A 57,671-nucleotide genomic window follows, 5' to 3' on the forward strand; every position below is an offset into this window, starting at 1 on the left:
CTGGAAAAAACAGCCCATCTTAAAATCTGGCAGGGCACGGAGATACAGCGCCGGGTGAACGGTATTGTGACCTGGTTTGAGCAGGGTGAAAACGACGGACACCAGATGCTGTACAGCATGATTGTCCGGCCACCGGTGTGGCGTGCCTCCCTGCGGCAGAACTCCCGTATTTTTCAGAATGAGGACATTAAAAGCATTCTGGGGACGATATTGCAGGAAAACGGGGTGACGGACTGGAGTCCGCTGTTCAGTGAGGCGCATCCGGCGCGGGAATTCTGCGTGCAGTACGGTGAAACGGATTATGACTTTCTGGCGCGGATGGCGGCGGAGGAAGGACTGTTCTTCTACGAAGAGCACTCGCCTGACAGCGACGACCAGAGTCTGGTGCTGTGTGACACGGTGCGCTTTCTGCCGGAGGTGTTTGACATCCCGTGGAACCCGAATACCCGGACCGAAGTGAGCACGCCGTGCATCAGCCAGTTCCGCCACAGCGCACAGATACGCCCCTCTTCTGTCATTGGCAAGGACTACACCTTTAAACGCCCCGGCTGGGCGGGCCGCTTTGAGCAGCAGGGGCAGAACCAGGATTATCAGCGTACACAGTATGAAGTGTTTGATTATCCGGGGCGCTTCAAGGACGACCACGGGCAGAACTTCGCCCGCTGGCAGGTGGAGGGCTGGCGCAATAATGCCGAAGAGGCGCAGGGAAAAAGTCGTTCTCCGGCAATATGGCCGGGGCGGCGTATTCAGCTGACGGAACATCCGCAGGCGGGCCTGAACCGTGAATGGCAGGTGGTGAGCAGCGATTTGCAGGGGAAACAGCCGCAGGCGGTGGCGGGGCGTTCCGGTTCAGGGACCACCCTTGAGAATGATTTTACGGTGATACCGGCGGACAGGACGTGGCGGCCCCGGCCAATGGAAAAGCCGTCAGTGGACGGCCCGCAGTCAGCCACTGTTACCGGCCCGGAGGGGGAGGAAATCTTCTGTGACGAACATGGCCGGGTGCGGGTGAAGTTTAACTGGGACCGGTATAACCCGGCGAACCAGGACAGCTCGTGCTGGATACGGGTGGTGCAGGCGTGGGCGGGACCGGGGTTCGGCAACCTGGCGATACCGCGGGTGGGACAGGAGGTGATAGTGGACTTCCTGAACGGGGACCCTGACCAGCCAATCATCATGGGGCGGACGTACCATGCGGATAACCCGCCGCCGGGCGGTCTGCCGGGGACGAAGACGCAGATGACCATCCGCTCGAAAACCTATAAAGGTAGCGGGTATAACGAGCTGATGTTCGAGGATAAAACAGGTCAGGAACTGTTGTCGATGCATGCGCAGAAGGACATGAAGACGACGGTACTCAACGATCAGGGTACGGCGATCATTCGTAACCAGAGTCTGGTAGTGGGCAATAACCGGCTGAAAGTCGTGACCGCCAACGAAGATGTCAAAATTGACGGGCACCAGCTGCTCAATATTCGGCAGTTTCAGGAAGTGAATGTCAAAACCGATGTGACCTGTTTTAACGGCGGCGACAGGATAATGCAAAGCGCGGGAAATGTGGTCATCGGCTCAGGTTCCATGATCCGGCTGGAATGTGGGGAGAGTGCACTGGAGTTGCATGCCGGGGGCGTGATTAACCTTAAGGGCAAGGCGTTTAACATCGTGGCTGAGGGTAACAGTCTCATTACGACAGGCACAGCTATGCTGGGCCTGAATCCGGAAGAGCCCGCCCCGGCTATTGGCGTTGTCGGTAAAAACCATAAAAAAGACTTAACCAGCATTATACAGGGATTATTCCCCGAAGAGACGGGGGGCGGAAAATGAACGCCATTTACCGCATGAATGAAGGCCATCTGGCGCTGACCGGAGAAGACTGGCTTGACTGCACGATGCAGGTTATTCGCAATACCCGCACCCACACCTCACTGGTGATCACCCGCGCAGTTATTGCCGGGGACAGGTCGTTTGATGACGAACTGGTATTCCAGTGGGCACAGGTGGCTGCACAGATCGATAACTATCAACAGACGCCACCCGTCACATTAACGTTGCCTTTATTGCCTGACTGTCCCGCCCGGGAAACGACGGCTACATATCTTCGTGAACCTTATTTTTGTTGCCAGCGCCAGCTGGCCGTACTGATGCCAGAACGGCGGCTGCTGATGCTGACCTGCACCGCACTGAATACCTTTAGCGAAGAGGACGAACGGTTCTGGCTGCAGGTTAAAAATACGCTGGACAGGGACTGAGATCAGACAGAGGACGTTTTGCCATGAGCAATCCGAACGCCGCCCGTCTGGGCGACGACATCATTCATACCAGTATTCTGGCCGATATACTGGAGGGAGCTTTTGAAGCGGCTATTTGCGTTGCTGTTGGGGTCGTCGTGGTTGCTGCTGCAGCCCCTCTTGCCGCCGCGGCGGCAACTGCTGCAGGCGTGTCAGCTGCGACGGTTGCGGCAGCGTCAGTCGCCGCAACAACCTGTACAGCCGCGGGCATTGTCGGAGGGCTGACAGTTTCGTTATCGGGTGCTTCTGAGGTTGTCGGCGATATTGCTCAGGGCGCGGCAAACTTTATCTCCCCCCCGTCACCGCAGGGGAAAATTGCGACAGGTTCTTTAAATGTGCAGACCAATGGTCTGCCTGCCGCCAGAGCTGCGGGGCGTCTGATGACCGCCGCCGAAAACGCCACGCGGGAAAAAATGGAGGCGGAAGAGAAGACGCGGCGGGAAGAAGAGGACGCCCGGATGTCCACAGGGATGAAAGTGCTGAACGGGGTGTCTGCACTGTTCAGCTATGGCAGCGAACTGCTGGGTGAGTTGATTAACCCTGTCGTGGCCGGGCCGTCAGGCGGGGTGGTGGAAGCTGAGCATGATGTGGTGCTATGCGAAAAACACCCACCGAACCCGATACAGTTTATGGCCGAAGGCTCCTCTCAGGTCAGTATCAATGGTCTGCCTGCCGTCCGCACCGGAGACCGGACAACCTGCGGCGGCACCGTTTCCACGGTGGTCTCTCCCAACGTCATCATCGGGGGTAAACCGGTTGTGGTTCGCCCTATTCATAGCGGCAAATCACCCGGCGTGGAAACCGCGCTGCTCGCGCTTTCCGTCCTGACGTGCCGCCCCACTAAGCTACTGAAACAGCTTCCCTGCATGATAATGGGGATGGCGGCGGCAATGCTTGCCAGTAAGATTGGCGAATCTGTGCGGGCACTGTGGAATCCGGTACATGCCGCGACGGGCGCGAAGGTTCTGAGCGGGGAAGAGGACTGTGATTTTGAGCTCCCGGCCCGTTTCCCTCTCATCTGGCAGCGCATCTACAACAGCCGTAACCCGCATGAAGGGCTCTTTGGTCGCGGCTGGCGCACCGCATTTGAAACCCGCGTGGTCAGGGAGGAGGAATACGCCTGCTTCCATGATGAAGGGGGACGCGAACTCCGTTTTGTCTGTCCCCCGCCGGGTGAGGCAGGATTCAGTCCCGATGAAGGACTGTTATTTGCGCAGAGCGAACAGGGCATGGTGGTGATTGGTGATCTGGACGGCGCCACCTGGCGGCTCTATCTTCCGCACCCGTCAGCGCCCTCGCAACTGCGCCTGCACCTGCTGTCGGATAATTATGGCAATGGCTTGCGGCTCCATTATGACGAACAGGATCGCCTGCAGGCGATTACCGATACCCAGGAAAGCCTGCGGGTGGTGCTGCATTATCAGGACTTACACTCCCCGCAGCGTCCGACCCGGATCACTGAGCACATGCTCACCCCGGCCCCCCCCGGTGGCGAGCCGGTTCATCGGCTACTGATGTCCTACGACTACACCCCGCAGGGGGAACTGTACCGTGTGACCGATGCGGATGATGTCTGCCTGCGTGAATTTGATTACACCCCGGACGCCCTGATGGCAGGGCACCGGATGCCCGGCGGGGCCCGTCACCGCTATCAGTGGAAAAAGTTCAGCGACGGCTGGCGGGTGGTGGCCTATGAGTCCAGCGGAGGTGACAGCGCCACGATTGGTTATGACCTGACACAGGGCGTGACCATCGTCACCCATGGCGGTGGCGAAACGCACCGGCATGAATGGGATCGTCGCTATCTGGTGGAGAAGTACACCGATGAATCCGGGCAGGTATGGGGCTATGAGTGGAACGAGGACGGGCAGCTTTCGCGTACCGTCGACCCGTTGGGTGCCAGCAGAGCATATCACTATGATAATGCGGGAAACATGATTCTGGAGACCGACCCGCTGGGCCGGGCCGTTTGTACACGCTGGCTTGAAGACCGGGCGCTGCCTGTTCAGGCCTGCGGGCCGGAGGGAAGCGTACACCAGTATTTTTATGATGCGAACTTTGGTCTGCGTGCAGAAATCAATGCACTCGGGCTGTGCTGTTATTACCGTCGTGATGAATGGGGCCAGGTCGTCGAATTCACAGATGAAAAGGGCGGCGTACAACGCTTTAGCTGTAATGAGCGTGGGCAGCTTATCAGCGTTCAGGACTGTTCCGGGAAAACAACGCAGTACCGGTACGATGCGGCTTACAGGCTGGCCGAGGAGGTGGATGCGGCCGGGGAGAGTACCCGCTATGTTTACAGCCCGGCAGGCAGGCTAAAAATGGTTTCCGGTGCGGAGGACTGGACGGCCAGCCTGTCCTGGACGGCACAGGGGCTGCCGGAAAGCTACCGGGTGGGACACAATAATCCGGTGCGCTGGCAGTATGATGCCTGTGGGCGGGTGAGCGTGGTGACTGACCCGCTGGGCCATACCGTGCGGCGTGAATATGACGCGCGCAACCGGCTGACGCGTTTGTATAACGAAAGTGGTGAGCTGTACCGGTTTATCCACGGCATAAATGGGCATCTGACGGAAGAGCGGGGTCTGGATGGTGTTATCACCCGCTACGAATACGATGTCTGTGACCGGGTGGTCAGTAAAACCTGGGCGGCCGGCACGCCGGATGCGCTGACGCACCGCTGGCAGTATAACGCAGCCGGGGAAGTGACCGATAAGCAAACGCCGGACGGGCACACGGTCTACCGGTACACGACGGGAGGGACTCTGCAGGCGGCGCTGTTTTATCCGCCGGGAGCAGAGAGTCCTGCACAGCGCGTGCTGCTGGAGCATGACCGGCTCGGCCGGCTGACGGCGGAGGAGAACGACTCTGGCCGGGTGAGCTACAGCCTGGATGAACTGGGTAACCGGACATCCGTTCAGCTGCCGGATGGTCGCAGCCTGAAGACGCTGTATTACGGCAGCGGTCATGCGCTGAGTATCAGTCTGGATGAGCGGCTGATTACGGAATTTACCCGTGACAACCTGCACCGGGAAATCAGTCGAACGCAGGGCGGCCTGACGACACGCACGCGTTATGACCGACTGGGGCGGCAGGCGCGCCGGGAAATCTACCGCAAAGAGAACGGGATGCGGCCGGTGGAGGCGTGGCACTGGCAGTACGACAGCCGCCACAACCTGCTGAGTGAAACGCAAATCAGCGACTACCGCTATCAGGGCTACCATTACGATGACGGTGACCACGTCTGTCGCCACGACACCAGTTTTCGTGGGGTGACGCATCATACGTACGATGCGGCAGGTAACCTGCTGACTGCCCCGCAGGCAGGGCAGTCGCTGACACATAACCGGCAGACGCAGTGCGGTAATGGTGCGTGCAGGTATGATGTTTACGGCCGGATGGTGCAGAAACCGGGCCCGGGTGGCCTGTGGCGCTACGGTTATGACAGTGAACACCGGATGACGGAAGCGGTGCTGGACATGCCGGACGCAACCGGGGCCGGAAATACGCGACACCGGGTGATTTTTACCCACGACCCGTTTGGGCGGCGAACAGAAAAGCGCAGCGAGGTGACGGTATCTGCGCCGGATGACGGGCGTGTCACCGGGACGCAGGAGGTGACGACCTTTGTGTGGGAAGGGTTCCGGCTACTGGCGGAGACCCGCAACGGACAGTCGCTGGTGTACGTGTACGAAGGGGCGGGGAGTTACACGCCGCTGGCGAGGGTTTACGGCACCGGCGACAAACAGCGTGTGGACTACTACCGCTGCAGCCATAACGGTATGCCGCAGGCGCTGACGGATGAGGACGGGAAACTGCACTGGCGTCAGGATGTGGAGACGTGGGGAGAAACGCGGTCGGAATACGCGGATGAAGAGGGAGGCAGGTGGCGGAAGATATGGGGTGGTGCGCCGGAAGAAAACCTGCGGTTCGCGGGTCAGTATCTGGACAGGGAAACGGGGCTTCACTACAATACATTCAGGTATTATGCGCCAGATATGGGGCGGTTTATTACGCCGGACCCGATAGGGCTGGCGGGGGGACTGAATCAGTATGCATATGCGCCGAATCCACTGACGTGGATCGATCCGCTTGGATTAAGAAAATGTACCAGCGGTTTTTCAAGTGCAGACGATGCAGCAAGAGCTGCTTTAAATAAATATAATCCGATGTCTATATTTAAAAACAGAGAATACGGCGGGATTATATACAGAGCTAAAGACGGTTCTTATGGATATACACGTGGTCGTTTAGGAACTGGCAGAACAGCACCGACATTTAAAGACTCTGCAGGAGGTTTACCCAAAGGTTCGACGCCAGTCGGGCAATATCATACGCACGGCGATTATTCGGACAGAGGTTTTAACCGGACGAATAAAGCTGGTGACTATCACAATAGTGATGTATTCTCGTCAACTGATATAAATATTCATAACCGTGCGAATAGTACATTCCCTGATTATACTGATGCTTTAGGAACACCAAGTGGCGGGTTCTGGAAGATTTTTGGTAGAGTCAGCAACCATAGTGATGCAACACCTTTATAACGGGGGAATGTATGAACCAAAATGAATTTATTTTTACTATTGATAAGAAATATACTCCGTATTTATTAAAGGCTATAGTCGCGGCTCAAGATAATGGAATATATGATATAAGCAATTTCTATATTTCATTTAAACAACATATGCGAAAAGATATTGGTAAGGAAATATATTCTATCAGATTTTATTCAGTAGAAATAACAGATGAAAACTGGATGGATATAGGATGCGGTGGAATCGAGGTTTTTGATACAAATGTGGATCTTGATATAAAAACCTGTGAAGTTATTGCGGTTTACGGTAGTAGATAAGTCTCAATATTGCTATTGAGCAATGTAAAAGCCGGAAGAAAAAACTTCCGGTTTTTTATTATTTAATCCCCGTTCAGCATACTAAACATCCCGTCTTTAATTCCCTTAACCACCTGCTTCGCCAGATAAAGCTGCTCGCGGAGCTCCTGCACCTCGTTACAGTCCGCCATCAGCACAATGCACCCGTCTGAAATCTTCACCGTCACGCCGCGTCCGGTCTCAAATCCTGCCTCTTTCAGCCAGTCGCCCTTGAGGTGCAGGCTGGGATGCTGTGAGTAATATGTGGTCATATTTTCTGGTATAAGACATATTGCGGTAAATATTTTGACAGAAAATAAGGAATTCAAAGCAGGGCTGAGAAGAGCGACGATGGACAGAGAGTACCTCGCGTCAGTCCTTGCGGGGCGCGGGGTTTCGTAATCTTGCCCTACTTGGCTCCCTTTTCGTCTTTCAGCGCTCTCACCTGGCCATTGTGATAGAGTGCCGTATTCTGCGACGAATAAACACCAGGAGTCATCAATATGAGTCAGTTTCCGACACTTTCCGCAACCACCCTTGCGGCTATCAATACCGTAGGGCGATGGCTGGCGCAGAATGATTTTACGGGGAATATCACCGTTCAGTCAGATTGCGTGATTCTGGCAGGAAACGCGGTTATTCCTACCATCGACGCCGCCTGTCGGATCGCGAAAGAGCAACAGGTTCCCTTGCTGATTAGCGGTGGTATCGGTCATTCCACGCGCTTTCTGTATGATGCGATTGCCCAGCATCCGCGTTATAGCATCATTCGTACTACCGGACGCGCGGAAGCGGCGATCCTTGCCGATATTGCTCACCAGTTCTGGCAAATTCCGGGTGAGAAAATTTGGGTGGAAGATCAGTCGACAAACTGCGGTGAGAATGCCCGGTTTAGCTGTGCATTACTGAATCAGGCGGCAGAAAGTATTCATACCGTCATTGTGGTGCAGGATCCCACTATGCAACGCCGCACAATGGCCACGTTTCAGCGCGTCACCCGCGATGAGCCGCATGCGCCGCGCTGGTTGAGTTTCCCTGGTTTCATCCCTGAACTGGCCCAACAGCACAACGGCGTGGATTTTGTGCCCGCCGCAGAAGGTCTGTGGCCGGTAGAACGCTATCTTTCTCTCATTACCGGTGAACTTCCGCGCCTGCGTGATGATGCAACCGGCTACGGGCCCTGTGGACACGATTTTATCGTACATGTCGATATTCCTCAGGACGTCGAGCAAGCCTGGCAGCAGCTAAAAAATGATACCGCGCTGACCGACTTACTGGAGAGCCGTTCTCTGTAATTCTTGCTGCCCGTTTGTCGGCGTTTTACGGCAAACGGGCAGAAAGCCCACCCGTTTTTTCTCTTCATCATCACTTTTCCAGACGCTTTTATGAAGCAGTTCACAGAACCGCCACTCCAGCGATAATGCGTCATGCATGATTGATATTGATTAACAATAGTTTTACTTGTTAAAAACAAATCAATCACAGGAGAGCCGCATGTCAGTACCCGTACAACATCCTATGTATATCGATGGGCAGTTTGTGACCTGGCACGATGACGCCTGGATTGATGTTGTCAATCCGGCCACGGAAGAGATTATCTCGCGTATTCCCGATGGGCGTGCCGAAGACGCGCGTAAAGCGATCGATGCCGCGGATCGCGCTCAGCCGCAATGGGAAGCGTTGCCTGCCATTGAACGGGCAAACTGGTTACGCAAAATTTCTGCAGGTATCCGCCAGCGAGCCGATGAAATCAGCGCGTTGATTGTGGCGGAAGGTGGAAAAATTCAACAACTGGCTGACGTTGAAGTCGCGTTTACCGCCGACTATATCGATTACATGGCGGAGTGGGCGCGTCGCTATGAAGGCGAGATCCTGCAAAGCGATCGCCCAGGTGAGAATATATTGCTGTTTAAGCGTGCACTGGGCGTGACGACGGGCATTCTGCCGTGGAACTTCCCGTTTTTCCTGATTGCCCGCAAACTGGCCCCCGCCTTGCTGACGGGAAATACCATCGTCATTAAGCCGAGTGAATTCACACCGAATAACGCCATCGCCTTTGCCAAAATTGTTGATGACATTGGTTTACCGCGCGGAGTCTTTAACCTGGTGCTGGGACGCGGTGAAACGGTCGGGCAGGAGCTGGCCGGAAACTCGAAGGTCGCCATGGTGAGCATGACCGGTAGCGTCGGTGCGGGTGAGAAAATTATGGCCGCAGCGGCCAAAAACATCACCAAAGTTTGTCTGGAGTTGGGTGGCAAGGCCCCGGCTATCGTGATGGACGATGCTGACCTTGAGCTGGCGGTGAAGGCTATTGTTGACTCGCGGGTGATCAATACCGGACAGGTATGCAACTGTGCCGAGCGCGTATACGTTCAGAAAGGTATCTATGACCAGTTCGTTAATCGTCTGGGTGAGGCGATGAAAGCCGTGCAGTTTGGCAATCCGGCCGAACGCAATGACATTGCGATGGGGCCGCTGATTAATGCCGCTGCGCTGGCGCGTGTAGAGCAAAAAGTCGAGCGAGCGGTGCAGGAAGGCGCCCGTGTGGTGCTGGGTGGTAAAGCCGTTGCCGGTAAAGGTTATTACTATCCGCCGACGTTACTGTTAGACGTGCGCCAGGATATGGCGATTATGCACGAGGAGACGTTTGGTCCGGTGTTGCCGGTGGTGGCATTTGATACGCTGGAACAGGCGCTGACGATGGCCAATGACAGCGACTACGGATTGACCTCATCGATCTATACTCAGAATCTGAATACGGCAATGAAGGCGATTAAGGGGCTGAAGTTTGGCGAAACCTATATTAATCGCGAAAACTTCGAGGCGATGCAGGGCTTCCACGCTGGCTGGCGCAAGTCCGGGATTGGCGGGGCAGATGGTAAACACGGTCTGAATGAATACCTGCAAACACAGGTAGTGTATTTGCAGTCTTAAGTTTTTCGCCGGGTGAACCTGTACGCCACCCGGCGCAATTCTCACACTTTGGTGGCGATCCAGTTCATCATCATTTCCGGCCAGATGGCCAGCGGTAACCCTTGCGCATCGCGAATACCAAATCCGTGCTTACCGCGTTCAAACAGATGCATTTCGACCGGAACGCCCAGCCCACGTAGAGAATTAAAGAAAACCAGGCTGTTTTCTACTTTCACCGCCGGATCGTCGATGGCGTGTAGCAGGAACGTCGGCGGCGTTGTGCTATCCACTCGCTCTTCCAGAGAATAGTGGCGCAGATCTTCCTTTTCGGGCGTAGCGCCAACCAGCTCAAGACGAGAGCCCGGGTGGCCGATGTCTTCACGCAGAGTAATCACCGGGTAGACCAACGCCATGAACGCAGGACGCGTTGGTTGCTCGTCTATGCTATCAATCGGTGTATAAACCGGTTCGGCAAACCGGGTTCCCAGACTGGCGGCTACGTGACCACCGGAAGAGAAGCCCAACACACCGATACGGTCAGGGTTAATTTTCCATTCATGGGCGTTGGCGCGAATGTAGCGCATGGCGCGCTGGGCATCGGCCAGCGGCGCGTTTGCACCTTCCTCATGGCCATCACCCGGCATGCGGTAGGTCATCACAAACAGGGTATAACCGCGGGCGTTAAAGAATGGTGCCAGTACGCTGCCTTCTTTATCCATCACCACGCGACGGTAAGAACCTCCCGGTGTAACAAGGATCCCTACGCCGTTAGGTTTTTCGGGGGCATAAACGGTAATTTCCGGGGCGCGAATACCGGTGACAGCACGATCATACTGAGATGTTCCTGTATGTCGGGGTTCTGGCGTAAAGACCGCATCGCTGTTTTTTGCTCCGGGGGCTTCACTCTGCGGCCAGAATGAGACGGTGGTTGCGTGGGCAACGGCTTGCTCCATCATGTTTTCTAACGTTTCACGACTCAGTGCTTCCATTACTATGCTCCCTCAGTGGCAAAGGTTAGCTATAGCACAGTCAGTGAATTGAAAACGGGGAGAGACTCACAACGTATTGAATTCGCGGGAAATGAAAGAGGGCGGAGGCAGGCCTCCGCCAGAACATTAGAGCTGGATAAATTTATCCAGCGTACGAATAAGCTGGGTGACAAAACCGTATTCGTTATCGTACCAGGCGATGGTTTTTACCAGTTGCAGATCGCCCACTTCGGTAATCTCGGTTTGTGTTGCATCAAATACCGAACCGAAATGCGAGCCAATGACATCTGACGAGACGATTTCCTCGTCGGTATAACCAAACGACTCATTATTTTGCGTGGCTTTTTTCAGCGCGTTGTTGACCTCTTCAGCAGTGACTTTTTTCCCCAATATCGATACCAGTTCCGTGACAGATCCTGTTTTCACCGGAACACGCTGGGCATGGCCTTTTAATTTTCCGCTCAACGCCGGAATAACCAGACCAATGGCCTTGGCGGCACCAGTGGTATGGGGAATGATGTTCTCTGCTGCTGCCCGCGAGGCGCGCAGATCTTTCCCGCGTGGACCATCAACCAGCGACTGCGTTCCCGTGTAGGCGTGGATGGTGGTCATAGTGCCAAGCTGAATACCGAAGCTATCGTGCAGCGCTTTCGCCATCGGTGCCAGGCAGTTGGTGGTGCACGATGCGACCGAGATAATCCGATCGTTCGCATCCATTGTGTCGTCGTTGACGTTAAAGACAATGGTCTTCATGTCGCCAGCCGGGGCGGATATCAGCACTTTTTTGGCACCTGCATCCAGGTGCGCGTTGGCTTTTTCTGTCGAGGTATAAAAACCGGTGCATTCGATGATTATCTCAGCGCCAGTGGTTTTCCACGGGATATTTTTGGCCTCTTTTTCTGCGTAAACCGCGATTTTTTTACCGTCGACAATCAGCGCGTCTTCGGTAAAGTCGATGCTCCAGGGAAACGGGCCGTAGTTTGAATCGTGCTTTAACAGATAGGCGAGAATTTTGGGCGAGGTGAGGTCATTAATGGCCACAACCTCCACGTTGCTTTTGACTTCCAGTAGCCGACGCAATACCAGACGGCCGATACGACCAAAACCGTTAATGCCAATTTTACTCATGGTTTTCTCCTGTCAGGATGAGGCGGTACGACATATTTTCCTTACCAGGCTTAGTCCAGACAGGCATCCTCGGCAATAGCGGTTCTTGCGGTTAAGCGTAAGCGACTGAAAATGGGTGAACAAAAGTTAATGAATTTTTAACAAAAGCCCGTTATGTTGACGCATTATTGTTTTTATTCAGGAAGTGTTATGGGGAATAAGTATTCTGGCCTGCAAATCGGTATTCACTGGCTGGTCTTTTTGTTAGTTATTGTGGCCTATAGCGCCATGGAGTTTCGCGGATTTTTCCCGCGCAGCTATCGTCCCTTATTCAACATGGTGCACGTATCCTGTGGTATCACGATATTAACGCTGATGGTGGCGCGTCTGCTGGTCAGGCTGAAATATCCGGCACCGCCGATTGTGCCAAAACCAAAGCCAATGATGACCGGCATGGCGCATCTGGGGCATCTGGTTATCTATCTGTTGTTTATTGTGCTGCCTATTATTGGGCTGGTGATGATGTACAACCGGGGTAATCCGTGGATTGCATTTGGTATAGTCATGCCGCATGCGGCAGAGGCTAACTTTGATTTAGTGGATATGCTGAAGTCCTGGCACGTGACGCTGGCAAACCTGGGTTATTTTGTTATTGGTCTGCATGCCGTTGCCGCCCTGATGCATCACTATTTCTGGAAGGATAATACGCTGTTGCGCATGATGCCGCGTAAACGCTCCTGAGGTAACGCCCCGCAAATGCGGGGCATTTTTTTAGCCGATTAATTTTCGCAGGGTGGTGCTTTTCGTACGCTTTGAACCTGGGAGACGCGTTTTTTCAGGCTGACGATAGCCAGCGCAACAACAATCAGCACAATACCGCAGCCTTCAACAACGCCAGGCTCTTCACCCAGCAACCACCAGGAAAACAGAACGCCACAGACAGGTACCGCCAGCGTACTTAAGCTGGCAATACTGGCTGGTAAGTTACGCAACACAAACAGCCATAAACTCCATGCCAGCGCCGTCGCCAGCACGGCGCTATAAGCTAATGCCCAGAAAACGACAGGTTGCCAGTCTGGATCTCGCTGTGGAACCAGCCAGGCCACCAGGCTCATCACCAGCGCGGCATACAGCATCTGCCATGCGGTCAGCGCTAACAGATCGATATTCGGATGGCGGGTATACATTCGCTTTGCGACAATCGCGCTGGCCCCCCAACTGATCCCAGAAAGGATCGCCAGTAGCGCGCTCTGCATTGAGGCAAAGTTCAGTTGCCATGGCTGTAAAACCAGCAATAATCCCGCAGCTGCCACGGCAATGGCGAAATACTGTAAACGCCGCATGCGTTCACCGAGGAAAATGGCGGCCATAATCACCACCCAGAATGGCATGGTATAACTCAGTATGGCTACTTTACCTGCGCCGCCGCTGACTAGCGCCCATTGTGATAATCCAACCATGCCGCATGTTTGTAGTAAGGCGATCGCTAACGTATAGCCGAAAGGCGTCGGGCGCATTCCTCGGCCACGCAGTAACAGAACGATGAATAACAATAATGCGCCAAAAGAACAGCGTAGTGCGGTGAAGTCGAACGCGCCGATGTAGTGCGTGACCTGTTTCATCGCGATCCAGCTGTAGCTCCAGATGAGCGTTAAGGTGATGAGGCCGCCAATGGCCAGCGGATGACTTTTCCCTGCGGTGGTCATAATGTGTCCGTTTTAATGATTTTAGTACGCCACTATACGCGCTTTCAGGGCGCCGTAGTCGTTATCATTCCGGCTGAGTACATGTCGCGAAAATTTGTACTTTCTTCTGTGGAATAAAACCGAAAATTATTTTTCCAGATAGCATAAACGCTTACCGGCAAGATGGTTAAACAACGCTCAGTTCGCCACGTCTGTCACTTGATCACTGTCCTCATTAAAACTACTGTATATAAATACAGTTATATGAGAGGCAGATTATTATGTTGTTTTTCCAGCCAGTAGAACATCGCGAAATCAAACAATTCCCGCTATTTAGCGATCTCGTGCCCTGCGGTTTTCCTTCTCCGGCGCAGGATTACGTTGAGAAACGTATCGATCTTAACGACCTGTTGGTGCAGCATCCCAGCGCAACCTATTTTGTTAAATCGTCTGGCGACTCCATGATGGGGGCAGGGATCGGTGCTGGCGACTTGCTGGTAGTCGACAGTGCCAGAAAAGCGGCCCACGGAGACATTGTGATTGCTGCTATTGAAGGCGAATTCACCGTTAAGCGCCTGCAATTGCATCCGGTGGTGATGCTGAAGCCAGAGAACAGCGCCTACGCACCGATCATGATCGGCAGCGAGGAAACGCTGGATATATTTGGCGTGGTGACATTTATCATTAAATCCGCGGGCTGATCATGTTTGCGCTGGTGGATGTTAATTCGTTTTATGCCAGTTGTGAATCGGCATTCCGACCGGACCTGAAAGGTAAACCCGTTGTTGTTCTTTCAAATAATGATGGCTGCGTCATTGCCAGCAGCGCGGAAGCGAAGGCGCTTGGCGTCAATATGGGAGCACCATACTTCAAACAGAAAGATCTGTTCAGGCGCTGCGGCGTGTTCTGCTTTAGTTCGAACTACGAGCTGTATGCGGATATGAGCAGCAGGGTAATGTCGATTCTGGAGGAGCTGTCTCCGCGCGTGGAAATGTACAGTATCGATGAAGCCTTTTGTGATTTAACTGGCGTGCGAAACTGCAGGGATCTTACAGATTTTGGTCGTGAAATCAGAGAAACCATTTTACAGAAAACGCGCCTCACGGTTGGGGTCGGTATCGCCCAGACCAAAACCCTGGCCAAGCTGGCGAACCATGCTGCCAAAAAGTGGCAGGAACAGACTGACGGGGTGGTGGATCTCTCGAATATTGAGCGTCAGCGTAAGCTGATGGCTGCGCTCCCGGTTGATGAAGTCTGGGGTGTCGGACGCCGTATCAGTAAAAAACTGGACGCTATGGGCATTAAAACGGTCTGCGACCTAGCGGATACCGATATTCGCTTTATCCGCAAACATTTCAACGTTGTGCTTGAGCGCACTGTGCGGGAATTGCGCGGTGAACCGTGCCTGGCGTTGGAAGAGTTTGCGCCAGTTAAGCAGGAGATCATTTGTTCAAGATCGTTTGGTGAAAAACTCACGGATTACAATGCGATGAGAGAGGCTATTTGTACCTATGCTGCACGTGCTGCGGAAAAATTACGCAGAGAGCACCAGTTCTGCCGGTTTATCTCTACGTTTATCAAAACCAGCCCATTTTCCCTGAATGAACCGTATTACGGTAACAGCGCATCGATAAAACTGCTGACACCAACCCAGGATAGTCGGGAAATTATAAGGGCGGCCACACGTAGCCTGGACGCAATATGGCGGGAGGGGCTGCGTTATCAAAAAGCAGGGGTCATGCTGGGCGATTTTTTTAGTTCTGGCGTTGCGCAGTTGAATCTGTTTGATGACAACGCCCCACGGCATAACAGCGATAAGCTGATGGCCGTTCTGGATACGCTCAATGCTGAAAAAGGTAAAGGAACGCTCTATTTTGCCGGACAAGGTATACAACAACCGTGGGCGATGAAGCGAGATATGCTCTCACCGCGTTATACAACGAGATACAGTGATTTACTGCGGGTTGGGTAGGGTGGTTATCGTAAATAAGTCTTAAGAGCGATTCTAAAACTGTCCAGAAATAAATAAAAAAACGATTATCAGCCGCCATTAAAAATTTTATTGTAGCGCCGACTAACAGATAACTAACTGACAAACGGCAAGTCTATAATAGGAAATTTATGAAAAAGACGCTTATTACACTCATTATTGCAAATGCGCTGACCGCGACTACGGCATTTGCCGCAGCGGATGCGGGAACCTGGTATGCTGGTGGGAAATTTGGTTGGTCGCATTACTTTGATACCAGCGCAAGCCAGCAAACGGGGGCTAATGGTAATAAATATGGTGATGTTGGTTTTGATAGCGATAACGTCGGTGGTGGTGTATTTACAGGCTATCAGATTACTCCATGGCTGGCAGTTGAAGGCGGTTATGACTATTTAGGCAACATGCAATTCAACGGTAAAAATGGCGCATCTGGTTCTCAAATGAAAAGTCAGGGCCTGCAATTATCTCTGAAGGCAAGTTATGGTCTGACAGATAATTGGGATCTCTACGGCCGTGCAGGGGCAATGGGATATCGCGCGGAGTCAGATATTAAAGGCAATAACCGCTTTGATACCGGTGTGCGTCCGGTTGTGGCTGTTGGTACGGAATATGCCTTTAACAAGAACTGGGCTGGCCGCGTGGAATATCAATGGGTGAGCAATGTGGGTAATGAAAACCAGATTGGCGTATCAAGCGATGTTAGTTCCGTTACCGCTGGGTTGTCATATCGCTTTGGCCAGCATGACGACGCGGAGGTTACGCCTGCACCGGCAGTTGCCGCAACTCCTGCGCCTGAACCTCAGCGTTTTAACTTAAAATCTGATGTGATGTTTGGTTATGATTCAGCAGCATTAACCCCAGAAGGGAAAGCGGCGATTGCGCAGTTATACCGAAATCCCGGTCTGCAACCGGCCAAAGACAAAGCGACCGTTGTTATTGGCTATAGCGATCGCACCGGAGCCGCAGATTATAATCAGCAACTGTCAGCCCAGCGCGCGCAGGCTGTTGCCGATGAATTAGTCGCGTTAGGCATGCCAGCTGCAAATATTACTGCACAAGGACATGGTTCGAGTGATTCTGTCACGGGATCCAGTTGTGATGGGCAGACCGGACAGCAGCTGATTAATTGCCTTGCTCCAGATCGCCATGTCGTTGTTGAGATCACTGATAAGCACTAAATCGGTGTACAAAAGCCCTCCTCATTATTGAATGGGGAGGGCTTTTTTATTCGCACAGTGAACTATCATTAACTGTGACAAATTAAAGATGTTAGAGCGTAATTATGTTCATAGAATCCTTAGTTTCGAGAGCTAAAGGTAGATTATGGCGTTATTTTCTGCCACGGTTTACTCTGAAAAATCATGTGGATGATCAAGTATATAATTACTATGGTGTTTATTTTTCGGATGTAAAACAAGAAAAATATCAGCTTGTGAATCTAAGAGGCAAAAATGTTGTGCTTGAAAAATGGCATACTGAGCAGCACGCCTATATGGAGAAAATAAACCTTCCACTCAATGATATTGAAAAAATGAATGTTGAGATTATTCATTGGAGAAAGCAAGGTCCGTTAAGGTTTGATTCTATTTTTCTTTTTGCAATAAATTATTTTACGCGTATTGCTTATGCAAAAAATGCTCTGGCGAGAGCAAAAAGCAATCTCTTTTTTTCATTCGCCAGTAACAGGGCGTTGAATGGACTTGATCGTGTAATGTTGCTACAGATGCTGGTGAACGAATATGTACATCAATCGCCAGAGAAAACTCACACTGGAGTGACATGTGATGAGGTTATTGATCTATTGTACGGGACGCTTTGGTATAAACATATCAAGAATGAAGATTTCAGGAGGAAGGTCTTTCTGCTGCTCCAGTCACTTGTAATTACAGAAGATGTCAGATTTAGTGATAAAAAATATTATATACAAGGCAAGGCTATTTCAACAATTATTTCATGGGAATCTGAAGATAAACGGGAAAAGCAGCAGATCAGGATCCAGAAAAATATTAGTCGTTTGATGCTTGTGATTACCGCGTCCACATTGATGATCACCCTGGCAATACTGGCTCAGGCAGGCATTATTAATTTACATAATCTTTGGGTGCATCTGACACAGTTAAAGCCAATCAGGGTGTTGTTCAAATTAATGTGATAAAAAAATAATTTTATTTAGTCCTGGCAGTAATACAAACTTGTGATGCTGCGTTTCTCTGCTGCCGTACTCCTTGAAATGCTGAATAATATCCGTTCCCTCGCGATGGCCTGTGATGAGGTATTGATAAATCTGCTGCGGTGAACCATAAATTAGTAATCCTGGTTGCCCTGGGCGTTATCGTTCGGTTTTTTCATTGGGGTGGAAAGTTCCGTGAATGTTGCGGTGACGTCCTGATCGGGGCAGTGATCATGATGTTTGCAGCAGCTCACCTCCCAAACGTAACGTTCACTATCCCGCAAGTTGGCGAGGTCACATTTACACACAATGAGATCGTGTTTGTGTTGGGTATGCTCGGTTATAAGGGGCTGAAGGAAGTTATCTTCGGGGTATTAAAAAACGGTTTGGTATCGATTTGCGCAAGCTTATAGCGCAACGAAAAAATAATTAAGGGGAATGAAGCCCGTACGAATTAACGGGCTTTACATAGATTACTTTAGACTGATGTTCGGCAAGATATCCTGTCTGGCTACAGATTGAACTTTCCAGGCCCCGCCTTCCTGCACCATACAGTCGATAACGGTATGTGCTTTATTCGTTCCAAACGACACATAAACTTGCATACACACGGGATCATAATCTGACGACACAATCTCGATCTGCCGCCAGTCTTCACTATAATCCTGGGCTTTGATAAACATATCAGAGTCCGGTACGTCTTCGGTATTGGGGTCAGCCGCATTAGATTTTTTCAATGCGGCAATCGTGCTGGTAGTGACGTAAGGTTTAAGTCCAGCGTAATCCGTTAAAGGATTTTTCTCTTTTAACAATTGTGCAACATACCAGTGATTAAATTTCAATGCTGCTGCCTCTGGGCCAGTAGGGGAAACAGTCGCGAACGCGGAAGTGCAGATTAATAGGCTGGTAAATATTAATAATTTCATATCAATTGTGCCGAATTTCAATATTTGGGAAATGATATTAGACACTAATCATCAACCAATTAGCTAAACCGTTACACATCAAAATCAGCCGCCCTCGGGCGGTTTTTTATTGCCAGTAATCAGCACCCAGCTCCATCGCAGCGTAGTGACTATTAGAAGGTGGTTGACCGCCGCCAGCGGGAACTGGCGGCAGTCATTCATACCCACAAAGCGCTGTGGATATAAACCGGGGTTCCGTTTGCCTGTGCAGGCGATAGTAAACGGGTGTCCGCATATATCCGATAACAGCTTAACCTAAGCTACTGATATTAAATAAATCATATATTTTACAGCCAAATAACAAATCTGATAGTATACCCCCCTATAGTATCCGGAGGGCGTATGCCGCATTCACCTGAAGACAAGAAACGCATTCTTACCCGTGTACGCCGTATTCGCGGTCAAGTTGATGCGCTTGAGCGTGCACTTGAATCTGGCGAACCGTGTCTGGCAATCCTGCAGCAAATTGCCGCCGTGCGCGGTGCATCCAATGGCCTGATGGGCGAAATGGTTGAGATCCATCTGAAAGACGAGCTGGTCAGCGGAGAAACAACGCCAGACCAGCGTGCCGTGCGCATGGCTGAAATCGGCCATCTTCTGCGTGCTTATCTAAAATAACATCATCACCTCGCAATAATGGGAAGAGACAAATGAAATCACGTGCAGCAGTTGCATTCGGCCCCGGCCAACCGTTAAAAATTGTCGAAATCGACGTAGCACCGCCAAAGAAAGGTGAAGTGCTGGTTAAAATTACCCATACCGGCGTGTGCCACACCGACGCCTTTACGCTCTCTGGTGACGATCCGGAAGGCGTATTCCCGGCGGTACTTGGGCACGAAGGTGGCGGCATTGTGGTTGAAATCGGCGAAGGCGTCACTAGTCTGAAACCGGGTGACCATGTGATCCCGCTGTACACCGCAGAGTGCGGCGAGTGTAAGTTCTGTAAATCGGGTAAAACCAACCTGTGCCAGGCCGTACGTGCGACCCAGGGCAAAGGTTTGATGCCGGATGGCACAACGCGCTTCTCGTATAACGGTGAGCCGATTTATCACTATATGGGCACCAGCACCTTCAGCGAATACACCGTTTGCGCGGAGATCTCTCTGGCGAAGGTTAACCCGCAGGCCCCGCTGGACAAAGTGTGTCTGCTGGGTTGTGGCGTGACCACCGGTATCGGAGCAGTCCATAACACCGCAAAAGTGAAAGAAGGCGACACCGTCGCCGTATTTGGTCTGGGCGGTATTGGTCTGGCGGTAATTCAGGGCGCGGTGCAGGCGAAAGCCGGGCGTATTCTGGCCGTTGATACCAATCCGGAAAAATTTAAGCTGGCAGGTGAAATGGGCGCGACTGATTTCATCAACCCGAAGGATTACGACAAACCGATTCAGGATGTGATCGTTGAGCTGACCGATGGCGGCGTGGATTTTAGCTTTGAATGTATCGGCAACGTTAACGTGATGCGCGCGGCACTGGAATGTTGCCATAAAGGATGGGGCGAAAGCATCATCATTGGCGTGGCGGGAGCAGGGCAAGAGATCAAAACGCGTCCGTTCCAACTGGTTACCGGGCGCGTCTGGCGCGGTTCCGCGTTTGGCGGCGTGAAAGGGCGTACTCAACTTCCTGGCATGGTTGAAGAAGCAATGAGTGGGAAAATTCAGTTGGATCCCTTTATTACCCACCGTTTACCGCTGGAGCAGATTAACGAAGCGTTCGATTTAATGCATCAGGGTAAGTCCATCCGTACCGTTATCCACTTTGGCGATAACTGATTCATTGGCCAGCGGATTTAACCGCTGGCACTTTCCTGAATTTTTTAGAATTATGTTGTGAAAGTGTGACGAATCCGGCGCTTTTCACGGTAAGTAAACTTCCTGGATTGCCGATGACTATCTAACGGGCGTGTTTTCACGCATAAACCCTACAAGAGAGTCGACGGTCATGGACAACACTACATCGATGCAAGCCCAGCATAAACTGGGCTTTCTGCATCAAATCCGGCTGGTTCCGCTGTTTTCCTCCATTCTCGGTGGCATCCTTCTGCTGTTCGCCTTAAGTTCCGGACTGGCAAGCTATTTTCTTATGCAGGCCGATCGCGATCAGCGCGACGTGACCGATGAGATTCAGGTCAGGATGGGGTTATCTAACAGCTCTAACCATTTACGTACCGCACGTATCAACATGATCCACGCCGGCGCGGCGAGCCGTATTGCCGAAATGGATGACATGAAGGCCAATATTGCCGAGGCCGAAAAACGGATCAAGCAGTCGCAGGACGGTTTCAATGCTTATATGTCACGCGCGGTAAAAACGTCTGCCGATGAAGCGTTAGATGTTGAACTGAGCGCCAGCTTCAAAGCCTATATCGACGGCTTACAGCCTATGTTGAAGTACGCTAAAAACGGCATGTTTGAAGCGATCATCAACCATGAAAATGAACAGGCCAGACCGCTGGACTCTGCTTACAACAAGGTGTTGTTAAAAGCGATCGACATTCGTACCGCAAGGGCGAACCAGTTAAGCGAACAGGCGCACCAGCGTACACAGCTCGGCATGGCTTTTATGCTGGGTGCATTCGTTCTTGCGCTGGCGCTGACCGTAATGACGTTCATTGTTCTGCGCCGCACGGTCATTCATCCTCTGTTACGCGCGGCCAAGCGTATTGAGCAAATTTCCGCGGGCGATCTGACCATGCAAGATGAACCGACCGGGCGCAGCGAAATTGGTCGCCTGAGCCGCCATCTGCAGACAATGCAACGATCGTTGGGGAAAACGGTGGGTACGGTACGTCAGGGTGCGGAAGAAATATACCGCGGTACCAGTGAGATTTCGGCGGGTAATACCGATTTGTCTTCACGTACTGAACAACAGGCCGCAGCGATTGAACAAACGGCAGCCAGCATGGAAGAGCTGACCGCCACGGTGAAGCAAAACGCCGACAACGCGCATCACGCAAGCAAGCTGGCGGAAGATGCGTCCGGTAAGGCCAGTCGGGGCGGTCAGATGGTTTCTGGCGTGGTGAAAACCATGGGCAATATCTCAACGAGTTCGAAGAAAATCTCCGAAATCACAGCCGTGATTAATAGCATTGCTTTCCAGACCAATATCCTGGCGCTGAACGCGGCGGTTGAGGCGGCGCGGGCAGGAGAGCAGGGGCGTGGATTTGCCGTGGTCGCTAGTGAGGTCCGTACGCTGGCAAGCCGCAGCGCTCAGGCGGCAAAAGAGATTGAAGGATTGATCAGCGAATCAGTCCGACTGATTGACCAGGGCTCCGGAGAAGTCGTCGCGGCGGGCAATACGATGACGGATATTGTCGATGCGGTAAAACGCGTGACCGATATCATGCTGGAAATCGCGGCGGCTTCTGATGAGCAGAGCCGGGGTATCGTACAGGTGAGCCAGGCGATATCAGAAATGGATAAGGTTACGCAGCAAAATGCCTCGCTGGTTGAAGAAGCATCGGCTGCGGCGGCCTCTCTCGAAGAGCAGGCGGCGCGCTTAACGGAAGCCGTAGGTACATTTCGCTTAACGGGAACGAGTGCAATTAAACGCCCTCCCGTAACCACTACGCCTGACCATTCGCGTCCGCAGACGGCAACGGCCAGTGGCGATAACTGGGAAACGTTTTAACAATAAATTAAGGGACCTGATGGTCCCTTAATATTTGGCATCAAAACGGTACGGTTTTGCGTATTGCGGCGATGAGGATCTGCGCGGCCTGAGAGAGTTGCACATCGACACGGGTAAGAATACCGATGGGTTCACCCGCACCATGGGTAGGTATCGGCAACGACACCAGCGTCGCCTGGCGTAAATCCTCTCTAACCGCGCCTGAAGGGACAAACCACACATAGTCGTAATCAACCGTCAGCTGGCGGGAAAGCGATGCTGACAGCGTTTCAATGCAGCCTGGCGGCATTTTACAACCCTGACTTTGCAACAATGCTTCTGCGTGCTGGCGAGGCGCGGTTCCTTTTGGCGAAACCACCACCGGCCACTCCATTACCCGACTTAACGTGATGGTTTCCTGCAACAGCGGATGGTTAGGGCGCACGACCAGTTTAAGTGATTCCAGAAACAACAATTCATAGTTCAGACCGACCATTAATTCCGGATCGGCCATGCGACCAATGCCAAGATCGATTTCCCCGGATTTTAAACCTGCCAGAATCATCGGATTGCTCATGGTGGCGACCTGTAGCGTGGTCTCCATTTGCTGCTTGTGGAAAGGACCAATTACCGCAGGCAGAATGCCCAGTGCCGCGGTGGGTAAGGCCCCGATCCGTACGACATCAGTCTGCGATTCTTCGCGCTGATTTAACGCTTGTCCGGCGGTGTTGAGCGCATCCAGCACTCTTACCGCGTGGGTAAGAAACTGTTCTCCGGGCAGCGTTAACTGCGCGCCAAGGCGGCCACGCTCAAAGAGACGGGTACCGGTCAGTTGCTCCAGTTCATTTAGCGTTTTGGAGAGAGCCGGTTGGCTCAGGTTAAGGGTCTCAGCCGCGCGCCCCAACGTTCCCTGCTGTGCAACGGCGACAAAAGTATGAAGGTGGCGCAAGCGAATGCGCTGATTGAACAGAACATTTTTTTCCATAAGCGATGTTAAAAACAGAGCCGTATCGGTGACAAGTAAAGTTGTTTGTTTTTGATAACCTGATAGCAAAATATTATTAACATTTATCATGTTTTACTTACAACTGATTTATTTTGCTTATGTTTTGTACAGCATTGCTGGGTGGTGGGATCATGGAAGGGAGTGTGCCCAGTCGTTATACTTTGGTGATTGTTTACTTTTGAACGATTTCTCTTCACAAGGCACTGATGAATGATACATGTAATAGGGCACCTTAATCCCGATAGCGATGCCATCTGCACCGCCGCAATGACGGCGCGTTGGCTTAGTTTACGTGGCCAGCAGGCGACGGCATGGCGTTTGGGCGAGCCTAATCGCGAAACGCAGTTTATCTTTGAGCATGCGGGGCTGACGATGCCTGAACGGTTGACGTTTGAACTGACCGATCGTGATGTCTGGCTGGTCGATTTCACCGAGCCGGCCCAGGGACCGGAATCGTTAACAGAAAGTAACGTGGTGGGAATTATCGATCATCACCGACTTGGTGGGTTAGTCACCCGTCTGCCACCGGAAGTGTGGGTGAAGCCTGTCGGCAGTAGCGCAACCCTGCTGTGGCAACTGATGACGGAGGATGAACGCAATCAATTATCTTCAGCTGAGGCTGTTTTACTGCTCGGCGCCGTATTGAGTGACACTGTCACGCTTCGTTCACCAACGACGACCACTGACGATCGCCTGGCGGTTGATGCGCTGGCCCAAAAAACCGGAGTGGATCTTGACGCTTTCAGTCGCGACCTGCTGTCAGCTAAAACAAGTGTGGAAGGGATGAGTGCCCGGGAACTTTTGCAGAAAGACATTAAAACCTTCACCATCCATGGACATTCAGTCTGTGTAGCGCAGCTCGAACTCTATGCGCTGCAACAGGTTGATACAGCGCTGGACGATCTCCGTCAGGAAATGGCGCGCTATGCAGAAGAAAAGAACGCTGCGTTAGTCGTGCTGATGCTCACTGACATCAATCTGGGTGACACCAGCCTATGGTTTGCTGGATCAGAACTTTCAGACATCCCGCAGCCTTGCAAGGTAGAAGGTATGCTTAGCCGTAAAAAACAGATGCTGCCCTGGCTGGAAAGTCATTTGAAACCACGCCAGTAGGTACTGTTCATCTTTTGTATGGGTGGGAAGTTTACGCGGGGTCACACTTTGTAAATTCTTCCCACCGGAGTCAGCGGCGTTTTCTACACTCCAGGTAATATTCACTGGAGGCATGACATTATGGCGAACACCATCACGGCAGATGAGATTCGGGAACAATTTTCGCAGGCAATGTCAGCAATGTACCAGCAGGAAGTCCCGCAGTACGGCACGTTGCTGGAACTTGTCGCTGATGTGAATCTGGCGGTACTGGAAAATAATCCGACGCTGCATGAAAAACTGGCGAATGCGGATGAACTGGCCCGGCTAAACGTTGAGCGTCATGGTGCCATTCGAGTGGGTACCGCGCAGGAGCTTTCTACGCTGCGCCGGATGTTTGCCGTTATGGGCATGTATCCGGTGAGTTATTACGATCTCTCCCAGGCGGGCGTCCCTGTACATTCCACAGCCTTTCGTCCCATCGACGATGCCTCGCTATCGCGCAACCCGTTTCGGGTATTCACCTCGTTATTACGGCTCGAACTAATCGAAAACGCCGCGCTGCGGCAAAAAGCCGCTGAGATCCTCGCGAAACGCGATATTTTCACTCGCCGTTGCCACGAACTGCTGGATGAATTTGATGCGCAGGGCAGTTTTACATCTGAACAGGCGCAAGAATTTGTGCATGAAGCGCTGGAAACATTCCGCTGGCATCAGCATGCCACGGTCGATGAAGCGACCTATCACGCATTACACAACGAACACCGGCTGATTGCCGATGTGGTGTGCTTCCCCGGTTGTCATATCAACCATCTGACACCGCGAACGCTGGATATTGACCGGGTGCAGTCGATGATGCCGGAATGCGGCATTGAACCGAAAATACTGATTGAAGGGCCGCCGCGCCGCGAGGTGCCCATTTTATTGCGTCAGACCAGTTTCAAAGCGCTGGAAGAACCGGTGTTGTTTGCCGGTGAAATGCGCGGCACTCACACGGCACGTTTTGGTGAAATCGAACAGCGCGGCGTGGCCCTGACACCGAAAGGCAGAGCGTTGTACGACGAATTGCTGAATAAAGCGGGAACGGGGAAAGACAATCTGACGCACCAGCTACACCTTCAGGAGGTGTTTAAAGCCTTCCCGGACAGCGAATTCCTGCTGCGCCAGCAGGGGCTAGCCTGGTTCCGCTATCGTCTGACGCCATCGGGTGAAGCGCATCGGCAGGCGATTCGCCCGGATGACGATCCGCAGCCGCTTATTGAACGGGGCTGGCTGGTTGCGCAACCCATCACCTACGAAGATTTTTTACCGGTGAGCGCCGCAGGAATTTTCCAGTCCAATTTGGGTAATGAAACACAGGCTCGCAGCCACGGAAATTCCAGCCGCGACGCGTTTGAACAGGCGCTGGGTTGCGCGGTTTATGATGAGTTTGCGCTGTATCAGGAGGCTCAAGAACGAAGTAAACGTCGGTGTGGTTTACTTTAACGGAATTTACATGGGATTCGGTCTGTTCCCATCGACATAAAATATTTTCGATTTTGTACAGATAATCGGCGACCAACAATTGGATTATTAATGAATTTTGTCTAGAGTGAGCGGTCAGAAATGTGCACTCTCTTGCCGCTGATTTTGACCGGCGCGGGACCATTTACACGACCAGAAGGACTCACTTTCAGGCATGAATCGCAGACGATTTATTAAAGGTTCAATGGCAATGGCCGCCGTGTGCGGAACCAGTGGTATTGCATCACTCTTTTCCCGCGCCGCCTTTGCGGCAGAGTCTGACATTGCAGACGGAAAAACCGTACGTTTTGATTTTTCCGTTCTGCAATCGATGGCCCATGACTTAGCACAGAAACCCTGGGGCGGTGCACCACGCGCGTTACCGGACACGCTGGCGAAACTGACGCCGCAGGCCTACAACAGCATTCAATATGATGCAGAGCAGTCTCTGTGGAACAATGTTGAAAATCGTCAGCTTGATGCGCAGTTCTTCCACGTGGGAATGGGCTTCCGTCGTCGTGTACGCATGTTCTCGGTTGATGGTAGTACGCATATGGCGCGTGAAATTCACTTCCGTCCGGAACTGTTTAAATACAACGACGCGGGTGTGGATACCAAACAATTGGAAGGGCAGACTGACCTCGGATTCGCTGGATTCCGCGTGTTTAAAGCGCCAGAACTGGCCCGCCGCGATGTCGTTTCTTTCCTGGGCGCCAGCTATTTCCGCGCCGTGGATGACACCTATCAGTACGGTTTATCGGCCCGTGGTCTGGCGATAGATACCTACACCGACAGTAAAGAAGAATTTCCTGATTTCTCCTCTTTCTGGTTCGAAACGGTTAAACCGGGCGCAACCTCCTTTACCGTGTATGCGCTTCTCGACAGCCCAAGCGTAACCGGCGCATTCAAGTTCGTGATCCACTGCGAGAAAACGCAGGTGATTATGGATGTACAAAACCACATCTATGCGCGCAAAGACATCAAGCAGCTCGGCATTGCGCCGATGACCAGCATGTTCAGCTGCGGCAACAACGAGCGTCGGATGTGCGACACTATTCACCCGCAAATCCATGACTCCGATCGTCTGGCGATGTGGCGGGGCAATGGCGAGTGGATCTGCCGTCCGCTGAATAACCCGCAAAAGCTGCAGTTCAACGCCTATACCGATAACAACCCGAAAGGGTTTGGCTTGCTGCAACTCGATCGCGACTTCTCCCATTATCAGGACATCATGGGCTGGTATAACAAGCGCCCAAGCCTGTGGGTCGAACCGCGCAACCAGTGGGGCAAGGGGACCATCGGTCTGATGGAGATCCCGACGACCGGCGAAACGCTGGATAACGTTGTCTGCTTCTGGCAGCCGGACAAGAAGATCAAAGCCGGCGATGAGCTGGAATTCAAATATCGCCTGTACTGGAGCGCTCAGCCGCCGGTGCGTTCACCGCTGGCTCGCGTGATGGCGACCCGGACAGGCATGGGCGGTTTCCCGGAAGGATGGGCACCGGGCGAGCATTACCCAGAAAAATGGGCGCGTCGTTTTGCCGTTGACTTCGTTGGTGGCGATCTAAAAGCGGCTGCGCCGAAAGGCATTGAACCGGTGATTACGCTCTCCAGCGGTGAAGCGAAACAGATTGAGATCCTCTACGTGGAGCCTATCGACGGTTATCGCATTCAGTTTGACTGGTATCCAACCTCTGACTCGACCGATCCGGTAGATATGCGTATGTTCCTGCGTTGTCAGGGTGACGCCATCAGCGAAACCTGGCTGTATCAGTACTTCCCGCCAGCGCCGGATAAACGTCAGTACGTTGACGACCGCGAGATGCGTTAATCACGCCCTTTACGGCTCTCCTGATGGGGAGCCGTATCTGCATTCATCCTCATAACGACTCTGTACACTATTTACTCGATCCTGTTCGCATTTTTCTGTATGGCAAATGGGTACTCTGTGGGTGTGTATTTCTTATACACGTTCTTGTCCACTAACAGGGAGAAAGTATGTTTCCAGAATACAGAGACCTTATTTCCCGACTGAAATCCGAGAACCCTCGCTTTCTGTCCTTATTCGAAAAACACAACAGCCTTGATCATGAGATCTCCAGACTGGAAGGTTCGGATGGTCGGGGGTATAGTTTGGACATTGTTCGTCTTAAGAAACAGAAACTCCACCTGAAGGAAGATCTGCTCAAAATATTGCAAAAAGAGAGTGTCAGTGAGAGCTAAGTAGAACGGCGCTTGCTGTGTAAAAGGGCTTCCTGCGAGAAACGGAAGCCCTTCCTGTTTTAGGTGTTAATCGACCATCACGCGTTTGTTCGTCGCCCCCCAGAGGATCGACATTTCAGTGAACAACGCGCCGCTAATTTCTTCGACTTCTTCTGCACTAACCTGCGCATTTCCCTGTTTACCGAACAGCACCACTTCATCACCGGATGCAACCTGCGGCAAATCGGTTACATCGACGATCACGGTATTCATGGATGTTTTACCCAGTACCGGAACCCGCTGGCCGCGGATCAGCACGTGCCCCGCATTACTGAACACACGGCGATAACCATCGGCATAACCTGTCGGGATATTGGCCAGAACGGAATCACGTTTAAGGGTATAGGTTCTGTCATACCCGACGGTGTTTCCTTTGGGGTAATGGTTTACCGACGCGATGGCAGATTTAAACGTCATGACGCGTTTGTATTCGGTGCTGGCGATGGTATCGCCATAGAAAATACCGCCAACACGCACCATGTCGAGCCAGGATTCTGGAACGGTCAGGGTAGCGAACGTATTCGCGACATGCAGGGTGACATCTTCGCGCTTAAGACCGGTAATTTTCAGTACCTGGGCTGATTGCGTATTGAAACGGGCCAGATCGCGTTTTACCACTGCCGCATCTTCTTCCGGGAAATGCGACATGATGCCGACAATTTTCAGGCCAGGTAATGCGGAAATAGCGCGTGCTTCTTCCAGACCTGCAGCGGTACTGACTTCCAGACCGTTACGCGACATACCGCCAGAGTTCAGCGCCAGATGGATACGAATAGTTTTACCTTTCTCCTGAGCGATTGCACTTAGACGCTTAGCCATATCCAGATTACCGATAAGCTCTTCGGTATCGAAATCCGCCGCCTGGCGCATCTCTTTTTCCGTCGCGTTACGCACGCGCATGAGCTGCGATGTATAGCCTGACAGGCGAACGGTACTAATCTCCTCGTTGCTGGCGATGCCAATACATTGCACGCCGTTTTGCATCATCACTGGCGTTACCAGTGAGAGATCGTGGCCATACGCGTCGCCTTTAAGAATGGCGCACATCCGGGTTTTATCTCCCAGCAGTTGCTGAACTTTATGAATGTTATATTCCAGCGCGCTACGGGAAATTTCCAGCGTGGTATTATCCACGACCTGTTGCTTATTGACGGCAAAGGGAACGGGGCCCGCTTGCGTGGTGGAAACAGGTTGGTGACAGGCGGTAATCAGTAAAAGCGGAATAAGTGCTAAACGACCCAAAGGTGCTGCCATGCTTGCTCCTTAGCAATAGAATGAAAGTGTTATTGTCATCATTACGGTCTATCCATCAGGGGATACCCGGATCACCAGAGTAACGGGTTCCACGCCAGAGATTCTTTCTAAGTGATTGCTGTTACAGCATAAAAATAAGACATCCCCGGCGCTAAACAGAGTAATATCGGCTACTGCCAGTCAGAAATGCCCCGTTTACGATCGCAAAGGAGATAAACATGTCAGAAATAATTATCGTTAGTGACGCGCTGGAACTGCGGGCGGTAGAAGAACACCACGTCACCCCTCTGCATCAGTTGGTGCTTAAAAATAAAACCTGGCTCCAACAGTCACTGAACTGGCCGCAGTTTGTCGAATCTGAGGACGACACGCGTAAGAACGTGCAGGGGAATATGATGTTGCACCAGCGCGGCTACGCCAAAATGTTCCTTATTTTCGAACAAGGGGAGGTGGCTGGCGTTATCTCGTTTAACCAGATAGAGCCGCTGAACAAAGCCGCTTATATTGGTTATTGGCTGGGTGAAGAGCACCAGGGCAAAGGCATTCTGTCTCAGGCGCTACAGGCAATGATTCATCATTATGCGCAGCGCCAGGAGATTCGCCGCTTCGTGATTAAATGTCGTGTAGATAACGTTGAGAGCAACCAGGTGGCGCTGCGCAATGGCTTCCGACTGGAAGGATGTATGCAACAGGCGGAGTTCCTTAATGGCGATTACCATGACGTGAATCTCTACGCCCGCATCATTGATGGCTCTTCAGAATAAACCGGCGATAGGGGTGCGCGTGATACGTTGTTCGCCGTTGATCACTTTTGGCCCGCGCAGATGGATTGCATCGCCATCAAAGGCTTCAACTTGGGCCTGATCGGTTATCTCAATATGATGCTCGATCAGCACTTCACCCAGAATACAGGCATAGCCTTCAATCAGGATGTGACCGTCAAGCTGGAGCGGTCCGCCACGTAATTGCGCATGCCCCCCAACCAGCACGTGGTGTTTCAGCACGCAGTTACCTTCAACCACCGCGTGTTCCGCCACCTGCGAGCTGTAGCGCAGGGTAGGAATGGCGTCTTCATCCGTTCCGGCGATGACGCGTGCATGCCCATAGACTTTGGCGCAATCGCAGATCCAGACATTATTCTCTTCATTGCCTTCTATCCGTGCAAAATCAAAAACTTCAGCCCGATGTTCTATAAAGGCATAATTGATCATCGCATCGCCATAGATTTGCGCCTGATGCACCACACGAGAATTGCTGACTGCCGCCCGCTCGTAAATTTGCAGGAGCTGGTCGCTTTCACGGGTTAACCCCCTGGCTGCAATGATTTCAGAGTCACACACAATGCGTGCATCACCGCAGATGAGGCACTCACCGCGAACAATAGAATCCTGAATGGTGACGTTGTCACGTATTTGCGCGTTATGGCTGATTTCTGCTCGGTCAATCCAGACGGCATCACCAATCTGCGCGCCGTCTCTGACCACGCTTGCCTGTGTAATACGGGCGTCTCCGGTTATCGTCGCGCCGGAAAACGCAAGCGCATTCTCATCGTATATCCAGCAATTACCGCTTTGCGACAGAACGCTTTCATCATCAATCCAGCCACCGAGCGTACCGGATCTAACATCATTAAAATCAATGAGTGCGATGATTTGGCGTAGTAATACACTTTTTTTATTGCCATTATCCTGGTAACTAAAGGAGCGAGATTCATCGCTTAGACGGTATTTGGTCATAGCTCATTTCCATGTTGCGCACCTTAGTTAAACGTAGCAAAGTTTTCTGCACTGGCTAAACCGGCAGATATTCCATAAAATGCATTTCAAATATACTTTAAAAAATAAACAAAATGAGTAAGAACAAACAGAGTGAACGGGTCCTCAATCTTCCGGCCGGTTATTTTGGCATGGTACTGGGTACAATTGGGATGGGATTTGCGTGGCGTTACGCCAGCCAGGTGTGGCCGGTGAGCCACTGGATTGGTGATGGCTTAGTCATCCTTGCGATGGTCATCTGGGGATTGCTGACGCTGGCATTTGTGAATCGCTTACTACGTTTTCCGCACAGCGTACTGGCGGAAATTCGTCATCCGGTGATGAGCAGTTTTGTCAGTCTGTTTCCAGCAACAACGATGCTGGTCGCGATTGGTTTTGTACCGTGGTATCGACCGCTGGCGTTAGGATTGTTCAGCATCGGCGTGGTGATACAGCTGGCGTACGCCGCCTGGCAAACGGCAGGGCTGTGGCGTGGGGAGCATCCGGAAGAGGCCACCACGCCGGGTCTGTATCTGCCAACCGTTGCCAATAACTTTATCAGCGCCATGGCCTGTGGTGCACTTGGGTTCAACGATGCCGGATTGGTGTTTTTGGGCGCCGGGGTATTTTCATGGCTCAGCCTGGAGCCAGTGATTCTGCAACGTTTACGAAGCTGCGGCGAGCTGCCGACGGTTTTACGGACTTCACTTGGTATACAGTTGGCACCCGCGCTGGTGGCCTGTAGCGCCTGGCTTAGCGTCAACGGCGGCGAGGGGGATACGTTAGCTAAAATGCTATTTGGTTATGGTCTGCTGCAACTTCTGTTCATGCTACGCCTTATGCCGTGGTATTTGTCACAGCCATTTAATGCGTCATTCTGGAGCTTCTCGTTTGGCGTGTCTGCGTTGGCGACAACGGGATTGCATCTTGGACACGGCAGTGAATCAGGATTTTTTCATACGCTGTCTATCCCACTGTTTATTTTTACCAATTTTATCATTGCATTATTACTGATACGTACGTTTGCATTGCTGATGCAGGGGAAACTGCTCATCCGCACGGAGCGTGCTGCATTACTGAAATCTGAGGATAAATAATGACCCTTTGCGACGAAAACTACTTTACTGAAAAATATGATTTAACCCGTACGCATTCCGATGTCGTTGAAGCGGCAAAAGTGGTTGCACCAGGTAAAACGTTAGATCTGGGCTGCGGTAACGGCCGAAACAGCCTGTACCTGGCGGCAAACGGCTATGACGTTACCGCATGGGATAAAAACCCCATGAGCATCGCTAACCTTGAGCGCATCAAAGCGGCTGAGGGGCTGACCAACCTGAACGCGAAGGTCGCTGACCTTAATGCGTTACGTTTTGAGGGTGAATACGATTTTATTCTATCTACCGTTGTGCTGATGTTTCTTGAAGCCAAAACAATCCCTGGCCTTATTGAGAATATGCAACGTTGTACTAAACCGGGTGGATATAACTTAATCGTCGCAGCGATGGATACTGATGATTTTCCGTGCACAGTTGGTTTTCCGTTCGCGTTTAAAACCGGAGAATTACGCAACTATTACTGCGGGTGGGATCTGCTGAAATATAACGAAGATGTAGGTGAACTTCATCGTACAGATGAAAACGGTAATCGAATTAAACTGCGCTTTGCCACCATGCTGGCACGCAAAACTTCCTGAACCTCCCGTTTGGGTTAACTCTTTCTGCGTTCAGCATTTTTTGTGCTGAGCGCAGAGATAAAATTGTGCGGTGCTTACCATTTTTAGTACATCCAAAATGAAACTGTTTTGCTATCCTTTTTAGGCATCATTGCGAAAACTAAAGGGATCGTTTCATGCGTACTCAAACTTTATTTAAAGTTGCAGTGCTTACTGGCTTGTTGGCATTATCCGGCTGTGCGTCAAAAGTGACCGAGCCGGATAAATATTCTGGGTTTTTAAAAAATTACTCTGATCTGAAGGAAACAAAATCAGCATCGGGACAAACGGTACTCCGTTGGGTTGATCCGAGCTACAACGAATCCAAATATGACAACATCGTGTATAACCCGGTAACGTATTATCCGGTTCCTAAACCTACTACACAGGTAGGGCAGCAGGTTCTTGATCAATTACTGACCTATACCAATACGAAGTTGAAAACGGCGATCGGTCAGCGTAAACCTCTGGTTACAACCCCAGGGCCACGTAGCCTGATTTTCCGCGGAGCGATTACCGGTGTTGCGACCAGCAAAGAAGGACTGCAGTTCTATGAAGTGGTCCCGGTTGCACTGCTGGTTGCGGGAACGCAAATGGCGACGGGTCACCGTACCATGGATACCAACCTCTATTTCGAGGGTGAGTTGATTGATGCAGCGACCAATAAACCGGTGATTAAAGTTGTACGTAAGGGTGAAGGTAAAGACCTGAACAACGAAAGTACGCCGATGGCGTTCGAAACGTTGAAGAAAGTTGTTGATGACATGGCAACCGATGCTTCCATGTTTGATGTGAACCAAAAACCACAATAAAAATGATGAACGCACCATCTCAGGATGGTGCGTTATTTTATGCCACGCGACGACGATAGAATAGTTTACCCATCAGCGCTTCCGGCCTGGCAAACATCACCAGGTTACCCAGTAAAATCAACACGAGTCCAGCAATCGCGTTAACTTGCCAGATGTATCCTTCATACAATGTTGACAGCGTCAGCGCCACCAGCGGGAACAGCAGCGTGCTGTATGCTGCCTTGCTGGGTCCAATGCGACCGACCAGCGTGAAATAAGCGCCAAAGGCAATCACTGAGCCGAAAATAGCCAGATATAACAGCGCGCTAAGATAGCTGAATGTCCACTGTGGCGTGAAGTTGTCGCCGCGCACCAGCGCAATGGCCGCGATCAGCAATGTGCCGTACAGCATGGCCCAGCTGTTGGTCGTTAACACTTCTAACCCTTTTTTCTGGTGACGCAGACTGATCATATTGCCCAGTGAGAAGCCGAAGGTTCCCAGAGCGCTTAAGCCGATGCCCAGCAGCAGTGAATGATTAAACCCGCTGTTGAGCAGATCTTGCCAGAATAAGGTGACGATGCCCGTCAGTCCCAGACCCGCTGCAATATAGAAGCGCAGCGGTGGTTTTTGCCCAAAAAAGATGAAGCTATTGACTGCATTGAACAGGACGGCCATTGAGAAAATCACCGACTCCAGACCGGTATTAATCCACGCCGCAGCCGTATAAAAACACCAGAAGTTAAAGCAAAAAACGCATCCGCCCTGTAACAGACAAAACAGATGATCGCGACCAGACAGTTTGCGTAATTTACCGCTTAACAACAGGAACACTATCATCACTGAGCTGGCAACGGCGAAGCGCCAAAAGATAGAAACCGGCGCAGAAACCGGACCTTGCTGCAAATAAATCGCAATCCATGTCGTTCCCCAAATAACCACCACCAGGCAGTACAACAGTGCGTTCATACAACTCTCTCTTTTTGTCGTCAGACTTACACTGTGTCACGACGGAATGCAGGAGACTTTCATCGGCTTGCGGTGGACTTGCAAAATCTTGCGCTTTTTTTTGCGTAATAGTGAAAAGGCAGCTGTTAACGATATGTAGCTGATATAGACTGAAAGCCTGCTAACTTATTTTGAATGTGATGGTATGTCTCAGCCCTACGGTGCCTTTGAAAACTTGCGCAAACATAATGCCGTGCTGCATGAATCGGTTGCGTTACATTCAGGGATCCAACTGGCGGCCTGGTCGAACAAACGCGATACCATCACCCAGTATTGCGATCACCATACGCTGAGTTTATACATCGCAGATGGTTACGAGAGTTACCACAAGACGGCGGGAGGCTGGAAGAATGGCGGGGGACCAGACCGTTTTTGCCTGATGCCGAAAGAGAGTGAGTCCAGTTGGGATATTCGTGACGATCTTTCCTTTGTTCATCTCTATTGTACGGACGCGCATTTGCGCGAAGTGGGTGAAAAAGTCTGGGACAAAAGCCCCTATAGCTTCACGCTGGACGAGCATACGTTTGGCAGTGACCCGGGGATCACGGCGGTTTACCGTCAGTTTTTGCTTGGTAACGACTGGCAGCAACCGGCCAATCACCTCACGCTTAGCGCAGCATCTTCACTACTGTTAACGCATCTGATCCAGCATTACAGCAATGTGCAATGGCGACTTCCCGTTGTCACCGGAGGGCTTGCGCCTGCCACATTGCGCAACGTGCTGGCCTATATTGAAGCACATCTGGCGTATCCCATAACGTTGAGCGATCTGGCAGGTGAAGCAGCGCTAAGTGAATTCCATTTTGCCAGAATGTTTCGCCAGTCGATGAATATGGCGCCTCATCAGTACGTCATGCAACGCCGTATGGCGCTGGCGCAGCAACTGGTCTGTTATTCATCACGCAGCCTGTCGGATATTGCAATGGCCTGCGGGTTCAGTTCGGCGAGCCATTTCAGTAACCGGTTTAAACAAGTGACGGGTAAAACGCCAACGCAGTTACGCGCGGCGAAATAACGTCAACACTGAGTAGCAGATACCGCCGACGATCAGCCCCCAGAATGCAGACCCAACACCAAATACCGTCAGACCACTGGCCGTAACCAGAAAAGTCACGATGGCCGCATCGCGTTCTGCTTCATTATGTAAGGCTTGATATAAACTACCGCTAATCGTGCCAAGCAATGCCAGACCAGCAAGCATCTGGATCCAGCTTACGGGCAGGGCTGCCATCAGTCCTGTGACCGAACCGCCAAACACCCCAGCCAGAATGTAAAAGACACCCGCTGCCGCTGCGGCGAGCCAGCGTCGATTTGCATCTGGATGGGCTTCGGGGCTTTGGCAAATTGCTGCGGTTATGGCGGCGATGCAGATGGAATAGACGCCAAACGGCGAAAATAGCAGTGCCAACAGACCCGTAAAAACAATCAGGGGTGAAACGGGTAACGAATATCCAGATGCTTTCATGGTCGCAATACCGGGGGCATTTTGCGAAGCCATAGTGACCAGAAACAGCGGTAGCGCAATACTGATACTGTGGGCTAATGAAAAGTGTGGTGCAATAAACGCTGGCAACACCGGTGACAGATTAACACCATCGGTGACAATGTCACCTTTAACCAGGGCGATGGCTATACCTACCAACATTGCCGCGATAACGGCATACCGTGGGGCAATTACTTTTAGTACCAACCACGCCAGCAGCATGCTGCCGCACAAGATAAGCTCACTGTTCAGACTATTGAACGCCTGCAAACCAAAACGCAGCAAGATCCCGGCCAGCATGGCCGATGCCAGCGAGTGGGGAATAATTTTCATCAGGCGGGCAAACAGCCCGGTTATACCGCACAGCACAATCAATGCATTAGCTACGATAAAAACACCGATAGCATCCTGAATCGATACCCCGTGCAGGCCCGTCACCAGCAGCGCGGCACCGGGCGTTGACCATGCGGTGAGAACAGGGGCGCGATACCACAATGTCAGCGCCAGCGTACTGACCCCCATTGCTAGCCCCAGTGCGGTCATCCAGCCTGCGATTTGTCCGGTCGTCGCACCTGCGGCGAGCGCCGCTTGCCAGATAATGGCCGCTGAACTGGCGTAGCCGACCAGGACAGCCACAAAACCCGACAAAACTGTAGGCAAGGGGATGGAAAATGTGCGCATAGCAACTCCGCGTGCGTTATAACGGTCAGTTACTGTAGCACTGTGCGTTATAGCGTACAAGTGCTAAGCTGTAGCCCCGAGAAAGGAGAGCGACGAAGGAGAAAAATGGACAACTTAACCCACTATCTGGCCACAACGCTCAAGACGCTACGTCACCAGCGTGAATGGAGCCTTTCGCGTCTGGCGGAGGAAACTGGCGTCTCAAAAGCGATGCTGGGGCAGATTGAGCGCAACGAATCCAGTCCAACGGTGGCGACATTGTGGAAAATTGCCACTGGACTGAACGTCCCGTTTTCAACGTTTATTTCACCACCAGAGTCAGAAGGCACGCTAACATTCGATCCCCAGCAGCAGGCGATGGTCGTCACGCCGTTGTTCCCGTGGGATCCGCAACTGTGCTTCGATCATTTTTCGATACTGCTGGCACCCGGCGCGCTCAGTGAATCTACTCCGCATGAAACCGGCGTAATTGAGCACGTGGTGGTGATTAGTGGTCTGCTGGATATGTGTATTGAGGGGCAGTGGCGCACCCTTAAATCCGGTGAAGGTGTCCGTTTCGCCGGAGATACGGCACATAGCTACCGTAACAGTAGCGAGCAAACGGTTCATTTTCACTCGCTGATCCATTACCCACGCGGTTAATCGGGAAAACTATTTCGAAACGCCGCGCTTGTGACTACAATAACCGCCATTTTTACCGCTTGTGGATGGTAACAACTGTATGCGCCAGCAGCCTCATCACCTTGAATTGTTAAGCCCGGCTCGGGATACCGCCATTGCGCGCGAAGCCATTTTGCACGGCGCAGACGCCGTTTACATTGGTGGACCAGGTTTTGGCGCGCGTCATAACGCCAGTAATAGCCTGAAAGATATTGCCGAATTAGTGCCTTTTGCCCATCGTTACGGGGCAAAAATCTTTGTGACGCTAAATACGATCTTGCATGATGATGAGCTGGAGCCCGCACAACGGTTAATTACCGATCTGTATCAGACCGGCGTTGATGCCCTGATCGTGCAGGATATGGGGATTCTTGAACTGGATATTCCCCCGATTGAACTGCACGCCAGCACCCAGTGCGATATTCGCAGCGTTGAGAAGGCGAAATTTCTATCCGATGTGGGATTCACCCAGATTGTGCTGGCGCGCGAACTGAGCCTTGAGCAGATTAATGCTATCCATCAGGCTACCGATGCGACCATTGAGTTTTTCATTCACGGTGCGCTGTGCGTTGCCTATTCAGGGCAGTGTTATATTTCACATGCACAAACAGGACGCAGCGCTAACCGCGGCGACTGTTCCCAGGCTTGCCGTCTGCCGTATACCCTGAAAGACGATCAGGGACGCGTGGTGTCCTATGAAAAACATCTGTTGTCGATGAAAGATAACGATCAGACCGCCAACCTGGGCGCGTTGATTGACGCAGGTGTGCGTTCCTTCAAAATTGAAGGGCGCTATAAGGACATGAGTTATGTGAAGAATATTACCGCGCATTATCGCCAGATGCTCGACGCCATTATTGAAGAGCGCGGCGATCTGGCCCGTTCATCAGCGGGACGTACCGAACATTTCTTTACTCCATCCACAGAGAAAACCTTCCATCGCGGCAGCACCGATTATTTTGTGAATGCCCGTAAAGGGGATATTGGCGCATTCGACTCACCAAAGTTTATCGGTTTGCCGGTCGGCGAAGTCCTGAAGGTGGCAAAAGATCATCTCGATGTTGAAGTGACCGAACCGCTGGCAAACGGGGATGGCCTGAACGTGTTAATCAAACGTGAGGTTGTTGGATTTCGCGCCAACACCGTGGAAAAAACGGGGAACAATCGTTATCGGGTATGGCCGAATGAAATGCCCGCCGACCTGCACAAAGTGCGTCCGCATCATCCGCTGAATCGCAACCTCGATCATAACTGGCAGCAAGCGTTAACAAAAACTTCCAGCGAACGCCGTGTTGCGATCGATATTGAGCTCGGCGGCTGGCAGGAGCAGTTGATTCTAACGCTCACCAGTGAAGAGGGCGTGAGTATCACCCATACGTTGGACGACCAGTTTGAGGAAGCGAACAATGCGGAAAAAGCGTTGAGTAACCTACAGGATGGACTGGCAAAACTTGGTCAGACTATGTACTACGCCCGTAATATTCAGGTGAATCTGCCGGGCGCGCTGTTTGTGCCAAACGGTCAACTAAATCAGTTCCGGCGTGAAGCCGTTGATATGCTGGATGCAGCGCGCCTGCAAAGCTATCAGCGCGGTAGCCGCAAACCGGTATCTCAGCCAGCGCCGGTTTATCCACAAACGCACTTGAGTTTCCTGGCTAACGTCTACAACCAAAAAGCGCGTGAGTTTTATCACCGTTATGGCGTTCAGTTGATTGATGCAGCCTATGAAGCACATGAAGAAAAGGGCGAAGTGCCGGTGATGATCACCAAACATTGCCTGCGTTTCGCCTTTAACCTGTGTCCGAAACAGGCGAAAGGTAACATCAAAAGCTGGAAAGCAACACCGATGCAACTGGTTAACGGCGATGAAGTCCTGACGCTGAAATTTGATTGCCGACCGTGCGAAATGCACGTAATCGGCAAGATGAAGCACCACATTCTGAAGATGCCGTTGCCGGGCAGCGTCGTGGCTTCGGTCAGTCCAGAAGAACTGATGAAGACACTGCCGAAGCGCAAAGGTTAATCGTTAGCTCAGATGTGTATCGGGTTTGCGTGATTTTTGCCAGTGATGGTGTTCACGAAGATCGGCGGCGGATTCTTCCGCCGTCACTCGAAGTTCATCGCTGTCGGCCGTGTGTCGTAGTAAATGATCGGCATCCTGCACCTGAAGATATTCATGTCCCTGAATAGTAGCGAAAAGTTGACCGGAAAAAAGCGCGCTGGCCAGCAATAACACCGTTAACCCTTTCTTAAACATCATGCACCCTCTGGTACGTTAGCTGCGGAATTGGCGATAATTTCGCCCGGTGACTATTCAATATTTTAATCGGGTTAATGACAATCTCTGTTTTGCCATTTCGATGTTTTTTACATTTTTGTTTAGTCGATGTTGGGATTTGTAACACCCGGGCAGTGCAGCCCGCTGACCGGGTGTTATCAGGGCGAGATTCAGGACTTGAATCCGGCGGCCGTCATCAGGAGACGAAAGAACATACCAACGGCGGCCAGGGCCAGCACGCTGCCGCCCCAGAGGATCACCAGCCACATCAGGCGTTTCCAGATTGTTTGTTGCATCAATGATACCCCTCACCATGTTGAACTTTGCCGCGGAAAACGTAGTAGCTCCAGAAGGTGTACACCAGGATTATCGGGATAATCAGCAGTGCGCCAACCAACATAAAGCCCTGACTTTGTGCCGGAGCCGCCGCCTGCCAGAGCGTAATAGACGGTGGAATGATATGTGGCCAGATACTGATCCCCAGCCCGCTAAACCCGAGAAAAATCAGCCCCAGCGTTAATACAAAAGGCAGCGTATGGCAGTTATGTTGCCCCAGCGAACGCCACAGCCAGAGACTGATAAGCGCAACCAGCAGCGGAACCGGCATCAGGAACCAAAGGTTGGGCAGGCTAAACCAACGCTCGGCAATCGTGCTATGTGCCAGTGGTGTCCACAGGCTGATAATGGCAATCACAACCAACATTGCCAGCAGCAGTTTTTTGGCCACACTGCGCATTTTATCCTGCAACGGATTTTCGCTTTTCATCACCAGCCATGTCGCCCCCAGCAGGGCGTAAGCCACGACAAGACCAATGCCGCAGAACAACGTGAACGGGGTCAACCAGTCGAAAGGACCGCCGCTGTAGCTGCGTCCGGTAACGGAAAATCCGTTGAGTACGGCACCCACCACGACACCTTGCGTGAATGTCGCGAGGATTGAACCGCCGATAAAGGCTTTATCCCAGAATGGTCGGTGAGCCGGTGTGGCTTTGAAGCGAAACTCGAACGCGACGCCGCGAAAAATTAGGCCGATTAGCATCAGGGTCAACGGGATGGTCAGCGCATCGACGATCACCGCATAGGCCAGGGGGAAAGCGCCGAATAATCCTGCGCCGCCCAATACCAGCCAGGTTTCATTGCCGTCCCATACCGGGGCTACGCTGTTGACCATAACATCGCGGTCGTCAGCGTCCTGAATCGCTGGGAATAAAATGCCAATCCCGAGATCAAAACCGTCCATCACGATATACATCAGCGTGGCGAAGACGATAATTACAAACCAGATAACTGATAAATCGATACCCATTAGCGATGTGCCTCCGGTTGAGAATCGAGGACGGCGGCTGAAAGCGGCCGGGCAGGCGTGCCTGTTGGCGGAATAGTCGGGTCATCTTCCTGTGGCCCTTTACGGATCAGGCGGATCATGTAGCTGTAACCCACGCCAAACACTGAGCTGTACACCACAAAGAAGGACAGCAGGCTGATGCTCATATGTAAATCGCCATGTGCAGAAACCGCATCCGCCGTACGTTGCAGACCGTAAACCACCCACGGCTGACGGCCAACTTCAGTGGTCACCCAACCGGCAAGGATGGCAATCAGACCGGAAGGACCCATCCATAAGGCAAAGCGCAGAAAAGGGCGCGAGGTGTATAAACGCTGCTTATAGCGCAGCCACAGGGCAAACGCGCCCAACAGGATCATCAGCATGCCTAGCCCGGCCATTATGCGAAACGACCAGAACACCATGGTGGAGTTGGGCCTGTCTTCTTTAGGAAACTCTTTTAGGGCCGGGACCTGTTTGTCCAGACTATGGGTCAGGATCAGACTGCCCAGCGCCGGGATTTCCAGCCCATAGCGGGTGCGTTCCTGCTCCATATCCGGCCAGCCGAACAGCAGCAGCGGAGTCGGTTCACCGGGGCGATTTTCCCAGTGTCCTTCAATCGCAGCAATTTTTGCCGGCTGATGCTTCAGCGTATTCAAACCGTGCATATCGCCAATCAAGGCCTGCAGTGGAGCGACGATTAATGTCATCCACAGCGCCATCGAAAACATCGCTCGAATTGCTGGTGTGTTATTCCCGCGCAGCAAATGCCATGCCCCCGAGGCAGCAACAAACAACGCGCTGCTCAGGAAGGCGGCAACCGACATATGCAGCAGACGATAGGGGAATGAGGGATTGAAAATAACGGCGAACCAGTCGACGGGAACGACCTGGCCGTTAACTATTTCATAGCCTTGCGGTGTCTGCATCCAGCTGTTGGAGGCGAGGATCCAGAAGGTTGAAATAATGGTACCCAGTGCGACCATGCAGGTGGCAAAGAAATGAAGTCCTGGACCAACCCGATTCCAGCCAAACAACATCACCCCAAGGAAACCAGCTTCGAGGAAGAAGGCGGTTAATACTTCATAGGTCAGTAACGGCCCAGTGATACTCCCGGCGAACTCGGAAAAACCACTCCAGTTGGTGCCGAACTGATAAGCCATCACCAGCCCGGAAACTACACCCATACCAAAATTTACGGCGAATATTTTCGACCAGAAATGGTAAAGCGATCGCCAGGTGGGATTTTTCGTTTTTAGCCATAGCCCTTCCAGCACAGCCAGATAACTGGCGAGCCCGATAGTAATAGCCGGAAAGATGATGTGAAAGGATACCGTAAACGCGAACTGGATCCTTGCCAGGTGAAACGCGTCAAGACCGAACATGCTTAACTCCGCAGGCAAAATTGATTTAGCGCAATTCTAAGTCTGAGGAGCAATGGAAGGCAGAAACAGAACAGTTCTTTTTAACCATAACAGTTGCAGCGCTGTTATAAGTTGCACTCGCTGATATGAAATCCGGAAGCTTGATTCCTGTTATTGAATAGCGTTCTCTTCTTGAAATACGCGCCGTAGGCAAAGAACTGTCATTACCGATGTTGTAAAACTGTTAACTATAACAGTTAAATAAAATACCCTGATTATGTAAACTGATATACACAGTGGTTGTCACCGACACCGGTAATCAGGACGAAAAATGAAAAAGTACCAGCGACTGGCAGAGCAAATTCGCGATCAAATTGCGTCTGGCGTATGGCAGCCAGGCGATCGCTTGCCATCCTTGCGTGAGCAGGTGGTCAGCAGCGGAATGAGTTTTATGACCGTCGGACACGCATACCAGTTGCTGGAAAGCCAGGGGCGGATTATTGCCCGACCGCAGTCTGGTTATTATGTCGCCGCGCGCCCCGAACGTGAACTTGCTGCGCCGCAGGTGCAGGTCATGCGCGATGAAGCAGTGGATATCAATACCTACATTTTTGATATGTTGCAGGCCAGCCGGGATGCGTCAGTGATGCCCTTTGCCTCCGCATTCCCCGACCCGCGTCTGTTTCCACTTCAGCAGTTGAATCGCTCGTTGGCGCAGGTGAGTAAAACTGCCACCGCCATGAGCGTGATTGAAAACCTGCCGCCGGGGAATGCTGAGCTGCGTCATGCCATTGCCCGTCGCTATGCTCAACAGGGGATGACCATTTCACCTGATGAAATCGTCATCACCACCGGCGCGATGGAAGCCCTCAACCTGAGCCTGCAAGCAGTCACCGAACCGGGTGATTGGGTAATTGTCGAAAACCCCTGTTTTTACGGGGCGTTGCAGGCCCTGGAGCGATTACGTCTGAAGGCGCTTTCGATTGCCACCGACGTAAAAGAGGGGATCGATCTCACCGCGCTGGAGCAGGCGTTGCAGGAGTACCCGGTAAAAGCTTGCTGGCTAATGACAAACAGCCAAAATCCACTGGGTTTTACGCTCAGCGCAGAGAAAAAGGCGCGTCTGGTTGCCTTGCTGGAAAAATACCACGTAATACTGATTGAAGATGATGTTTACAGCGAGCTGTACTTTGGCCGCGAAAAACCGTTGCCCGCCAAAGCCTGGGATCGCGCCGACAGCGTTCTGCATTGTTCGTCCTTCTCGAAGTGTCTGGTACCAGGATTTCGTATTGGCTGGGTAGCAGCAGGGAAACATGCCCGGCGTATTCAGCGACTCCAGCTAATGAGCACCTTATCTACCAGTTCGCCTATGCAGCTTGCCCTTGTTGATTATCTTTCAACCCGGCGCTATGACGCGCATCTGCGGCGCTTGCGTCGGCAACTGGCGGAACGTAAACAACAGGCCTGGCAAACGCTGCTGCGTCATCTTCCGGCGGAAGTCAAAATTCACCACAACGACAGCGGTTATTTTCTGTGGCTGGAGCTGCCGGAACCGCTTGATGCCGGTGTGCTCAGTACCCATGCGCTGGCACACCACATCAGTATTGCGCCGGGGAAAATGTTCTCGACCTCGGGAAGCTGGACACGTTTTTTTCGTTTTAATACGGCATGGCACTGGGGAGATCGCGAAGAGCAGGCCGTAAAACAGCTTGGTAAATTAATTCGTGAAATGATGAAATAAACCATAACGCGCTATTCAATATAAATGAATAGCGTGTTCTTATTTTCGAAATAGTGAATGCTGAACCACGGTATTATTTATATCGGGTGCGTCCATACAAAATATCAATAGTTATTACTATTGCCACCTCTGCGTCTAACTCCTTGTCTATACTCCAGAAGATTACCCCCAGGTCAGAGTCTGTAGCGTAATGAGCGTTAGCTCACAACCTGATTAAATTTCCTTGCGCCAGCAGGAACGCTTACAACACCCCGACTATTTTTAGAAAAGGACATATATTTACGGCAAGGCTGCCGCTCAATATTTTTTAGACAGGAGTAAGACGTTATGAGCAAGCAGTTTGCCCTCAGTAGCCTGTGCGCACTCAGTATGACGCTGATGACTGCGCAGGCAGCCGAACCCCCCACATCATTAGATAAACCGGAAGGCCGCCTGGATATTATTGCCTGGCCGGGTTATATCGAACGTGGGCAAACCGATAAGCAATATGACTGGGTCTCACAGTTTGAGAAAGATACCGGCTGCGCGGTTAATGTAAAAACGGCAGCCACATCTGATGAAATGGTCAGCCTGATGGCAAAAGGCGGCTACGACCTGGTTACCGCTTCTGGTGATGCCTCACTGCGCCTGATTATGGGAAAACGCGTTCAGCCAATTAATACCGCGCTGATCCCTAACTGGAAAACCATCGATCCACGCGTGGTAAAAGGCGAATGGTTTAACGTTGGCGGAAAAGTTTACGGCACACCGTACCAGTGGGGACCAAACCTGCTGATGTATAACACCAAAATTTTTCCAACGCCGCCGGATAGCTGGAGCGTGGTGTTTGTTGAGCAAAAACTTGAGGATGGGAAAAGCAATAAAGGGCGCGTTCAGGCCTACGATGGCCCGATCTATATTGCCGATGCCGCGTTATTCGTTAAAGCCACTCAGCCGCAGTTGGGTATTACCGATCCCTATCAGCTCACTGAAAAACAGTATCAGGCGGTGATCAAAGTCCTGAGCGATCAGCACGCGTTGATCCATCGCTATTGGCACGATACCACCGTGCAAATGAGCGATTTCAAAAACGAAGGCGTGGTGGCGTCAAGCGCCTGGCCTTATCAGGCTAACGCCTTGAAAGGCGAAGGTCAGCCAATTGCCACGGTTTTCCCAAAAGAAGGGGTTACCGGATGGGCTGATACCACCATGCTGCACAGTGAAGCGAAACACCCGGTTTGTGCTTACAAATGGATGAACTGGTCATTAACCCCGAAAGTACAGGGCGACGTAGCGGCCTGGTTTGGTTCTCTGCCAGTGGTACCTGAAGGTTGTAAAGCCAGCCCTCTGTTGGGTGAAAAGGGTTGTGAAACCAACGGCTATAGCTACTTTGACAAAATTGCCTTCTGGAAAACGCCGATTGCCGAAGGTGGAAAATTCGTTCCTTACAGTCGCTGGACGCAGGATTACATCGCCATTATGGGCGGTCGTTAATTCCACTGGGGGTTTTATGACGTACGCAGTGGAGTTTCATAACGTCTCGCGTTTGTATGGGGATGTTCGTGCAGTTGATGGGGTAAGTATTGCGATTAACGACGGTGAGTTTTTCTCTATGCTGGGGCCATCCGGCTCCGGCAAGACCACTTGTCTGCGCCTGATTGCCGGGTTTGAGCAGCTGTCAGGCGGCGCAATTACCATTTTTGGTAAGCAGGCCAGCGAATTGCCGCCCTGGGAACGGGACGTCAATACGGTATTTCAGGATTACGCGTTGTTCCCGCACATGTCGATTCTCGACAACGTCGCCTACGGGCTGATGGTCAAAGGCATCGATAAAAAACAGCGCCACGCGAAAGCACGTGAAGCGCTGGATAAGGTCGCACTCGGTTTTGTGCATGAGCGTAAACCGTCGCAGCTTTCCGGTGGGCAACGTCAGCGCGTGGCGATTGCCCGGGCGCTGGTCAATGAGCCGCGCGTCCTGCTGTTGGATGAGCCGCTCGGGGCATTGGATCTTAAATTGCGTGAACAGATGCAGCTGGAACTGAAAAAATTACAGCAATCTCTTGGCATCACGTTCATTTTTGTTACCCACGATCAGGGTGAAGCCCTGTCGATGTCCGATCGTGTGGCGGTGTTTAATAACGGTCGCATTGAACAGGTAGATTCTCCGCGTGAACTGTATATGCGTCCACGTACGCCGTTTGTGGCAAGTTTCGTCGGGACGTCAAATGTCTTCGATGCGACGATGTCGGCGAACGTTTGCGGGCTACAGGGGATGTTCTCCCTGCGTCCGGAACATATTCGTTTGAATGATGCCGGGGGAGAAGTCCAGGCTACGGGAGTTATCCAGGCGGTGCAGTACCAGGGCGCGGCGACGCGGTTTGAGCTAAAACTCGCCGGAGGGGAAAAATTGCTGGTTAGCCAGGCGAACCTGACGGGAGAAATGCTACCGTCAACGTTGTCGCCAGGTCAGCAGGTGATGGCATCCTGGTCACGCGACGTGATGGTACCGCTGGTTGAGGAGAGGTGAATGGCTATGAACGTCTTACATTCGCCTCCACAGTCGACAAGCCTGAACCGGATCTCAGGTTACTTCTGGCGTAATCCGGGGCTGGGGTTGTTTTTGCTGCTCCTCGGACCGCTGATGTGGTTTGGCATCGTCTACTTTGGCTCATTACTGACGCTGTTGTGGCAAGGTTTTTATACCTTCGACGATTTCACCATGTCGGTCACACCAGACCTGACGCTGGCGAATTTGCAGGCGCTGTTTAATCCCGCTAACTACGACATCATTTTGCGCACTCTGACGATGGCGGTAGCGGTCACCATCGCCAGCGCGATTCTGGCGTTTCCGATGGCGTGGTATATGGCGCGCTATACCAGCGGCAAAATGAAGGCTTTTTTTTACATTGCCGTCATGTTGCCAATGTGGGCCAGCTACATCGTTAAAGCCTATGCGTGGACGCTGCTGTTGGCTAAAGACGGTGTGGCGCAGTGGTTTTTAACCCATCTCGGGCTGGAACCGCTGCTGCTTTCGTTCCTGACGCTGCCTGCGGTAGGCGGCAATACGCTGTCGACTTCAGGCTTAGGGCGTTTCCTGGTGTTCGTCTACATCTGGCTGCCGTTTATGATCCTGCCGGTACAGGCCGCGCTGGAGAGACTTCCGCCGTCGCTGTTACAGGCTTCTGCTGATTTGGGCGCGCGTCCGCGTCAAACCTTCCGCTATGTGGTCCTCCCACTGGCGATACCGGGTATTGCCGCGGGCTCGATTTTTACCTTCTCTCTGACGTTGGGTGACTTTATCGTGCCGCAACTGGTGGGACCGCCGGGCTATTTCATCGGCAACATGGTGTATTCGCAACAAGGGGCGATCGGCAATATGCCGATGGCGGCGGCATTCACTCTGGTGCCGATTGTGTTAATCGCACTGTATCTGGCGTTCGTGAAGCGTCTGGGAGCTTTCGATGCACTCTGAACGCGCACCCTGGCTACTCAAACTGGCGGCATGGGGCGGGGTTATTTTCCTGCACTTTCCCATCCTCATCATCGCCACCTATGCTTTTAATACTGAGGAGGCTGCTTTTAGTTTTCCACCACAGGGATTAACGCTGAAGTGGTTTAGCGTTGCGGCGCAGCGTAGCGATATCCTGGAGTCTGTGACGTTGTCACTTAAAATTGCTGCGTTGTCGACGGCTATTGCCCTTGTTCTGGGGACGCTGGCCGCGGCCGCGCTGTGGCGTAGGGATTTTTTTGGCAAAAGTGCAATATCGCTGTTGCTACTGTTGCCGATCGCGCTGCCGGGCATTATTACCGGCCTTGCGCTGTTGACGGCGTTTAAAACCATCAACCTGGAACCGGGTTTTCTCACGATCGTAGTGGGCCATGCGACGTTTTGCGTGGTGGTGGTGTTTAACAACGTTGTGGCGCGTTTTCGCCGTACCTCATGGAGTCTGGTCGAAGCGTCTATGGATCTTGGCGCCAATGGCTGGCAAACCTTTCGTTATGTCGTGCTGCCAAATCTGGCATCGGCACTTCTGGCGGGGGGGATGCTGGCGTTTGCCTTGTCGTTTGATGAAATCATCGTGACAACGTTCACCGCCGGACATGAAAGAACACTTCCTCTGTGGTTGCTCAATCAATTGGGCCGTCCACGGGATGTGCCTGTCACCAACGTTGTGGCATTGCTGGTAATGCTGGTGACAACACTGCCAATTTTAGGGGCCTGGTGGCTAACGCGTGAAGGCGACACTCTCGCCGGAAACGGTAAATAAACGACGATATGGGAAATTGCTATGCAACATCAATTACTGATTAATGGCGAGCTGGTCAACGGTGAAGGTGAAAAGCAGCCAGTCTATAACCCTGCCACTGGTGAACTCATTCTGGAGATTGCTGAGGCGTCAGCCATGCAGGTTGATGCCGCTGTACGTGCGGCAGACGCCGCGTTTGCCACCTGGGGGCAAACCACGCCGAAAGTCCGCTCTGAACTGCTGCTGAAACTGGCGGATGCTATTGCTGATAACGCGCAAACCTTCGCTGAGCTGGAATCACTTAACTGCGGTAAACCGCTGCACTGTGTTCTCAACGATGAAATTCCCGCTATTGTCGATGTTTTCCGCTTCTTTGCCGGTGCGGCGCGTACCCTGCAAGGACAGGCGGCCGGTGAATATCTGGAAGGGCATACCTCGATGATTCGCCGTGATCCGCTGGGTGTGGTGGCTTCTATTGCGCCGTGGAACTATCCGCTGATGATGGCGGCGTGGAAGCTGGCTCCAGCGTTGGCGGCGGGGAACTGCGTGGTGATTAAACCGTCAGAAATTACTCCTCTGACAGCGCTTAAATTAGCCGAATTCGCCAAAGACATTTATCCGGCTGGCGTGATTAACGTGCTGTTTGGTCGCGGTAAAACGGTGGGCGATCCGCTGACCGGTCATGAAAAAGTGCGTATGGTTTCGCTGACCGGCTCCATTGCAACCGGCGAACACATTATTCAGCACACCGCGCCGTCAATTAAGCGTACGCATATGGAACTGGGCGGAAAAGCTCCGGTGATCATTTTTGATGATGCCGATCTGGATGCAGTGGTGAGCGGCGTGCGGACCTTTGGTTATTACAACGCCGGGCAGGACTGTACCGCCGCTTGCCGAATCTATGCCCAGAAAGGCATTTATGATGCACTGGTCGAAAAACTTGGCGCCGCCGTTGCCAGCCTGAAAATCGGTCCGCCGAATGATGAATCGACCGAGCTGGGACCAGTGAGCTCGCAGGCACATCTCGATCGCGTGACTAAAGCGGTCGATGAGGCTAAAGCGTTGGGCCATATTAAGGTCATCACCGGCGGTAAAAAAGTGGATGGTTCAGGCTACTATTTTGCCCCGACGCTGCTTGCTGGGGCGAAGCAGGACGATGCCATCGTACAGCGGGAAGTTTTCGGTCCGGTGGTCAGCGTGACCGTATTTGATGATGAAGATCAGGTGCTGGCATGGGCCAACGATTCGAAATACGGCCTGGCATCCTCCGTCTGGACCCGGGATGTTGGGCGAGCGCATCGCTTTAGCGCTCGCCTGCAATATGGTTGCACCTGGGTCAATACCCATTTCACGCTGGTTAGCGAGATGCCGCACGGTGGGCAAAAACAGTCCGGCTATGGAAAGGATATGTCGGTTTATGGGCTGGAGGATTACACGGTTATTCGCCATGTTATGATCAAGCATGAGTAATATCTTAAGCGCGATCGGCGAATGGGGCACGGATAGCTAAATATTGGCATACGTGTGTCTATACTATTCGCGCCACTGGCCTCGTCGCCATCGGACGGCGGTAAGTTGGAAATATCCGCGAGGTCAGGCTAATTGATACAACAAAGCCCCAGCATATAGCCGGGGCTTTGTGCTTTCAGGATCGCCATCGGGTTTATCTGCGGCCCAGGCTGCAAAGCCAGGCGAGTAGGGCACAGACGCTCAGAACCAGCCCCAGTTGCTGCACCATGCCTGCTAAACCCAGCATCATCCCAAGTAACAGGTAATAGCTTAATCCGAACAAAGCACCGGCGGCCCCGACCTGTTCACGGTAGTGACGCAGCGCCTGACTCAGCACATTGGGAATGGCGATACCATAGGCAATCACCACGCCGAACACCGGAATCAGGATCCACGCGGAGTGCTGTAAACACCATGCGACGAGACCTGACAACACTGCCAGCACACAGGCATAACGTACCAGTCGCTCCGGCGTCAGACCTGTCGTTAACAGTCTTCGGTTCAGCAGGCTACCTGACAGAGAAGCAAACGCAAGTAGCAACCCCGTCCAGCCAAAGGCTCTGGAGCTCCATCCTAATTGCCCAAAAAGAAACGGTGCCAGGCTGTAATAGCTAAACAGCATGGTGTTCAGCAGGGCAACCAGCATGGCGTTTTTCCGCAACTCACTGTCCCGCATCATGCGGGAAAATAGCGCGGCAAGCTTCGGGCTGAGCGTATGTTCGGGCCGGGTTTCTGGCAGCATGGTCGCTGTCAGTATTAGCAGTAGCAACGCCAACAGCACAAGGGCAACAAAGACACCGGTATGGCCGTACAGACTCACTAACCAACCTCCGCTTAGCAGGCCAAAAACTGGACTCAATGCCAGCGCGGCCCCCATCACGGAAAAGACGCGGGATAGCGCAGTTGATTCATAACTGTCCCTTAGCATGGTCTGTACCACGACCGACCCCGCAGCCGCACCGACGGCGGAGATCATCCGTGCCAGCAGCAAAACGCTGAAGTCGGTGGCAACAACGGCCAATGCGCAACCTGTTCCATAGCAGATAAGCCCTGCCAACATCGCCCAACGTCGTCCGATGCAGTCACTTAGCCAACCCCACATCGCTACGCCGACGGCAAAGGCAACAAAATAAACGGAGAGTGTTTGAGCCGCGCGCTCACTGCTTACGTGAAAAGAGGTAGCGATACCCGGCAATGCCGGGCTGTAAATGGTTTCCACCAGTTGTGGAAACATAATCAGTAGCGTAAGAAGCCACAGCGATGGGCGACGAAGTGTGTTCATAGCAATATCCAGAGAGACAGAAAACAGGCGGGCATTATTGCTGAAAGGGATATGTCGTATTACCATTATCAGGACTTTAAATATCAAATATCAGACAGATAATGAAAATTGCCCCTGATGATGCTTTTGATGCGGATAGCTTTGATAAACCGGTAATCGGTATTGCTGCCGATATGGGGGTACATGATTCCGGGCGGCACAGTCATCTTCGTCATCAGCTACTTTTTTCGGCAGCGGGAAGTATTACGATTGAGCTGGAGCAGGCCCTGTGTCTGCTACCGCCACGTCGTGCGGTTTGGATCCCGGCAGGCACGGTACATCGCGCCATAATGCGTGGTGTGATGGCTTATCGCTCTTTGTATTTTTCAACCACATTGCCGTTATCTGAGTTACCGCTGCAGATAGTCGAAGTTAATCCGCTGTTTTTTGAAGTGATAGAACGTATGGCTTTCTGGCCATGGGAAATGCCTGCCGCACAGCAGTCCAGCCTCATTGCCGTTTTTTGTGAGGAAATGCGTGCCGCCCGCAGTGAAAACTGGACATTGCAGTACCCCTCAGATCCACGGCTCAACGCGTGGCTCAAGGGATTACGCATGGGTGAATTGCCACCACGACTGAATCAATTGTCCCGACAGGTTGGGGCATGCGAGAGGACGATCAGCCGAATATTTATCAGGGATACCGGGATGAATTATCAGGACTGGCGGCAGCAATTTAGGTTGTTAAAAGCCATGGAAATGTTGGCTGATGGATGCCATATCAGCCAGGTCGCGCAATATCTGGAGTTTGTCAGCGACAGTGCTTTTATTGCTTTCTTCCATCAACATACCGGCACAACACCTGGCCGTTATTCGGGCAATATAATGCCGCAGAAGGATTAGGGGTATTACATATTAAGGATAATTTACCCAGTGATAGCAGAGTGGGAAGATTGTTTACTGATGGCAGAGAGAAGATCCTCTCTGCCAGCGGACGCTGCAATTAATCAAGAAGCGTTACATCAAGCAAACCAGCCGAACCTTGCGGATATCAGACTGAAAAGTCCTACAGCAGCAAATATATTTATCAGCACCACAGTTTTACTGGAAACATTCATTTTTGCCACCTTTCGTTTTAACCCTTATGGGTATAGTACGGCTTATAACTATCCGCAATAGTACGAATTCTGAACATAATGAAAATGGGTTGTTTTACAGCCGTTTTTCTTAAATTAATTAATAAAACTTGATGTGAGTCATGAAAAATAGCATATTGCGCGCGATTTTCTCTTCTGGCCAGGATGCCTTAAATGTCCCTATACCAAAAAATGTTGGTTTTTTATGCGGTGATGGCCGTCATCACGGCAATCATCACCTGGTTTCTTTCCCGCGATAAAAAGCGGATCCGCTTTCTTAGCGCGGTATTAGTCGGGGCGACCTGGCCGATGAGTTTTCCCGTTGCGCTGATGTTTTCTCTTTTCTGATGACGGCGTATACGCCGTTTCAGGAGAAAAGCAGGGCATCTAATCGTTTTTTGTCGGTTTCAGAGACATCCTGTGGGTGCTGATATCCCGCATTCTCATTCGCACGGGTGTACAAGGCAACCAGCCAGTCGTAAACGTAACGGCTTGCACCATGCGAGGGTTGTTCATCCAGCTTCGTCAGGCGTAGCATCGGCGATTGCTTCGGCGCGCTAAAAATAGCCGATCCTTTTTGGATCCTGCTGGCAGGGCGCTGTTCCTCAGCAACGTCGGCAAATCCAAGCCAGGTAATAAAATCACCAATATCGGCGTGTAACTGCGCGGCACAGACGTTTTCTCGCTGCATAATGCGCTGTAAGCGTTGTGGCATCTCCAGGCGATAGCTGGTGGTGACGAGAATGTCGGCAACCAGCCTTAACGTACGGGGATCGAGTCGTAAACGGCGGGCATTATTTTCATCGCGACACCACTGGCGCACGTGGTTAATCCACATTTTGTGTGCCTGATATCCGGTCTCCTGACTTTCCGGCGAGTGTAGTGTGTCACGCACTTCGGCAAACAGGTCAATCTCTTCATTAAATAAACCGCTTACCTGCTCCTCGCGTGGTTGCTGAATACGCAGCAGCGACTCAAAAATGCGCATCGGCGGGAGCAAACCATCCAGCAGTTCGCCATGTTTTGCCGCTTGCGCCTGTAACTGGCGGATCACCGACTCGTGGCTATCCGATTCAGCTTGAGCGGGATTAATCCAGCTTATCAGAGTTTCGCGGATGCGCTGTTGATGCTGCTCGCGTAGAGAAGTCAGCCTGGCCTGGCGCTGCTGTGGTGAGGTTGCCTGAGTCAGCCATTCGACAAGACGTTGTAAGCTATGTTTATCCAGCGCCTGCAACGTACCCCAATGCAGCCCGGGCTTGCCCATCAATTGCTGCACGGATTCATCAAGGTTTTGCTGGGTACTAAAACGCGCATCCTGCGGGGTAATGGCCCAAACCACGCCCGGTAATGCGGCATCATGAACAGGTTGGGTATCGTTGACCCAGCCCAACAGCTTGCGGGTGATGGCAGGCGTCTGGGCGCGGGCAGAGACCGCGTTGCAGATTAAGAGCACATCCGGTTGCAGGTGCTGGCGATAATGTTCCAGAATCCAGCCTAATTTTGCCTGCCACAGTGGGTTAGGATGAGCATCCGGGGCGAGGGGAATATCGAGCAGATCGACATTCTCCAGCACCGAGTCTTCAACCGTCAGGACCAGCTCGCGCGTGAGCAGCGCCAGTGACGACAAAGAAAGACTTACCGCATTGAGCAACTGATGATTTTCAATCGGATGAACCACCACATCGCTTTGCGTCTCATTATTGCTGGTCAATGCCACCTGGGTCAGGAAACTTTCGGCCGGTAAACCAAAATGATCAACCAGCAGACTCAGCGGGGCCGCTAATTCTTGCGCGTGTCCGGTTTGTTGCAACGTGTGCGCCAGCGCCAGCCACTGCTGCGTCAGCTCTGGTTGTTCACCCCACAGTAACGCCCAGGCGTTTGCCCGGGTAGTCAGGTCCAGTGCGGGCAGCAACGTGGCAAACTGATACCATAGTGCATCGTCAATTTGCTGCTGGTTTGCCGGTACGCAGGAGCGCCAGAAACGACCAATTGCCGCAACATCATGTGCGGTAATGCCCGGCACCGGGTGACGCTGACGCAGCGTTTGCCATTTTTCCAGGCGCGCCTCAATAATCGATTTCTCGACCTGTCGGTTGCCCGGGAGCGCGCTGAACTGGGCGATAAATAGCTGTACCAGTTCGGCTTCACTGAGTAATCGCAGACGCAACGGCAATTCGCTATCATGCGGATTTTCATCGCGCGTAAAGCGGATCGCCATATTGGTTGGTGCATGGCCCGGATTAATATGCGAGAAATAATCAAAGCTGCGATCCGGGGTAACAATATTCACTTTGCCAGTGGCATTGCAGCACAATGCTGCCAGTAGATGTGCTTTTGCCGATTGTGAGTGTCCGTATAACCCTATACATCCTTGCGATGAAAAGGTCTCCTTCAACGTAGATTCACTCACTGCGGCTAGCGTAAGCTGTGCCAGCAGGGCATCCGCTTCATCATCAAGACGCGCCGCACGTTGACGGGTATCTACCACCCACTCGATGGCGGCCTGCGCGGTATTTAACATCTTACTCATTTCAGGTACACGCTCCCGCTATCAATCCAGTAATGGCTTCCGCTATGGCGACGGTCTGCCAGCGTATTCAGTTTTAACGTTAAGGCATTGGCGGCAACGGGGGTGCCATCCTGTAACCAGGCATCACTCAGGATGAAGAATTCCGGGCCACTTTCTTTGCTGCCGCCGCGTAGCTGCAGCCGAACATTCAACACGCCATCTCCGGCGATAGTTTTTGCCAGTTCGGCAGAGTTTATGCTGAGCGTATACAGCGGCGTGGCAGGCCAGCGGCTGTTTGCCAGTTGCCGAAATCCTAACGTCACGTTGCCACGTAACGGGAAATGCAACCGGGCATCCAGCTTCGCCCCAGGTTTATCCAGATCAATATCGTGATACCAGATGTTCTCATCACGCAGAGTATTGACCGTATTATCCAGCACACCGAGGAAGCGTACGGTCGAGTAAGCGCCGATATCGGCAGCTTTAAAGTTAAAACGTGGCAAACGCAAATCCAGCGCCAGGCTGCACAGCATAGCGCCTACTGCTGCGGTCGATTTGGGATTACCAATCCGCCCCTGTTGGCTGAACGGATACCACTCATGCACGCGGTAGTTATCCATCCAGATCATACGGTTAACCGGAACAGGTTGCAGATGGCGGATCAACGCCTGTACACCGGGTAAACAGGCGGGTCTGCCGGTCACTAATAAGATATCGCAGCGATAGTGTGAAATGGCCTCACAAACCGCGTGCAGTGGGGAAGTCAGGGTAAATTGCCCCGCCAATAGTGCTTCTTGTAACTGCCTGAACTGTACCTGTAACGGCACGCTCAGAACATCAAACGCTGGCGACCCTGCAGGCAACGCATGATCGATAGCCTGTTGGATGTAGTTCATCACGTTGCGCGTGGGTTGTTGACTCAGGAGTTCGCCAAAGGTGGCATGTAGCCCGGCGACCGGATCGTTAATATCGCTTTGTTCCCAGGCAGAGAGGACCGCATGACCGAGCGGCATAAAGAGCTGCAATGCCGTTTGTTGACGCAGAATTGCTTGAGTATCGATGCGCCCGGAATCGCCAAACAGCGTGGCCAGCAATGCGGCGGCGTCGGTCACGCCAGCCTGTTGTAAGCGGGTTTGCAGCGCAGGCAACACGCAGCGCTGAATCACGTCCAGCAGCATGTCATCGCCCGCAACTTTAAAACCTTCACGGAACAGCAGATGCGGGGTAATTTTGACATTCGCGCCAACGCCGTCATCAAGCTGGTAATGAACGACGGCCATATCCGTTGTCCCGCCGCCAATGTCGATCGATGCCACGCGCAGTGCTCGACCTTTAGTCTCACCAGGCTCCGGCAAACGGTCCGGGCGGGCAAGGGCGTTAAAGAACGATTCGGTGTGGCCATCGTAGTGTGAGATAGCCTCGTTATACAGCCACACCAGTTGCCCGCAGCTGGCTTCATCCCATTCCATCTGAATTTCAGGTACGGGAACCACACTCTTTTCCTGCTGCTTACGGGTGGTGAAGTCTTCATCCTGCGGGTGCCAGCCCATCGCTTTCCAGACCAGGGCAATAGCTTCAAACATGCGCAGGCGGAAAATCTCACGCTCCTGTTTGGGCATCGCCGACGGTAGGGTCAGGATCAGCGTCCGCAACTGACGAGGAGACGCCGGGAATCCGAGGCGCAAACGCGTCGCTACGCTGTTAATTTGCCCCAGCGCCTGGGCCAGTATTTCGCACAGCATATGCGTCATCAGCGTGCTGCGGCTGTATTGTGGTGAGAACACTGGCAGACGATCGTCCTGCGGCAGGCTGAACAGCGGCTGCCCGTCATCGTTCATCAGGTTCATCAGCGGGAAGGCGGTAGCCAGCGGTTCGCGCTGGGTTTTGCCATTCATCTGGCTAAAGCGCCAGTCATGTAACACCGGCGTTTCATCCCACAGATAGCGGCGCGGGCTTGAGATCCCACTGTTGCCCTCGGTGCCCATACGCTGCATCGCCAGCTTACGGGCTTCATCACCCACACGCACAATCGACGGCCAGATAAAGGCGTCATCACGTCCGCTCTCAACGGAAAAGTGCTGCTTACCAAAGCGTGCTTCGGAAAACTCCAGCCGACTGGTGAATAGCGGATCGTTGAGGAACTGCGGCTCGCTTAACGAACGGACCTGCAATTCAGCGGTCTGACGCAGCCCGTCATTGGCATCCCCGTGATCTTCAATCAGGACACCACAGGTATGGGTATTACCGATATCCAAAATAAGATCGACGGGAATGGCGGGTGTGCTAAGGGTGTGCGTAACCAGTTTCACTTCCGGGACGGAAAGCTGCTCACCTAACAGGGTCAGCACATTCAGCCAGTGCGCCTGGTATTCAAAGTTACGCAGCGCCTGCTGGATCTCTTGTTCTGAGCGGTTCTCATGTTGGGTGACATGGTGCATAAAAGATTCGCGCAACCAGCCGTCAATCCAGGTCTGGTCAAGGAAATCAGCAATTTCGTTGTCATGCCAGGCCAGCGCAAACCGTGTACCGTTAAGC

The 57,671-nt window shown here is 52.2% G+C and carries 51 protein-coding genes and 1 pseudogene (1 of these 52 running past the window's edge); 34 read left to right on the top strand and 18 right to left on the bottom strand.

Annotated elements, in window-relative coordinates; translation table 11 throughout:
• The 4 genes from OGY08_RS12330 to OGY08_RS12345 form a co-directional block, all read left to right on the top strand.
• A partial coding sequence (locus tag OGY08_RS12330; RefSeq protein WP_286565891.1) for a type VI secretion system Vgr family protein occupies window positions 1-1,824 on the top strand: 1,824 nt, incomplete at its 5' end.
• Window positions 1,821-2,249, top strand: coding sequence for a DcrB-related protein (locus tag OGY08_RS12335; protein ID WP_008784877.1), 429 nt, complete (start codon window positions 1,821-1,823; stop codon window positions 2,247-2,249). The genes OGY08_RS12330 and OGY08_RS12335, both read left to right, overlap by 4 nt.
• Window positions 2,250-2,272: 23 nt before the next feature.
• Window positions 2,273-6,835: an RHS repeat-associated core domain-containing protein gene (locus OGY08_RS12340; RefSeq protein ID WP_286565893.1), complete on the top strand. Its 4,563-nt coding sequence runs from the start codon at window positions 2,273-2,275 to the stop codon at window positions 6,833-6,835.
• 11 nt (window positions 6,836-6,846) lie between these two features.
• Window positions 6,847-7,143, top strand: a complete 297-nt coding sequence (locus OGY08_RS12345; RefSeq protein WP_125363241.1) for a hypothetical protein — start codon at window positions 6,847-6,849, stop codon at window positions 7,141-7,143.
• 62 nt (window positions 7,144-7,205) lie between these two features.
• On the opposite strand, the gene OGY08_RS12350 is transcribed toward OGY08_RS12345, so the two are convergent.
• The gene (locus tag OGY08_RS12350; protein WP_100247282.1) at window positions 7,206-7,433 is read right to left on the bottom strand and encodes a SymE family type I addiction module toxin; all 228 of its coding nucleotides are present in this window, start codon (window positions 7,431-7,433) and stop codon (window positions 7,206-7,208) included.
• On the opposite strand from OGY08_RS12350, the pseudogene OGY08_RS12355 reads away from it, so the two are divergent.
• From OGY08_RS12355 to aldA, 3 genes and pseudogenes are all read left to right on the top strand, one after another.
• A pseudogene (locus OGY08_RS12355) lies at window positions 7,432-7,563 on the top strand (ISAs1 family transposase); the annotation flags it as partial. The gene OGY08_RS12350 and the pseudogene OGY08_RS12355 overlap by 2 nt on opposite strands.
• A gap of 101 nt (window positions 7,564-7,664) precedes the next feature.
• Complete coding sequence (locus OGY08_RS12360; protein WP_071446313.1) at window positions 7,665-8,456, top strand: YdcF family protein; 792 nt, start codon at window positions 7,665-7,667, stop codon at window positions 8,454-8,456.
• Window positions 8,457-8,655: 199 nt separating this feature from the next.
• Window positions 8,656-10,095 carry an aldehyde dehydrogenase gene (gene aldA / locus OGY08_RS12365; RefSeq protein WP_125363242.1) on the top strand — a complete coding sequence of 480 codons (1,440 nt, stop codon included), beginning with the start codon at window positions 8,656-8,658 and terminating at the stop codon, window positions 10,093-10,095.
• A gap of 41 nt (window positions 10,096-10,136) precedes the next feature.
• On the opposite strand, the gene OGY08_RS12370 is transcribed toward aldA, so the two are convergent.
• Window positions 10,137-11,063: an alpha/beta hydrolase gene (locus OGY08_RS12370; RefSeq protein WP_125363243.1), complete on the bottom strand. Its 927-nt coding sequence runs from the start codon at window positions 11,061-11,063 to the stop codon at window positions 10,137-10,139.
• A 126-nt stretch (window positions 11,064-11,189) separates the two neighbouring features.
• The gene (gene gap / locus OGY08_RS12375) at window positions 11,190-12,191 is read right to left on the bottom strand and encodes a type I glyceraldehyde-3-phosphate dehydrogenase (protein WP_125363244.1); all 1,002 of its coding nucleotides are present in this window, start codon (window positions 12,189-12,191) and stop codon (window positions 11,190-11,192) included.
• 189 nt (window positions 12,192-12,380) lie between these two features.
• Between gap and cybB the strand changes: the two genes are divergently transcribed.
• Entirely contained in the window at window positions 12,381-12,911 is a 531-nt protein-coding gene (gene cybB, locus OGY08_RS12380; RefSeq protein WP_008784870.1) for a cytochrome b561, read from the top strand.
• 38 nt (window positions 12,912-12,949) lie between these two features.
• Here the strand turns inward: cybB and OGY08_RS12385 are convergent, their stop codons facing one another.
• The gene (locus OGY08_RS12385) at window positions 12,950-13,876 is read right to left on the bottom strand and encodes a DMT family transporter (protein ID WP_048214133.1); all 927 of its coding nucleotides are present in this window, start codon (window positions 13,874-13,876) and stop codon (window positions 12,950-12,952) included.
• A 260-nt stretch (window positions 13,877-14,136) separates the two neighbouring features.
• On the opposite strand from OGY08_RS12385, the gene OGY08_RS12390 reads away from it, so the two are divergent.
• The 4 genes from OGY08_RS12390 (at window position 14,137) to OGY08_RS12405 (ending at window position 17,997) form a co-directional block, all read left to right on the top strand.
• Window positions 14,137-14,556, top strand: a complete 420-nt coding sequence (locus OGY08_RS12390) for a translesion error-prone DNA polymerase V autoproteolytic subunit (RefSeq protein ID WP_125363245.1) — start codon at window positions 14,137-14,139, stop codon at window positions 14,554-14,556.
• Window positions 14,557-14,558: 2 nt separating this feature from the next.
• On the top strand, window positions 14,559-15,827 hold the full coding sequence (locus tag OGY08_RS12395; protein WP_048214134.1) for a Y-family DNA polymerase: 1,269 nt from the start codon (window positions 14,559-14,561) through the stop codon (window positions 15,825-15,827).
• A gap of 149 nt (window positions 15,828-15,976) precedes the next feature.
• Window positions 15,977-17,023, top strand: a complete 1,047-nt coding sequence (ompA, locus tag OGY08_RS12400) for a porin OmpA (protein WP_008784866.1) — start codon at window positions 15,977-15,979, stop codon at window positions 17,021-17,023.
• A gap of 185 nt (window positions 17,024-17,208) precedes the next feature.
• Window positions 17,209-17,997: a hypothetical protein gene (locus OGY08_RS12405; protein ID WP_125363246.1), complete on the top strand. Its 789-nt coding sequence runs from the start codon at window positions 17,209-17,211 to the stop codon at window positions 17,995-17,997.
• A gap of 491 nt (window positions 17,998-18,488) precedes the next feature.
• On the opposite strand, the gene OGY08_RS12410 is transcribed toward OGY08_RS12405, so the two are convergent.
• Complete coding sequence (locus OGY08_RS12410; RefSeq protein ID WP_111465522.1) at window positions 18,489-18,986, bottom strand: DUF3828 domain-containing protein; 498 nt, start codon at window positions 18,984-18,986, stop codon at window positions 18,489-18,491.
• Between the two features lie 336 nt (window positions 18,987-19,322).
• On the opposite strand from OGY08_RS12410, the gene OGY08_RS12415 reads away from it, so the two are divergent.
• From OGY08_RS12415 to OGY08_RS12425, 3 genes are all read left to right on the top strand, one after another.
• On the top strand, window positions 19,323-19,598 hold the full coding sequence (locus OGY08_RS12415; RefSeq protein ID WP_003833178.1) for a metal/formaldehyde-sensitive transcriptional repressor: 276 nt from the start codon (window positions 19,323-19,325) through the stop codon (window positions 19,596-19,598).
• A gap of 32 nt (window positions 19,599-19,630) precedes the next feature.
• The gene (locus OGY08_RS12420; protein ID WP_125363247.1) at window positions 19,631-20,749 is read left to right on the top strand and encodes an S-(hydroxymethyl)glutathione dehydrogenase/class III alcohol dehydrogenase; all 1,119 of its coding nucleotides are present in this window, start codon (window positions 19,631-19,633) and stop codon (window positions 20,747-20,749) included.
• 169 nt (window positions 20,750-20,918) lie between these two features.
• Window positions 20,919-22,607: a methyl-accepting chemotaxis protein gene (locus OGY08_RS12425; protein WP_125363248.1), complete on the top strand. Its 1,689-nt coding sequence runs from the start codon at window positions 20,919-20,921 to the stop codon at window positions 22,605-22,607.
• A gap of 40 nt (window positions 22,608-22,647) precedes the next feature.
• Here the strand turns inward: OGY08_RS12425 and pcaQ are convergent, their stop codons facing one another.
• Window positions 22,648-23,571 (bottom strand): pca operon transcription factor PcaQ, encoded by a 924-nt coding sequence (gene pcaQ, locus OGY08_RS12430; protein ID WP_003020288.1) that lies wholly within the window; start codon window positions 23,569-23,571, stop codon window positions 22,648-22,650.
• Between the two features lie 231 nt (window positions 23,572-23,802).
• Here pcaQ and OGY08_RS12435 point away from each other — a divergent pair, with 231 nt between their 5' ends.
• The 4 genes from OGY08_RS12435 to OGY08_RS12450 all read left to right on the top strand — a co-directional run bounded on the left by OGY08_RS12435 (window position 23,803) and on the right by OGY08_RS12450 (window position 28,410).
• Entirely contained in the window at window positions 23,803-24,705 is a 903-nt protein-coding gene (locus OGY08_RS12435; protein WP_008784860.1) for a manganese-dependent inorganic pyrophosphatase, read from the top strand.
• A 120-nt stretch (window positions 24,706-24,825) separates the two neighbouring features.
• Window positions 24,826-26,169, top strand: a complete 1,344-nt coding sequence (gene hglS / locus OGY08_RS12440) for a 2-oxoadipate dioxygenase/decarboxylase HglS (protein ID WP_008784859.1) — start codon at window positions 24,826-24,828, stop codon at window positions 26,167-26,169.
• 193 nt (window positions 26,170-26,362) lie between these two features.
• Window positions 26,363-28,018, top strand: coding sequence for a glucan biosynthesis protein D (locus OGY08_RS12445; RefSeq protein ID WP_125363249.1), 1,656 nt, complete (start codon window positions 26,363-26,365; stop codon window positions 28,016-28,018).
• A gap of 167 nt (window positions 28,019-28,185) precedes the next feature.
• Complete coding sequence (locus OGY08_RS12450; protein WP_003833168.1) at window positions 28,186-28,410, top strand: HP1242/YdcH family protein; 225 nt, start codon at window positions 28,186-28,188, stop codon at window positions 28,408-28,410.
• A 66-nt stretch (window positions 28,411-28,476) separates the two neighbouring features.
• Here the strand turns inward: OGY08_RS12450 and alr are convergent, their stop codons facing one another.
• Complete coding sequence (alr, locus tag OGY08_RS12455) at window positions 28,477-29,703, bottom strand: alanine racemase (protein ID WP_153753008.1); 1,227 nt, start codon at window positions 29,701-29,703, stop codon at window positions 28,477-28,479.
• A gap of 218 nt (window positions 29,704-29,921) precedes the next feature.
• Here alr and rimL point away from each other — a divergent pair, with 218 nt between their 5' ends.
• Window positions 29,922-30,467: a 50S ribosomal protein L7/L12-serine acetyltransferase gene (gene rimL / locus OGY08_RS12460; RefSeq protein WP_125363250.1), complete on the top strand. Its 546-nt coding sequence runs from the start codon at window positions 29,922-29,924 to the stop codon at window positions 30,465-30,467.
• On the opposite strand, the gene ydcK is transcribed toward rimL, so the two are convergent.
• Window positions 30,459-31,439, bottom strand: coding sequence for a YdcK family protein (gene ydcK, locus OGY08_RS12465; protein WP_125363251.1), 981 nt, complete (start codon window positions 31,437-31,439; stop codon window positions 30,459-30,461). The two genes, rimL and ydcK, sit on opposite strands and share 9 nt — an antisense overlap.
• A 113-nt stretch (window positions 31,440-31,552) precedes the next feature.
• Here ydcK and tehA point away from each other — a divergent pair, with 113 nt between their 5' ends.
• From tehA to OGY08_RS12480, 3 genes are all read left to right on the top strand, one after another.
• Window positions 31,553-32,554: a dicarboxylate transporter/tellurite-resistance protein TehA gene (gene tehA, locus OGY08_RS12470; protein ID WP_003833162.1), complete on the top strand. Its 1,002-nt coding sequence runs from the start codon at window positions 31,553-31,555 to the stop codon at window positions 32,552-32,554.
• Complete coding sequence (gene tehB, locus OGY08_RS12475; protein ID WP_125363252.1) at window positions 32,554-33,150, top strand: tellurite resistance methyltransferase TehB; 597 nt, start codon at window positions 32,554-32,556, stop codon at window positions 33,148-33,150. The genes tehA and tehB overlap by 1 nt, the downstream gene beginning before the upstream one ends.
• Window positions 33,151-33,305: 155 nt before the next feature.
• Window positions 33,306-33,980 (top strand): DUF3313 domain-containing protein, encoded by a 675-nt coding sequence (locus OGY08_RS12480; protein ID WP_008784852.1) that lies wholly within the window; start codon window positions 33,306-33,308, stop codon window positions 33,978-33,980.
• Window positions 33,981-34,017: 37 nt separating this feature from the next.
• Here the strand turns inward: OGY08_RS12480 and OGY08_RS12485 are convergent, their stop codons facing one another.
• Entirely contained in the window at window positions 34,018-34,926 is a 909-nt protein-coding gene (locus OGY08_RS12485) for a DMT family transporter (protein ID WP_125363253.1), read from the bottom strand.
• Between the two features lie 184 nt (window positions 34,927-35,110).
• Here OGY08_RS12485 and OGY08_RS12490 point away from each other — a divergent pair, with 184 nt between their 5' ends.
• Complete coding sequence (locus tag OGY08_RS12490; protein WP_057068172.1) at window positions 35,111-35,980, top strand: AraC family transcriptional regulator; 870 nt, start codon at window positions 35,111-35,113, stop codon at window positions 35,978-35,980.
• Here OGY08_RS12490 and OGY08_RS12495 read toward each other — a convergent pair.
• Window positions 35,963-37,129 carry a benzoate/H(+) symporter BenE family transporter gene (locus tag OGY08_RS12495; protein ID WP_060682170.1) on the bottom strand — a complete coding sequence of 389 codons (1,167 nt, stop codon included), beginning with the start codon at window positions 37,127-37,129 and terminating at the stop codon, window positions 35,963-35,965. The two genes, OGY08_RS12490 and OGY08_RS12495, sit on opposite strands and share 18 nt — an antisense overlap.
• 105 nt (window positions 37,130-37,234) lie before the next feature.
• On the opposite strand from OGY08_RS12495, the gene OGY08_RS12500 reads away from it, so the two are divergent.
• Both OGY08_RS12500 and rlhA read left to right on the top strand, forming a co-directional pair.
• Window positions 37,235-37,771: a helix-turn-helix domain-containing protein gene (locus OGY08_RS12500; protein ID WP_032943531.1), complete on the top strand. Its 537-nt coding sequence runs from the start codon at window positions 37,235-37,237 to the stop codon at window positions 37,769-37,771.
• 79 nt (window positions 37,772-37,850) lie between these two features.
• Window positions 37,851-39,812, top strand: coding sequence for a 23S rRNA 5-hydroxycytidine C2501 synthase (gene rlhA / locus OGY08_RS12505; RefSeq protein WP_125363255.1), 1,962 nt, complete (start codon window positions 37,851-37,853; stop codon window positions 39,810-39,812).
• A 3-nt stretch (window positions 39,813-39,815) separates the two neighbouring features.
• Here rlhA and OGY08_RS12510 read toward each other — a convergent pair whose 3' ends face one another.
• The 4 genes from OGY08_RS12510 to OGY08_RS12525 form a co-directional block, all read right to left on the bottom strand.
• The gene (locus OGY08_RS12510) at window positions 39,816-40,046 is read right to left on the bottom strand and encodes a DUF2554 family protein (RefSeq protein WP_125363280.1); all 231 of its coding nucleotides are present in this window, start codon (window positions 40,044-40,046) and stop codon (window positions 39,816-39,818) included.
• A gap of 191 nt (window positions 40,047-40,237) precedes the next feature.
• Window positions 40,238-40,363 carry a DUF2474 domain-containing protein gene (locus OGY08_RS12515; protein WP_003020230.1) on the bottom strand — a complete coding sequence of 42 codons (126 nt, stop codon included), beginning with the start codon at window positions 40,361-40,363 and terminating at the stop codon, window positions 40,238-40,240.
• Window positions 40,363-41,373, bottom strand: a complete 1,011-nt coding sequence (cydB, locus tag OGY08_RS12520; protein WP_008784845.1) for a cytochrome d ubiquinol oxidase subunit II — start codon at window positions 41,371-41,373, stop codon at window positions 40,363-40,365. Before cydB ends, OGY08_RS12515 begins: the two co-directional genes overlap by 1 nt.
• The gene (locus OGY08_RS12525) at window positions 41,373-42,776 is read right to left on the bottom strand and encodes a cytochrome ubiquinol oxidase subunit I (RefSeq protein ID WP_060682173.1); all 1,404 of its coding nucleotides are present in this window, start codon (window positions 42,774-42,776) and stop codon (window positions 41,373-41,375) included. Before OGY08_RS12525 ends, cydB begins: the two co-directional genes overlap by 1 nt.
• Window positions 42,777-43,086: 310 nt before the next feature.
• Between OGY08_RS12525 and OGY08_RS12530 the strand changes: the two genes are divergently transcribed.
• The 6 genes from OGY08_RS12530 (at window position 43,087) to patD (ending at window position 50,192) form a co-directional block, all read left to right on the top strand.
• The gene (locus OGY08_RS12530; RefSeq protein WP_032943525.1) at window positions 43,087-44,496 is read left to right on the top strand and encodes an aminotransferase-like domain-containing protein; all 1,410 of its coding nucleotides are present in this window, start codon (window positions 43,087-43,089) and stop codon (window positions 44,494-44,496) included.
• Window positions 44,497-44,823: 327 nt separating this feature from the next.
• The gene (gene ydcS, locus OGY08_RS12535) at window positions 44,824-45,969 is read left to right on the top strand and encodes a putative ABC transporter substrate-binding protein YdcS (protein ID WP_008784842.1); all 1,146 of its coding nucleotides are present in this window, start codon (window positions 44,824-44,826) and stop codon (window positions 45,967-45,969) included.
• A 16-nt stretch (window positions 45,970-45,985) separates the two neighbouring features.
• On the top strand, window positions 45,986-47,002 hold the full coding sequence (locus OGY08_RS12540) for an ABC transporter ATP-binding protein (protein WP_125363256.1): 1,017 nt from the start codon (window positions 45,986-45,988) through the stop codon (window positions 47,000-47,002).
• On the top strand, window positions 47,003-47,947 hold the full coding sequence (locus OGY08_RS12545) for an ABC transporter permease (protein WP_008784840.1): 945 nt from the start codon (window positions 47,003-47,005) through the stop codon (window positions 47,945-47,947).
• On the top strand, window positions 47,937-48,743 hold the full coding sequence (locus tag OGY08_RS12550; protein ID WP_003020204.1) for an ABC transporter permease: 807 nt from the start codon (window positions 47,937-47,939) through the stop codon (window positions 48,741-48,743). The genes OGY08_RS12545 and OGY08_RS12550 overlap by 11 nt, the downstream gene beginning before the upstream one ends.
• Window positions 48,744-48,764: 21 nt before the next feature.
• Window positions 48,765-50,192 (top strand): aminobutyraldehyde dehydrogenase, encoded by a 1,428-nt coding sequence (patD, locus tag OGY08_RS12555; RefSeq protein WP_003833127.1) that lies wholly within the window; start codon window positions 48,765-48,767, stop codon window positions 50,190-50,192.
• Between the two features lie 193 nt (window positions 50,193-50,385).
• On the opposite strand, the gene OGY08_RS12560 is transcribed toward patD, so the two are convergent.
• The gene (locus OGY08_RS12560; RefSeq protein WP_125363257.1) at window positions 50,386-51,513 is read right to left on the bottom strand and encodes a multidrug effflux MFS transporter; all 1,128 of its coding nucleotides are present in this window, start codon (window positions 51,511-51,513) and stop codon (window positions 50,386-50,388) included.
• Between the two features lie 101 nt (window positions 51,514-51,614).
• Here OGY08_RS12560 and OGY08_RS12565 point away from each other — a divergent pair, with 101 nt between their 5' ends.
• Window positions 51,615-52,394, top strand: coding sequence for an AraC family transcriptional regulator (locus tag OGY08_RS12565; protein ID WP_125363258.1), 780 nt, complete (start codon window positions 51,615-51,617; stop codon window positions 52,392-52,394).
• Window positions 52,395-52,513: 119 nt separating this feature from the next.
• On the opposite strand, the gene yncL is transcribed toward OGY08_RS12565, so the two are convergent.
• A complete protein-coding gene (gene yncL / locus OGY08_RS12570; protein ID WP_071524268.1) occupies window positions 52,514-52,609 on the bottom strand; it encodes a stress response membrane protein YncL in 96 nt (31 codons plus the stop codon).
• Window positions 52,610-52,801: 192 nt separating this feature from the next.
• Here yncL and OGY08_RS12575 point away from each other — a divergent pair, with 192 nt between their 5' ends.
• Window positions 52,802-52,975 (top strand): GhoT/OrtT family toxin, encoded by a 174-nt coding sequence (locus tag OGY08_RS12575; protein ID WP_003020198.1) that lies wholly within the window; start codon window positions 52,802-52,804, stop codon window positions 52,973-52,975.
• 19 nt (window positions 52,976-52,994) lie between these two features.
• On the opposite strand, the gene OGY08_RS12580 is transcribed toward OGY08_RS12575, so the two are convergent.
• The gene (locus tag OGY08_RS12580) at window positions 52,995-55,157 is read right to left on the bottom strand and encodes a virulence factor SrfC family protein (protein ID WP_125363259.1); all 2,163 of its coding nucleotides are present in this window, start codon (window positions 55,155-55,157) and stop codon (window positions 52,995-52,997) included.
• Window positions 55,154-57,671: the 3' portion of a virulence factor SrfB gene (locus OGY08_RS12585; RefSeq protein WP_060683725.1), read on the bottom strand. The gene runs 464 nt beyond the window's last position; only the last 2,518 of its 2,982 coding nucleotides appear in the window; its start codon lies off the right edge, out of view — the gene reads right to left on this strand; the stop codon is at window positions 55,154-55,156. Before OGY08_RS12585 ends, OGY08_RS12580 begins: the two co-directional genes overlap by 4 nt.

Source organism: Citrobacter sp. Cpo069, from assembly GCF_030332785.1.
GTDB lineage: Bacteria > Pseudomonadota > Gammaproteobacteria > Enterobacterales > Enterobacteriaceae > Citrobacter > Citrobacter portucalensis.

What these genes read in the sequence shown, in the direction of transcription:
- OGY08_RS12335 (WP_008784877.1), top strand. Translation starts at nt 1,821, where the DNA reads ATGAACGCCATTTACCGCATGAATGAAGGCCATCTGGCGCTGACCGGA.
- OGY08_RS12340 (WP_286565893.1), top strand. Translation starts at nt 2,273, where the DNA reads ATGAGCAATCCGAACGCCGCCCGTCTGGGCGACGACATCATTCATACC.
- OGY08_RS12345 (WP_125363241.1), top strand. Translation starts at nt 6,847, where the DNA reads ATGAACCAAAATGAATTTATTTTTACTATTGATAAGAAATATACTCCG.
- OGY08_RS12350 (WP_100247282.1), bottom strand. Translation starts at nt 7,433, where the DNA reads ATGACCACATATTACTCACAGCATCCCAGCCTGCACCTCAAGGGCGAC.
- OGY08_RS12360 (WP_071446313.1), top strand. Translation starts at nt 7,665, where the DNA reads ATGAGTCAGTTTCCGACACTTTCCGCAACCACCCTTGCGGCTATCAAT.
- aldA (WP_125363242.1), top strand. Translation starts at nt 8,656, where the DNA reads ATGTCAGTACCCGTACAACATCCTATGTATATCGATGGGCAGTTTGTG.
- OGY08_RS12370 (WP_125363243.1), bottom strand. Translation starts at nt 11,063, where the DNA reads ATGGAAGCACTGAGTCGTGAAACGTTAGAAAACATGATGGAGCAAGCC.
- gap (WP_125363244.1), bottom strand. Translation starts at nt 12,191, where the DNA reads ATGAGTAAAATTGGCATTAACGGTTTTGGTCGTATCGGCCGTCTGGTA.
- cybB (WP_008784870.1), top strand. Translation starts at nt 12,381, where the DNA reads ATGGGGAATAAGTATTCTGGCCTGCAAATCGGTATTCACTGGCTGGTC.
- OGY08_RS12385 (WP_048214133.1), bottom strand. Translation starts at nt 13,876, where the DNA reads ATGACCACCGCAGGGAAAAGTCATCCGCTGGCCATTGGCGGCCTCATC.
- OGY08_RS12390 (WP_125363245.1), top strand. Translation starts at nt 14,137, where the DNA reads ATGTTGTTTTTCCAGCCAGTAGAACATCGCGAAATCAAACAATTCCCG.
- OGY08_RS12395 (WP_048214134.1), top strand. Translation starts at nt 14,559, where the DNA reads ATGTTTGCGCTGGTGGATGTTAATTCGTTTTATGCCAGTTGTGAATCG.
- ompA (WP_008784866.1), top strand. Translation starts at nt 15,977, where the DNA reads ATGAAAAAGACGCTTATTACACTCATTATTGCAAATGCGCTGACCGCG.
- OGY08_RS12415 (WP_003833178.1), top strand. Translation starts at nt 19,323, where the DNA reads ATGCCGCATTCACCTGAAGACAAGAAACGCATTCTTACCCGTGTACGC.
- OGY08_RS12420 (WP_125363247.1), top strand. Translation starts at nt 19,631, where the DNA reads ATGAAATCACGTGCAGCAGTTGCATTCGGCCCCGGCCAACCGTTAAAA.
- OGY08_RS12425 (WP_125363248.1), top strand. Translation starts at nt 20,919, where the DNA reads ATGGACAACACTACATCGATGCAAGCCCAGCATAAACTGGGCTTTCTG.
- pcaQ (WP_003020288.1), bottom strand. Translation starts at nt 23,571, where the DNA reads ATGGAAAAAAATGTTCTGTTCAATCAGCGCATTCGCTTGCGCCACCTT.
- OGY08_RS12435 (WP_008784860.1), top strand. Translation starts at nt 23,803, where the DNA reads ATGATACATGTAATAGGGCACCTTAATCCCGATAGCGATGCCATCTGC.
- hglS (WP_008784859.1), top strand. Translation starts at nt 24,826, where the DNA reads ATGGCGAACACCATCACGGCAGATGAGATTCGGGAACAATTTTCGCAG.
- OGY08_RS12445 (WP_125363249.1), top strand. Translation starts at nt 26,363, where the DNA reads ATGAATCGCAGACGATTTATTAAAGGTTCAATGGCAATGGCCGCCGTG.
- OGY08_RS12450 (WP_003833168.1), top strand. Translation starts at nt 28,186, where the DNA reads ATGTTTCCAGAATACAGAGACCTTATTTCCCGACTGAAATCCGAGAAC.
- alr (WP_153753008.1), bottom strand. Translation starts at nt 29,703, where the DNA reads ATGGCAGCACCTTTGGGTCGTTTAGCACTTATTCCGCTTTTACTGATT.
- rimL (WP_125363250.1), top strand. Translation starts at nt 29,922, where the DNA reads ATGTCAGAAATAATTATCGTTAGTGACGCGCTGGAACTGCGGGCGGTA.
- ydcK (WP_125363251.1), bottom strand. Translation starts at nt 31,439, where the DNA reads ATGACCAAATACCGTCTAAGCGATGAATCTCGCTCCTTTAGTTACCAG.
- tehA (WP_003833162.1), top strand. Translation starts at nt 31,553, where the DNA reads ATGAGTAAGAACAAACAGAGTGAACGGGTCCTCAATCTTCCGGCCGGT.
- tehB (WP_125363252.1), top strand. Translation starts at nt 32,554, where the DNA reads ATGACCCTTTGCGACGAAAACTACTTTACTGAAAAATATGATTTAACC.
- OGY08_RS12480 (WP_008784852.1), top strand. Translation starts at nt 33,306, where the DNA reads ATGCGTACTCAAACTTTATTTAAAGTTGCAGTGCTTACTGGCTTGTTG.
- OGY08_RS12485 (WP_125363253.1), bottom strand. Translation starts at nt 34,926, where the DNA reads ATGAACGCACTGTTGTACTGCCTGGTGGTGGTTATTTGGGGAACGACA.
- OGY08_RS12490 (WP_057068172.1), top strand. Translation starts at nt 35,111, where the DNA reads ATGTCTCAGCCCTACGGTGCCTTTGAAAACTTGCGCAAACATAATGCC.
- OGY08_RS12495 (WP_060682170.1), bottom strand. Translation starts at nt 37,129, where the DNA reads ATGCGCACATTTTCCATCCCCTTGCCTACAGTTTTGTCGGGTTTTGTG.
- OGY08_RS12500 (WP_032943531.1), top strand. Translation starts at nt 37,235, where the DNA reads ATGGACAACTTAACCCACTATCTGGCCACAACGCTCAAGACGCTACGT.
- rlhA (WP_125363255.1), top strand. Translation starts at nt 37,851, where the DNA reads ATGCGCCAGCAGCCTCATCACCTTGAATTGTTAAGCCCGGCTCGGGAT.
- OGY08_RS12510 (WP_125363280.1), bottom strand. Translation starts at nt 40,046, where the DNA reads ATGTTTAAGAAAGGGTTAACGGTGTTATTGCTGGCCAGCGCGCTTTTT.
- OGY08_RS12515 (WP_003020230.1), bottom strand. Translation starts at nt 40,363, where the DNA reads ATGCAACAAACAATCTGGAAACGCCTGATGTGGCTGGTGATCCTCTGG.
- cydB (WP_008784845.1), bottom strand. Translation starts at nt 41,373, where the DNA reads ATGGGTATCGATTTATCAGTTATCTGGTTTGTAATTATCGTCTTCGCC.
- OGY08_RS12525 (WP_060682173.1), bottom strand. Translation starts at nt 42,776, where the DNA reads ATGTTCGGTCTTGACGCGTTTCACCTGGCAAGGATCCAGTTCGCGTTT.
- OGY08_RS12530 (WP_032943525.1), top strand. Translation starts at nt 43,087, where the DNA reads ATGAAAAAGTACCAGCGACTGGCAGAGCAAATTCGCGATCAAATTGCG.
- ydcS (WP_008784842.1), top strand. Translation starts at nt 44,824, where the DNA reads ATGAGCAAGCAGTTTGCCCTCAGTAGCCTGTGCGCACTCAGTATGACG.
- OGY08_RS12540 (WP_125363256.1), top strand. Translation starts at nt 45,986, where the DNA reads ATGACGTACGCAGTGGAGTTTCATAACGTCTCGCGTTTGTATGGGGAT.
- OGY08_RS12545 (WP_008784840.1), top strand. Translation starts at nt 47,003, where the DNA reads ATGGCTATGAACGTCTTACATTCGCCTCCACAGTCGACAAGCCTGAAC.
- OGY08_RS12550 (WP_003020204.1), top strand. Translation starts at nt 47,937, where the DNA reads ATGCACTCTGAACGCGCACCCTGGCTACTCAAACTGGCGGCATGGGGC.
- patD (WP_003833127.1), top strand. Translation starts at nt 48,765, where the DNA reads ATGCAACATCAATTACTGATTAATGGCGAGCTGGTCAACGGTGAAGGT.
- OGY08_RS12560 (WP_125363257.1), bottom strand. Translation starts at nt 51,513, where the DNA reads ATGAACACACTTCGTCGCCCATCGCTGTGGCTTCTTACGCTACTGATT.
- OGY08_RS12565 (WP_125363258.1), top strand. Translation starts at nt 51,615, where the DNA reads ATGAAAATTGCCCCTGATGATGCTTTTGATGCGGATAGCTTTGATAAA.
- yncL (WP_071524268.1), bottom strand. Translation starts at nt 52,609, where the DNA reads ATGAATGTTTCCAGTAAAACTGTGGTGCTGATAAATATATTTGCTGCT.
- OGY08_RS12575 (WP_003020198.1), top strand. Translation starts at nt 52,802, where the DNA reads ATGTCCCTATACCAAAAAATGTTGGTTTTTTATGCGGTGATGGCCGTC.
- OGY08_RS12580 (WP_125363259.1), bottom strand. Translation starts at nt 55,157, where the DNA reads ATGAGTAAGATGTTAAATACCGCGCAGGCCGCCATCGAGTGGGTGGTA.